This is a genomic window from Pedobacter sp. R-06 (assembly GCF_049913135.1).
GTDB lineage: Bacteria > Bacteroidota > Bacteroidia > Sphingobacteriales > Sphingobacteriaceae > Pedobacter.
This window is the reverse complement of record NZ_CP183977.1, coordinates 1-57,671: the sequence shown is the minus strand read 5'-3', so window position 1 is coordinate 57,671 and position 57,671 is coordinate 1. Positions and strand designations below refer to the sequence as shown.

The following is a 57,671-nucleotide window of genomic DNA, read 5'->3' as shown; positions in this document are numbered from 1 at the left end:
TCAAAATGTTTTTTAACAAATTGGGTTTCGTGTTTCTGCATCACTTTTTCGGCAACCATTAAGCTGAGAATTTCCTCCTGACTAAACCTTGATGGCTGCAGCCTAAACCCTTCCATAATAGAATAGCCAGAGCCTGATTCATTTACGATCGGAATGCCTGCAATTTCCAGGGCTTTTAAATCCCTGTAAATTGTTCTTAAACTGATTTCGAACCGCTTTTGTAATTCATCAGTAGTGACTACAGATTTAGATTGTAACAGAAAAAATATCTGCAATATCCGGTCAAATCTTTTGGTAATATCCATTTTTTAAAATGTAGGTATTTACTTTAACAGTTAATTTGGATTGTTTGCCCGTTAGCGGCGAAATTGCTTTGGCAATACATTATCGGATGAAGAATTTACAAGTTCAAGAATTCTATTTTGCCGGGTTTCTGCTTTTTTTGCCAGTACAATCCATTGCAGGATGGCTTTCTTAACAGATTTACTTAAGCTAAGAAAAAAAATCTTTGCGCCTTTTCTGTTTTTAAATTCTAAGGCTAAATCTTTAGGTATTTTAAGTGTTTCTACTGCATCTAAAGCGGCCCACGATCCATTTTGTTTAGCCTTTTTAATGGCTTCTAAACCTGCTTTTTCGATAAGCCCTTGTGCCAACAGGTGCTTTACCTTTTCCTTATTGATTTTCGACCAAACACTATTGGCTTTCCGTTTACTGAAAAATTGCATAAACGTCTTCTCATCTATTGGCTTTTTTATACTGTCTATCCAGCCAAAACAAAGGGCCTCATCTACAGCTTCGCTCCAGGTAATGCTGGGTAAACCAGAGCCTTTCTTGCCATAAATTAGCCAAACCGACGATGTAGAATCGTGATGCCCCATCAGCCAGTTCCGCCATTCTTTGATGCTGCCTGGACGAAAAGTTTCTATATCCTTTACTTTGTTTTCCGCTATTTCGCAATCCATAAAATAATTTCCTGAACAGATTGTACATCAATTATTTAAACTATGCAGCAAATTTAGGAGGTAGAGTGACAACCCTATGGCAGTGGCGATTTTAAACTTCTTTAGAATTCTTCACTACGGCTACGGTAACCATCAATTGCCCTACATGACGCATGGTATGCTCTGCTGCATGGAACAACAAGCCGATAACAGTTGAAGGGAGTCCGGCGCGACCTACGCCTCTATAATCGGGCAATGTGGTTGCATCTGTACTTTTGATCTGCGCTAATGCAAGATCTACCTGTTTGTTGAAACGGTTAACAAGGTCTGCCACGGTATATCCCACTGCCGAATCTCTACCCTCTTCAGCCAACTGGGCAAACTGAAATTCAGAAAGGCCTTCTGCCCTGGCATAAGTAAATACCCGATCAAGCACTCCACTTAAATGCTGAAGATGAAAACCTGTAGATGCCATTCCGACGGGGCGTTGCCAAAGCAGTTCGATTGGAAATTCGACCATATATTCATTAATCTCTTCTCTTGCTTGTAATAAGGCATGTGCTACCGGCTGTAACATCGGAATAATTTCAGGCAGTGGCCCTCTTTGCCAAACTTCTAATTGTTGCGCCATTAATATTTATTTTTAAAATTTTAAATCAGATTTAAAGAAACCATTACCTTAATTAAAACAATTTTCATTCAGCTTGAGGCTCTTCTCCTTCCATGGCTATTATCTTTTTTAATGTTTCCAATTGCCAGGTACGTTCGGCTTTTATACGGTTTAAATCCTTAGGGAAAGCTAGGCCAATAGTTTTAATTGCGTAATCAGCGCATACCATAGCATGCTCTTTCATGTGCCCAACACCTACCGCCTGACCGGCCGTTCGAATGGCATTTTTCATCACCTCTGCGTTACATGCCCTGGCAAGCTCATGAATTTTAAAACCAGCTTGTCTAACCTCGTGAACACTTGCTTTTCCAACTTGCCAACGTTTATTTATTTCGAATCCGATTTCAATAATGGATAAATCTATATTTTCATCTGGCACACAGGTTAATGCATTTTTGGCACACTTAATTGCCCACTTTGATAGAGAAACCTGATCTGTTTTCTCGTAAATATTATCAATTTCAGCCCTTAGATCGCTATCATCAACTATTTTAATTTTAGATATAGTCGGCATAAATTTTAAACCATGTTAATCCCTTCTTTATTCAATTGAGGCAGCAGTTCTTCTTCGTTATCTGGATAATAGATTTCAAAGGCATAAACAAAAAGAACTTAATCAATATTACAGAAAAAGCTGGCAATTCAAACAGCGAAGACAGTAGAATACCAGTTTACAATGAAACGGTAAGCCTTAAGGTCAAGCATCTGTTATGCGTTTTTAAAGTGATGACGCAAGCAGGAGTCAAATGCTTTTTATAATGATTGATGTATTTAAATATAGGCAATCGTAATAATCACAATCCAGATCAAGCTAAACACACCTCCAAAATAAAACATTGGCATGTTTTGTTTCAAGTTTTTCTTCACCAAGGCGGCATAAATGATCCAACCAAAAAAGGCTATAAAATATAGCGGAACAGCGAATAAGAACATAAATTAAAATTGGTAGTCAAATATATTCATAAAATCCTTTTTAAGTGGCCATTTAATTAAAGAAATGCCCTAAAATCCGTAAAAAATAAACGATCTACAGCGCAACCATAACGCCAAAGTTCCAGCCTAACCAACCCTGTGTACCGTTTCTAAAGTGATGGCTCCAGGCAGGTGCCACTTCCTTTTGATATTTTTCGCCAGAAATTGCCTCTCCCTTTACATAATACGAATAAGCAGGTCCGGCAAAAATAGTAAGCCTCGACAAAGCATTAAACTGCAGATTTGCCTGTAGCCTGTAGAGGTTGTTGGCTTCTTCAATATTGCCAAGATATATGGATTGGATCGTTCCTTCGGCAGAGATAGCAAAATGTTTGTTTAATACAAAATCATGACCAAGACCTAATCCAAAAGTAAATGCCCGGGCAGTATCTGAAAAATTTTTACCCGTGATTAATAGGGTATATAATTTAGCATTTCCGGTTTTAAAGGCAATGTTGGTATTGATTACCTCATTGCTGTATACTGTTATTTTGCGGTAGCCATTATTGGATAAGTTGATTAAACCGATACTGATGCCCGATGATGAATCGGCCAGATTTACCACACCAAGTTGAAAACCATCCATGTTTTTAGCATGGTTAACCAATCCGGTAAGCTGCATACCCTTTAAACGGCCTGAGGTTTTATTCAATACACCTGCCAGCTGAACTCCTGTAGTATTTTTGCTCACATTAATCAGTCCGGCTACCTGTGCTCCTTTAACATCTTTGCCTGCAATATTGCCCACACCGGCCAATTGAAGTCCTCTAACCTTACTTTCTACCCTATTTAACAAACCGGCCACCTGCAAACCATCTACATTCATATTTACATCGTTGTAAGCACCCGAAAATTGAGTACCTCTTACTGATCCGCCCACTACATTGAACAAACCTGCTACCTGAATCTTTTTAATATCGCCTTTGGTTAAATTAAACGCACCCGCTATTTCAAAGCCATTTGTTCCGGCAGTATAACCCCCAAGTATATTTAAAGATGCCTTGTTTACTACACTAGAACTCATGCTGCCATGCGAACTTAAGCCAGGGGTAAACGATGCCTGAAATGGTGTCTGTGCCAAAAAATCAGGTATATTCAGATTCTGGATGCGTTGCTTTGAGGAGAGCAAAAAACGCCATATTCCCCGCCCTCCAAAAGTGTTGGTAAAAAATGCGCCTTTCTCTTTGTCTGGATCTTCGTATTTCTCAGGTTTTATATTGATATCAGCCAGGAAAACCAGGGCTGTATCGCGATAGGTTTCTTTACTTGCCGTTAAAATTACGCCACTGTGCTCGCCCCTAAAACGCAATGTAAAATAACCATTGTTATCTGTAAGTGCAGCCTGAAGCAGTTTTTTTTCGTAAACACTGGCTTGTTTAACTTTATTGCCGGTTCTGGTATCAATCACGTAACCGCTTATCGCATATTCATTGTCGCCATTAGCAATGTGCTCTGCTTCTATTGTTAAATGATTTACGGCATAACGAAGAATAATGTATTCGGCATTTTCTTTATAATCTACCTTACCATCAAATAGCTGATCTAAAACCTCACGCACCGGAACATTTTTCACATTCAGGTTAATCAGGCTATCTTGCCGGAACAGCACGCCATTGTAAGAAAAATAGAATCCGCCAGCTTTGCCTATCATCTGCAAAACATTGCCAACCTTTTCTTGCTTAACATTTAGGCTTACTCCTTTGGATAAATTCCTTCTATAATCGACTGTGGTAACCTGTGCAGCACAATAGCCCGAAATAAAGAGTAATAAAATAATTAGTCTTGTCTTCATTATTTTTTAGCAGACAACAAAAGGGTGTTGCCGTTACGGGATAACTGTAAATTTAAGGTTTGGCAGATAATTTCGAGATTCTGGTTTATCGATCCCATTTTTAAAGTGGTATTGATGGTTAAGCCTTTAATTTTTTCATCTAAAGTGATGTTGCTTCCATAAGCCTCGTTCAAGGTAATCACCAGTTTAGATAAAGCAATGTTATTCGCCTGGAACAGGTTGCTACGATAATAGTTGTAAAGCTGATCGGTACTCTGTTCTTTTACCAGTTTACTGGTATTGCCGTCGATATGGATCTTTTCGCCCTTATAAAGCCTAATTTCATCATTAGCCAGGCGAACCTTCACAATTCCGGTTTCTACGTTAATTTCAGTTTCCTTTTTTATATGCTTAATGTTGAACGAGGTACCTACTACTTCTACATTTATCTTTTCGATATCGATTACAAAGGGATGCGTTTTATCTTTGGCTACATCAAAAAACACATCACCTTGTTCCAATTTCAGTTTTCTGTTGTTTTTAAAGTTAGCTGCATAACTAATTTTGGTATTCTTGTTTAAGGTAAGTGCCGATCCATCAGGTAAAGCTTCGGTACGCACCTGGTACGTAGCAGTGAGTTGAGTATAATTTTTGGGGCCGTACAAACTATATGCCATCCATCCACCTACAGCAATAAACAAAACTGCCGCTATCCTTAGCCAGACTTTACCGGTATTTAACCGTTTGCTGTTGCCATCCTCCCTTGGTTTTAAATCTGCTCTTCTCGCCTTAAAACTTGTCCATGCCTGCTCTTCATCCCTTTTGTTTTCGTTTTTTAGGGTATTGCTTACCTGCCAGATGGTTTCTAACTGCGTAAAATGCTTTTTATTGGCTTCAGCAGCGCTTAGCCACTTTTCTACTTTTTCGTTTTCTTCTACAGTACTTTCTTTTAGAAGAACCTTTATCAATAATTCATCAGTCATGCGCTTTCCTCTAATTAAAAAAATCTTTGTAACACCATAACCCAAGTAAAATAAGCACCAGGAAATCAGCCAGTTTTAGTCTTAAAATCCTTAAAGCCTTTCCCATTTGATTTTCTACCGTTTTGATTGATAAACCTAAATGATCGGCAATTTCGCGGTATTTCAATTCTTCGAACCTGCTCATCTGGAAAATGGTGCGACATTGCGCTGGTAAATGGTTCAGGGCATCTCGTAGGTGCTGCTGTAGCTCTGTAAATTCGACTTTTGCAGCGGCAGGTTCATGTTCTGTATTCATGGTGTGTACCGTAAATTCCTGGTATTTGCTTTTGGTTTTTTCCTGTTTAATATAATTTAAACTATCGTTATAAACACATTTATAGAGGTATGCTTTTATAGATTGTATTTTAAGGCTATCTCTTTTTTCCCAAAACTTTAAGAACATTCCCTGTACAATTTCCTCAGCAACATCCTCATCTTTTAAAATCACCTGGGCATAGGTGTGCAGGGCATTATAATGCGTTTTGAATAAATGTTCAAATGCGGTATCATCATAATATTGATGGCTAATTTCGGAAGCTACTGCTGTTAATTCCACAGATTTAATTGTAGTCAAATATATATCTTTTAATAATTGAATGAGAGAAGGACAGATTGATTGAGTGATGGAATGAGAGAATGTTAGATAGGGCACAAAATTCAATTATTCAAAACTCAATCATTCATCTTAAAAACTAATTGCCAAACCACCTGTATAACCTAAAAACAGGGCATGTAAGGTATTATCTTTCCTATCCCAGCTTTTTACATAGTGTTTCTGTAAGGTTTTCCCCTCTTCGGTATTGGTTGATACAAAATTGAACGATGGGCCTGCAAAAAGTTCTAAATTTTGGCCTATCCTAAGCGATGGCAGTAACTGAAAGGTAGATTTGAAATAATTGCCCCGTTTAAAGTCTTGTAATGAACTCCCGGTAAGTTCTGCATTTAACCTAAAGTGTTCTGATTGAAAAAAATGAGCGCCTAAACCAGCTTCGAAAGCATAAACTTCATCTTTATTTTTAAAGTTATAACCAGCACCGATGATACCATATAATACTTTACCGCCCGATCTGAATGTAGCCATGGTGGTTAAATTCTGGTTGGTGGTTAAGGCAATACTTTTCTCGCCGTTTTTAACAATATTGATAATCCCAATCGGATAATCACTGCTATCGGCCACGTTAATAAAACCGGCAAGCTGAACGCCTTTCACTTTCTTTGCCACATTAATAAAACCTGCTATCTGTGAACCTTTTACATCGGCGGCTTTATTCATAAAACCTGCAACCTGCATGGCAGAAACGTTTTTCGAAGTCCAGTTCATAAAACCAGCTACCTGTGCACCACTGTTTTCTTTTGAGATATTGGCGAAACCGGCAATTGCAGCCCCATTCCCTCCACCATAAGTATTGATAAAACCTGCAAACTGTGCCCCACTTGCTTTGCCACCGATATGGTTAGAAAAACCGGCAAACTGTGTACCGCTTGCATTTTTACGCACGATATTGGAAAGACCTGCGAATGAGAGTCCTTTTTCTGCTGCCGAAACGCCAACCAAAGCGTTTAAAGAAAATACATTTGTATCTAACGCTGCATGCGTTCCGTTTGTGCTTACCGGGTATACAAAACCAATATTTACTTTACCTTTTTTGCTTTCTTGTGCAAAACCATTTAAACCTGTGCTTAATAATATCGCTAAACCCAATGCTTTAACACCAGATGCTTTTTTGAAGTTGATGTTTGTTGCATAACCGCTTTTAATTTTTGTCGAAGTTGTATTCATTTCTGTCTAATTTTAAAATGAGACAATAAATACAACACTTACCCCTACGCGCAGCAAAAAAATATTTCTTTGCACACCAATACAATATTATTAGAAGTCTTTTTTTAACATCTGAAAATGATAAATTAAAAGTTAACTAGAATGTTTATAAATGCCCAAATCAGCTATAACATACTATAATATCGATCTCACTAAACCGCCTTCTACCCTAATGGCAGCCCCATTGGTTCCTGAGGCTAACGGACTTGCATAAAAAGTAACTGCATTTGCAATTTCACTCACATCAAGAAAACGTTGCAGTAAGGAAGTAGGCCGCATGTTCTTAAAGAAATCGGCTTCTACTTCAGCAATAGTGATGTTTCCATTTTTGGCTAAATCTTCAATAAAACTGCCAACCCCTTTTGATTTGGTAGGACCCGGCAAAATTGAATTGACGGTTACCTCAGTACCTTGGGTTAATTCTGCCAAGCCACGGCTAACGGCCAGCTGCGCAGTTTTAGTCATGCCATAATGGATCATTTCATCCGGTATAAACACAGCCGATTCGCTGGAGATAAAAATAATCCTACCCCAATTTTTCTTTAACATTTTAGGGAATAGCTGCCGCGATAACCTGATTCCACTCATTACGTTGACTTCGAAAAACCTAAACCAATCTTCATCACTGATATCTTCAAAAGCTTTAGGTTCAAAAATGCCTGCGTTGTTGATCAGTATATCTATCTCAGGAAGTTTATCGATCAGGTTATTTACTTCATCGGCTTTCGAAAAATCAGCAGCTATTCCTGAAATAAATTCGTTCCCGGCAATACCTTGCAACGATTTCACTGCATCATCTACACTGCTTTGCGAGCGACCATTGATAATTACTTTTACACCTTCCTTTAATAAACTTTCGGCAATTGCGAATCCGATCCCAGCGGTAGAGCCGCTTATAAAAGCCGTTTTATGCTTTAACTGTAAATCCATTTTTCCTTTTTTAATAATGTTTACGATGAAATTTCTATTGCTATGTGGGTGATATAAATTGAACAATTTTCTGGCTAAAAAGTGTCATAGGAATATGCTAAAATGAATGGCAAGACTACAAAAATCGGGTATTGCTTTTGAACAGGGACAAGTTAAAGCAAGAAATGCAAAAATAGCCTCCCTTATCATCTCCCCATAAATATATTTTCTTCTTCATAAACGTATCCCTGATCAGTTAGGCAATTAACGTTTAAGTGAAGTAATCATTAGCGACTGATCATCTGCCTTCTGATCCTGGATAAAGATTGTGGTGTGATGCCCAAATAAGAAGCTACATCTGTTAATGATACGCGTAGGGCAATGTCGGCCTGACGGGCAACAAACAACCGGTATCTATTGGCAGAATCCTGCCCCAAATAGGTATTTCGGATATTGATCTTGTCTATTAAAGCTTGTTGTGTAATCTGATCAATAAGTGTTTTAAGATATGGTACCTGTTCGTAAAGTTTCAAAAGTGTTGTTCTGTTAATGCTTAAAACCTCACAATTGCAGGCTGCTTGTATACACTCTTCTGCCGGTATCTGCTTATGGAAACTATTCAATATCGTACAAAACTGATTTTCCTTTAAAAAATAATGGGTCACTTCATTCCCCTTTTCATTTCGGATAACGATCCGGAGTACGCCATCAACAATAAAAAAAAGTTCTTTACTAATACTGCCTGGCTGTGAGAGCGCTTCTCCTTCTTTAAACATTTTGGGATTAAAGGCTTCCACGATATATTGTTCTTCTGCTGCCGAAATTTGATGGTACAATTTCAGGTAGCTGATAAGTTTGTTCGGCATTGGGATTTATATATGGTATGGAATTCAGTTGAACAAAAATACAGGCTCAGAACGTTTTTACCAATTGGTAAGTGAATTGGTCGTTGATATCTCAAAATTTGCACTTCAATTTACAACATCATGAAAATAAAAGCAAATGAATTTACACTGAAAGGAAAAACAGTGATCATATTAGGTGGAAGCTCAGGCCTAGGTTTTGCAACCGCACAGGCCGCAGCGCACGATGGTGCAAAAGTGATAATTGTTTCCGGTAATGAAAACAGGATTAATGAGGCATTAAAATCCTTACCCGAAAACTGCAAAGGCTTTGCCGTAGATCTGAGTAAAGAAGAAAACATCAAACAGTTTTTTAATTCGGTCGAACCTTTCGATCACCTGGTATATACCGCAGGCGAAAATCTGGTATTGAATACGATTAATGAAACTGACCTCAATGATGCCCGTCAGTTTTTTACATTAAGGTATTGGGGTGCTTTTGCTGCAGTTAAATATGCAGCAAAGAAAATTAAGGCAGGCGGTTCTATTAATTTAACAGGAGGTATTGCCAGCCCAAGACCAAGTGCCGGCTGGGGCGTAGCGGCCAGTATTTGTGGAGCCATGGAAGGTTTTACCCGTGCAATGGCTGTAGAACTGGCCCCAGTACGTATAAATTCGGTATCGCCGGGTGTGGTTAAAACTAATTTATGGAATAGCATGAGCAATGAGGATAGAAATAACCTCTATGCTAGTGTAGGTGAACGTTTACCTGTAAAGCGCGTTGGAGAAGCCGGCGATATTGCACAGGCATTTTTATACACCATGAAACAACAATACGGCACAGGGCAGGTAATTGTGGTAGATGGTGGTTCAGTATTGGTGTAAACTACAAAGAAATCGTCATTTCGATCAGCGTGTAACGCAATCTGGAAACCAGGTAGTGCTTAACGAAGCTAAATCTATTAAGATCTTACCCATTTCATTACTTTTCATCCGATAGCTCTAGGATCGAGATGACGAATTCCGAAACTCCAGAATATCATACAATTTGCCGTTTTAATGTTTTAAGTTGCGTTGCCAATAGTACCCCTCCAAGTGCTGCGGTGAGAAAAACGCCTTCAAAAATCAACAATCGTTTTTTCTTTTTAAAGCCTCGGTAAAAGGTATGTGCTGCAATAATCCCCAGGCCAACAAACTCTATATCTCTTTGTACCCTTTTCGACGAATCTTTACTTTTAATAAGCGCAATGCGCAATAATTTATCAATTAAACTGATGTTTTTAGAAACACCTTTTCTAATCTGCGCCTTACTTGCCGAAGCACCCAATTTCTTAGCCGCAGTTTGTAATCCTGTAGTGGTGATCTCGTTGATCAAATGTGTTTTGGTATCTTTTTTTTCCATATTGCTTCTATAGGTCTAATTATTTCAACCCAATACAAAGGGATATGGTTTTGATTATTTGAGAATGATGTGGTCAGCCATTGTTATTTACGATAGGATAACCAAATCAATATCCTTCATCGCCAGATTCTTCAGTAAACCATTAAAAACCGCCGTACGCAGAATGACCTGGAAAATATTAAGATGGGGTTTCCCAATACAAATGGTGGTAATTTCTTTCTCGTTGGCAATATCGATGATGGTTTTGGTTATTGCATTACTTTTTACCTTGATCACTTCGGCTCCAAGTTCGGTAGCCAGTTTAAAATGGTTAATTAGGTGGCGTTGCTTATCGAGCTTGATACGTTCCATGCTCTCACTATCACTCTGCACATAGAGTACAATCCATGGCGATCGGTAATAAGAAGCCAATCTTGCTGTTTTCCGGATTACTACTCCTGCAGTTTCGGCATTAGAAGAAATACAGGCTAAAAAACGTTCAGGCCGAAGTTTAATTGATTTTGGGATTTCAGTCTGGATTTTCCGTTCTACCTGGTGCACCACCTCTTTTAAGGCCAGCTCGCGCAGTTGAAGAATTTTATCGGACTGAAAAAAATTGCCAAGTGCCCTTTCAATTTTTGATTGATCGTAAATTTTGCCTTCTTTAAGGCGGGTAACCAATTCGTCAGCGGTAAGGTCGATGTTTACGATCTCATCGGCAATTTCCAATATCTTATCTGGGATACGTTCGGTAACCACTATTCCGGTAATCTGCTCAATTTCCTCATTAATGCTTTCCAGGTGCTGGATATTAACAGCCGAAATTACGCTGATCCCTGCCTCGAGCAGGTCGAAAACATCTTGCCAGCGTTTGGTGTTTTTGCTGCCTTCTGCATTGGTATGGGCCAGTTCATCAACAATAACAATCTCAGGATGGCGGTTCATGATCCCTTTGAGATCCATCTCCTCTATTTCTTTACCCCGATAGAAGATTTTTCGTCGCGGAATGATCGGAAGGCCAGCAACAAGGGCTTCTGTTTCTGCTCTTTTGTGGGTTTCAACATAGCCGATACAAATGTCTACTCCATTCCGCAGCAAGGCATGCGATTCCTGGAGCATACGGTAAGTTTTACCCACACCGGCACTCATGCCGATATAGATCTTGAGCTTTCCGCGCCTTGATTTTTTAACCAGATCCAAAAAGTGCCTGACCGATTCTTCTTTTTGTTCTTCTTCCATAATTTTTTACCAGGTAACAGTCATTATTCCCTTTTCTATCAATATGGTGATGGCAACAATCATAACAAGGGTGAATAATAGCATCATAAATTTAATTGAAATCTTTCTGGAAAGCAGTTTAAAGTATTTTTCCGTAGCATAACTTTTTTTGATGGCAGATGTTTTTTTCCTTTTTAATGAGCTTAATTTTCTCATCATTAACATTCCAAAGAATGCTAAAAACAGACTGAACAATATTTCTATGTAAGGATGCATTGTTTTAATATTAAAATTATACTAATCTGTCACGTTGTCCAAAGGACTCCTACGGAGAGCCTGTCGAAACGCTTTACCATACATTTGGCTAGCCCTTCGACAAGCTCAGGATGACAAATCTTAATGAGTATCGTCATTACCAATTAAGTTGGGATTGACGAACCGCGGATTAAAACGAAACCGCTATACTCGCTGTAAGGGCTGCATTCGCATTTACCGCAGCACCTTCTCTTGCAAATATTTTGTCTTTACTATCATAGGCTTTTCCCTCCAATCTGATTACTGCATTTGCTATGGGTGAATAATCAAGATTTAACGAGTAACCTTTGGTTTTAAAACCTTCTGGCGTTCCGGTTGCAATAAAAATCCCGTTTTTATCTTCATAATATTCGAACCTTCCGGCAACAGCCCATTTTGGTGCAAATTTATATTGAAGTATTGCCACTGGTGAGATCACCTCGTTTTTATCATCGCTGCCTTTTGCTTTCTGCTGCGTTCCATAGTCAAAACCAACAGTTACACCAAATTTATCAGTAAGTTGAAAGATGCCATAAATGTTGTGGTAAAATCTATTTACCCTAACTGAGTCAGCCCCTTCCGTTCCAAGATAATTGCTGTAGTTCACCGTGATTTTATCAGTCGGTTTCCAGGTGAGTTGCAGTCCGCCGGCAGGTTTATCATTCCCGTTCTGGCGGCTAATGCGTTGCCATCCGTTCAGATAAAGTGCTGTTGCTGTAAATTTGCCATCTTTGGTGCCATAGGTAATTTTCGCACCCGACTCGTAATAAGGGGTATTCTCTGAAGAAATATTCCTGGTGAGTACCCAGCAATCTTTTGAAACCGCACTTTCGAAACCGATGTGTGAGGAAAAGATTCCGGCATCAACCCAAAGGTTTTCAGATTTCGATAATTTTAAGCCTGCATTGGCCTCGAAGATATTTTTTAATACCCCAGGTTCGGCAGCAAGATTAGCATTGGCATAAGTCCCTGCCATTACCGCTAAGTTCGCGCGAATATTCCCTGTATCGTAGGCAGCTTTAATAAAACCCAGGTTCAGGTTAACTTCGTTTGCACGGTTATGTGAATAAATAAAAACCGGACGGTTATGATCGGCTGGTTTGTTAAAATCGTATCCATAATAAGCCTCAAGATAACCTGTTACTTTAATTTTAGGTTCATCCTGTGCTTTTGCGAAAAATGTGATCGTAAGTGTAGCGGCAAGTAATAATAATTTTTTCATCTGTATTTTCTATTTATTTTATCTGATTGTTTTTATTGGGTAAAGCCTAGCGCGATCTTCGCCTCGACTGAAGTGCAACGGAATGGAGAGACCTGATTAAATGACTTTTCAAAGATCTCTCTTCCGAAGGAGTTCCTTTGGAACACTGCAGTCGAGATGACGATTTCTCGCTAAACCACTAATTAAAGTTCATCAAGGGCAAGGTTTAATTTCAACACATTTACCGAAGAAGGGCCAAAAACACCCATAAACGGTTTAAGGGTATTCATGGCAACAAGTTCTTTTACTTTTTTCTCGTCTATATTTCTGGCCTTTGCAATCCTCCGGATCTGAATCGCGGCACCTTGCTCAGAAATATTTGGGTCAAGCCCGCTTCCTGATGCGGTAACCATATCGGCAGGAATATCTGATTTTTTGATACCCGGATTGTATTTCAATAAGGTATCGATACGCGACTGCACTTCTTTTAAATAATCGGGGTTGGATGGACCTTTGTTAGAACCTGCAGAACCCGCTGCATTGTAAGCAACTGCCGATGGTCTTCCCCAGAAATATTGGGGTTTGGTAAAAGATTGACCTAATAGCGCATAACCTACTGTTTTACCATTTTTGGTGATTTTTTCTCCTCCACCGTTTCCGTTAGACATTTTGCCAATAAAGGCCACAGTGATAGGATATACTATGCATAACAGTACCAATAGTACAAGGGTTAAGCGGATGGATTGAATGATATACTTTTTCATGATGATATTTTTTATTTTTTGTTGTCATCCTGAGCCTGTCGAAGGACTTTTGTTATTCCGTTTCGACGAGCTCAACGTGACAGTTTTTTTATACAAATAAGCCAACCAATAAATCGATTATTTTAATACCTATAAATGGGGCTACTACACCGCCAATACCATATATAAATAGGTTTCTGCGCAATAAAGCAGTTGCGCCGATAGGTTTGTAAGCCACCCCTTTTAATGCCAACGGGATCAGGATCGGAATAATGATGGCGTTAAAAATCACAGCCGACATGATTGCCGATTCGGGTGAGTGCAGGCCCATAATATTCAGGCTTTGCAAAGCAGGAATTGAAGCGATAAACAATGCCGGAACGATGGCGAAATACTTGGCCACATCATTCGCGATGGAAAAAGTAGTCAGCGTACCACGTGTAATTAGCAACTGTTTACCAATTTCTACAATCTCGATCAGTTTAGTTGGGTCGTTATCCAAATCGACCATATTACCTGCCTCTTTCGCAGCCTGTGTTCCACTGTTCATGGCTACACCAACATCTGCCTGTGCTAAGGCAGGAGCATCATTGGTGCCATCACCCATCATCGCTACCAGTTTACCGAGTGTCTGTTCGTCTTTAATATAGTTCATTTTATCCTCTGGTTTGGCCTCAGCAATAAAATCGTCAACACCAGCTTTCTCTGCGATATATTTAGCTGTTAATGGATTATCACCGGTAACCATCACGGTTTTCACCCCCATTTTCCTTAAACGCTCGAAACGCTCGCTGATACCTGGTTTAATAATATCCTGAAGTTCGATTACGCCAAGGGCTTTTTCGTTTTCAGACACCACGAGAGGCGTTCCCCCATTAGTAGCAATGGCCTTTACATGATTTTCGATATCGGAGGGAAAAATATTCCCAGCTTTTTCTACAATATTCCTGATCGAATCGAAAGCTCCTTTTCTAATTCTTCTTCCATCGAGGGTATCTAATCCACTTGAGCGGGTTTCGGCGGTAAATTTGATAAATGTAGATCCCTGAGGTGTTCCAGCAGATTTAACACCCTGCTCAGCAGCCAGTTCGATGATTGATTTTCCCTCTGGGGTTTCATCGGCCAAAGAGCTCAGCAAACAGGCATCAGTAAAAGCTTTAATGTTTACTCCTGCTGTGGGATAAAAATTGGTCGCTTTACGGTTACCAATAGTGATCGTTCCGGTTTTATCTAAAAGCAATACATCAATATCACCCGCAGTTTCTACCGCTTTACCCGATTTGGTAATTACATTGGCTCTTAGCGCCCTGTCCATTCCGGCGATACCAATGGCAGATAAAAGTCCGCCTATGGTGGTTGGGATCAGACATACAAACAGCGAGATCAGTGCAGCAATAGTGATCGGTGTATTGGCATAATCGGCAAAAGGTTTCAGCGTTACGCACACAATGATAAACACCAAGGTAAAACTGGCCAGTAAAATGGTTAAGGCAATCTCGTTTGGTGTTTTCTGACGTGATGCACCCTCAACCAGGGCAATCATCTTATCTAAAAAACTTTCGCCGGGAGCCGTGCTCACCTGAACTTTAATCTCATCAGACAATACTTTCGTACCTCCGGTTACCGAAGATTTATCACCTCCCGATTCGCGAATTACAGGAGCAGATTCTCCGGTAATGGCCGATTCGTCGATGGTGGCAATACCTTCAATAATCTCTCCGTCTGTTGGAATGGTATCGCCTGTTTCGCAAATAAACACATCGCCTTTTTTTAACTGGTTGGACGAACGTATTTCGATAATTCCGTTTGCTAAAAGTACTTTTGCCGGTGTTTCTTCTCTTGTTTTACGGAGACTGTCTGCCTGTGCCTTACCTCTTGCCTCCGCAATGGCTTCGGCGAAGTTTGCAAACAGTACGGTAAGCAATAACACTAAAAAGATGAAGAAATTGTATAACGGTGATCCCTGTCCGCTATGGCTAAAAGAGTACACAGTAACATAAGCCATTACCAGTGTTCCGATTTCGACGGTAAACATAACCGGGTTACGGACCATTACCCTCGGATCGAGTTTGATGAAAGATTGTTTTAGCGCAGTCTGCACCAAGGCAGGTTCGAACAATTTATTATTGGGTTTCATTTTCTTTTAATTTATATATTGATTGTCATCCTGAGCTTGTCGAAGGACCTTTGATGAATGCATTTCGACTATTTGTCCCGATTTTTTATCTGAAGGCTCAATGTGACAACTCTCATTTATTTAAGCATGGTAAAATATTCTGCCAACGGGCCTAATGCCAAGGCAGGGAAATAAGATAATGCGTTCAGCACCAAAATCACTGCAAAAGTCATTAGGGCAAAGGTTTTGGTATCTGTTTTAAGCGTACCAGCCGATTCAGGAATGAATTTTTTGGCACCTAATAACCCAGCGATGGCAACAGGGCCAATAATTGGTAAGAAACGGCCAAGGAAAATTACAATACCGGTAGATAGATTCCAGAAGATATTGTTATCGCCCAATCCTTCAAACCCAGATCCGTTGTTGGCGTTAGATGAAGTCATTTCGTATAACATTTCTGAAAACCCATGGAAACCAGGGTTATTGAGCCAGTTTTTAGGCTGAACAGCCCATGCAGCATCACCATGACTGGTAAAAATATAACTTGCAATGGCAGTTCCGGCAAGGATCAAAAACGGACTTAACAAAGTGATAATGGCCGCAATCTTGATCTCTCTGGCCTCAACTTTGTGTCCAAGAAACTCCGGCGTTCTTCCCACCATCAAGCCTGAAATAAATACAGCAACAATCAGGTAAATGAAGTAATTCAATAAACCTACGCCGCAGCCTCCGTAAAATGAGTTGATCATCATTCCAAGTAATTGCCATGTACCTGACATCGGCATGGTACTATCGTGCATGCTGTTTACCGATCCGGTAGAAATAATTGTCGTCACAGTTGCCCAGTAAGCGGAGGCAGCCGGACCAAAACGGACCTCTTTACCTTCCATTGCTCCCGTTGTTTGTGAAATACCCATTTTAGCTAAAGCTGTGTTTCCACCCAATTCGGAACTGAGCATCGGGATGAGCAGCATAAACAGACCGATAGTCATAACACCAAAGATGGTCCATGCTAGTTTTTTCCTGCGGATGAAATAACCAAATGCAATTACCATTGCAATAGGAATAATTACCTGCGCAACCAGCTCAACCATATTGGTAAAATAACTTGGGTTTTCAAATGGATGTGCCGAATTGGCCCCAAAATAACCTCCACCATTTGTACCTAAATGTTTAATGGCAATCATTTGAGCAGCAGGCCCTCTCGAAACATGTACGGTATCACCCTGCAGGGAGATAAATTGATCTTTACCCTCATAGCTAGCCGGGGTACCGCTAAAGGTTAAGATTAGCGCCATCACAAAAGATAATGGCAATAATAAACGAGTAATTGATTTTACAAAGAATTCCCAAAAGTTGCCCAATTCTGTAGTTGTTTTATCTCTAAAAGCTTTGAAAAGGACTACCGCAGCGGCTATACCTGTTGCAGCGCTTACAAACTGAAGAAACATCAGTACGTATTGTTGAGTGAGGTAACTTACACCACTTTCGCCCGAATAATGCTGCAGGTTACAATTGGCAACAAAGCTGATAATGGTGTTAAAGGCCAGATCTGGGCTCATCCCAGGGTTTCCATCCGGATTGAATGGAAGTTTATCCTGGAAGATGAGTACAAAAAAACCGTAAAACAGCCATAATATATTAATGGTAAACAGTGCTTTTAACTGCTGTTTCCAGTTCATCTGTTCTTTAATGTTGATTCCGGAAAGCTTGTAAATACCAGTTTCCAATGGCTTTAAAAAATCTGTCCAGACTTTTTCTCCTGCAAAAACCTTAGCCAGGTATTTACCCAATGGTATTGCGATGACCAGGGTGAGCAGGAAGGTGGCTATAATGCCTGTTAATTCAGTGTTCATTTTTTGATTTGTTAATTATCCTCCGTAGAGGAGAAAGGATTAAAATTTTTCGGGTTTGATCAGCACGTAGATCATGTAGATAAATACGGCGATGGCGATAATGAATAATGCGATCATAATGTTAGATTTTTTCGAACCAGTCGATTGATTTGTAAGTAGCCCAGCAGAGCAGGATTAGGATTAAAAAAAATAGTATTGTCATGATATATTGATTTTACATGCCATTAGCCAACTCTTATACCATAAAAGAAAAATAAATGTTAAATAATTGATTATCAATTATTTACACTATAAAAAACTTTTAAATTTAAATTAGACATAAAAAAACCCTTCCATTTTGGAAAGGTTTTTTTCATTGTGGCATTTGCGGTAGCCTGTGTTTAATTCCTTGTTATGTCTTGCTAAACTTGTTTCAGCATCTATTTATATTATAGTTAAGGTCATAATCTCTGGTCTTAGCGTCTCGCTAAGACCCTACAATTTAATTCCATGTTCTCCGAGTCTCCGTGGCAAAAACTAAAGTCTTAGCGAGACGCTAAGACTAGGAAAGTCGCCAATACTAGGAGATCTCCAAAGTTTCAAGTAAACTGATGTAAATATCAATCCCTTCTTCAATTTCCTCAATGCCAATAAATTCATCGGCAGTATGAGAGCGTGCAGAATTACCTGGCCCCATTTTAACCGAAGGCATATCTAACCAGCCTTGGTCGGAGCTTGTTGGCGAAAGGTAAGTTTTCCTGCCAAGCGAAAGTCCGCTTATCACAACAGGATGAAGCATATCGATAAAAGATGGCTTTAATACATTTGGCCGCAAATTAAAATGGCATGAGGTATGATTGATAATGGTATTCACGATTTCTCTTTCGGTATAATTATGGTCGAAACGGATATCTACCGTAAAACTGCACTCAGCCGGAACAATATTGTGTTGAATACCTGCCCTGATCTCTGTAACCGTCATTTTAACAGGCTGTGGCTGATCGTCCATAATGGGAAACAGATAATTTTTGAACCAGTCGATATCTTTAAGGGCATGGTAAATGGCATTATCGCCTTCCTCTCTAGCCGCATGGCCAGAGCGGCCTTTCGAAACGCAGTCGATTACCATCGAACCCTTTTCGGCAATGGCCATATGCATACCCGTGGGCTCGCCTACAATGGCAAAAGATATTTCTTTAAGATCAGGTAATATGCTGCGGATGCCCAATTCTCCTGAGGTTTCTTCTTCGGCAGTTGCCGCAAGGCAGAGGTTAAAGGGAAGATCTTTTCGATCATAGAAATACAAGAAAGTAGCGGTTAATGCCACTAGCGGGCCACCAGCATCGTTACTGCCCAGCCCGTATATTTTTTCATCTTCTATAATCGGACTAAAAGGATCTCTGGTATACTGTTCATTGGGTTTAACAGTATCATGGTGAGAGTTTAACAGGATGGTTGGCTTTGAAGCATCTATGTATTTATTGTAGCACCAGATATTGTTGTATTTTCTAAAGGTGTTTATGCCTTGCAGGTTTAAGAAAGATTCGATCTGATCGGCAGTAAGTATCTCATCACCGCTGATAGAAGGAATAGAGATTAAAGAGGAAAGGAGTCCGAGTGATTCCTGATAGAGGTGGTTAAGATCAGGACCTTCGGTAAGTTTTATTTTACTGATCGTGTTCATGACAATGTGGTTAGATGTTTAAGAATAAATAACTTCCTGATAGATCTCTGCATGCTGATAAACTATGGGCTGTGCATCAGAAAAGTATTCCGGATCGAAAAGCATAGCGGTACAGAGGCAATTGCATTTTTTCTTGCTTGTTAAAATATCGTAGTTCACACAGCTTTTGCAACCTTCCCAGAAATGCTCATCGTGTGTGATCTCAGCAAAACTTACTGGCAGAAAACCAAGTTTTGCATTCATCCGCATAATTGCAGGGCCTGAGGTAATGCTAAAAATTTTCGAATTGGGATACAATCTTCTCGACATCCTGAAGATTCTGTTTTTTATGGATCTGGCTACACCAGAATTCCTGAATTTGGGTGCAACAATAAGTCCTGAGTTGGAAACGAAGCGTTCATTTTCCCAGGTTTCGAGGTAAGAAAAACCTACCCATTCGCCGGTATTCGTTAAAGCTATAACTGCCTTGCCAGCAGCCATTTTCTCAATTACCGAGGCTAAGGTTCTTTTTGCAATGCCTGAACCTCTTGCAATAGCTGACTGTTCTGTTTCCTGTATAATTTCTTCTGCGTAATGTGCATCGCCCTGATCAGCAATGCGGACAAAAATGATGTGGTTATCCATTATGATTTAAATTTTCATGCCAGGCCAATCACAAAGGAAATGCCTAAACCAGTATTAATAACCAGATAGCAGTTTAAACAATGATACAGGCCTTTATTTTTTTTCTTTGGCTACCGTATTTTAAATGCACATTACCAAAATGGAAGGGTTAATTTCATTATGGAAAACTATTGCTCCATTTAATAATTCTAAGTATTAACAAGCCAAAAAACTTTGTTACCACATTACACGTATGTTAGTTAAAACCAAACAGAGGCATAATGAGAAAAGGCATGGTTATACAAATCGATAAATCAACTGGCTTTGGATTTATACGAGACGAAAACGAACAGGAAATTGCATTTTATTTAGCAAATCTTAATGAAAATATCACTGCAGGCGACCTGGTAGAATTCAAAATTGAACTAATGGCGCATGGGCTCACGGCCACCAACCTTCGGCTATTATTACTTATTTAAATGCATGTTTTCAGATTATTTTTGTATATTATATCATAGCAGGATGATTATTTATCAAAAAAGATCCCTTTTAAAAGCTAAAAGTTTATAACATTATGCTCAATTCTAACAACGATAGGTCTTTTGTACGGCCACTTATTCAGTATATGGAACAATACCATAAGCTTTCCAACAGCCTTATTGCACAGTACGAAAAACATTGCTCATTGGTGATAGTCAGAAAGAATAAACATATTGTTTCTCCTGTTGATAGTAATGCAGCACTTTTTTTTGTAAAAAGCGGCATTGTTCGTGGTTTCATAAAAGATGGCGCCAAAGATATTACCACCTGGTTTTGCTTTGGGAACAATATTGTAGGGGCGATTCGTCACCCAGATTTACAAGCTAACCATTCTGTAGAATATTTACAGGCATTAGAGGATTGTGAACTGATCCGCATTCCCTATACACTAATCGACTATGCATATTCCAATTTCGAAGAGGCCAACATTATCGGGCGAAAACTGCTAGCGTTACACTATTATGCTGCATCCGAAAGATCTATACTGGCCAGAATACCCAATGCATTGCGACGGTACCAAAAGCTGGCAAAAAGTGGAAAAGTAGACTTAAACAAAATACCACTCCGTTATTTGGCAAGCTATTTAGGAATGAGATTAGAAACCTTAAGCAGGATCAGAAGCAAAGAGCTGCATAAAAATGAAAATCGTGGGGTTCCCGTATCAATAGAAAAGTAGTGATTAAAATTAGTTTGGATAAAAACCCTTAAAAAAACAAACCCCGTACAGTTATTTGTACAGGGTTAAAAATTTTGGCTAACACGAAGGGCTTAACCTTTTTTAATCATATCAATCATCATCGAAATTTCATCTACTGCGGCTTCATTGCTACCATCAAAACCCATCAGGTTAAATCTGATGTTCCCCGCAGGGTCGATCACAAATTTTGAAGGAATTCCCGACACTTTATAATCAGTAACCACCTTGTTAACTTTCGAATCAGGGTCTTTGGTATCCATTAACACCTCGAAACTATATTTCTGCGATTTAATATAATCGCTCGCATCTTGAGTTGGAGTAGCTGTTTTCTCCCAGGTATGAATAAACAGAAACTTCACATTCGGATCTTCTTTATATTTATTAACGGCCATTTGCATAGCAGGGAAAGAAGCTTTACATGGCCCACACCAGGTTGCCCAAAAATCGAGGATTACCACCTTACCCTTTAAACTGCTCAGTGTAACTTTTTTGCCTTCAATATCGGTTAATGTAAAATCTACAGCGGGTTTATTGATGATTTCTTTATTAAGTTTTTGCTGTAGATTGGCCAGAATCCCTTTTCTGATTTCAGCAGCATAGGCATCGAAACCTGCATCACTTCCCTTTACTTTGATATAAAGTGTTTTAAAGGTACTGCTCATTTCATCATTAGCCTTGCCCGATTTTACGGCCTCTTCCAATTTAGCATAAGCCTCTTGATTTCTATTCAATGCCATTAATATTTTGGCATATTGGAAATTCGATCTCGGAGAAGCGGTTTTTGGATTTTTAGCCGCTAAATCAGCATACACCAATGCTTCATTATATTTTTTTTGTTCGTAAAGAATTCCGGCATACGTCATGGTTAGGCCTGGGTAACCCGATGCAGCAAATTTGGATGAATTTTCGTTAGGTAATTTACCATCATAATAGGCTTTAGCGATTTCCATGGCTTTTTTATAATATACTGCAGCATTTTTCAGGTCACCATTTTTATAAAAGGTTTCAGCCAGCCCCGCGTATCCATTGCCTTTCCAGAAATCTACCTGCAGCTTACTAATATACTCAACGGCTTTTGCTGTATTTTTTTCTTTGGCATATTCGATAGCAATGGCTGATACCACATAATCATACACTATCAATTCTTCTCCAGAGCCCGAAACCGGAAATTTCTTAATCCAGGTTTTGTAGGCATTTTCTTTCTCCAATGCAGTTTTGGCATCGTAAATCTTGCTGGCTTCCTGCCCCCTCGCTCTCGCCCCTTTGGGGAACTTCTGTAATTCTACCTGAACAAGCGAATCGGAAGCTTTTACATTTTTTAACCGATAATAGTAATTAATGGCCAGGTCAACATCTTTTTCCTGATCGGCAGCGGCCAGCTTTTGCAATTTGGCTGCCAATAGGGCCTTATCTGCAGGTTCCTTCGAAGCCACCAATTTGTCTAGATAAATCCTGGTGGTATCCATCGGTTTGGTTTGTGCTTTTAAACCACTAATACTTCCTAAAATGATGATAAAAAGCAATCCCAGCATTTTGTTGCTGATATTTAAGTTTTTCATAATAATTAATCTTTAAATAGGTTAGCCAATGCATTGTTCAATTCTTCTCCACGCAGATCTTTTGCAACCACTTTTCCATCTTTATCCAATAAAAAGCTAGCGGGAACCGATTTTACGCCATATAATGCAGCTGCGGTATTCGCCCAGCCTTTCAGGTCAGAAACATGTTTCCAGGTTAAATGATCATCATTAATCGCCTTTAACCAGGCTTCTTTTTTGCTATCTAACGATACGCCTAAAATTTCGAAGCCTTTATCATTATATTTTTTGTAGGCTGCAACCACATTCGGATTTTCTTTACGGCAGGGACCGCACCAGCTGGCCCAAAAATCTATTAAAACATATTTTCCACGAAGTGCAGAAAGTTTAAGTGGTTTTCCATCCACATCATTCATTACAAAATCCGGAGCCAGTTTTCCAGGAGCAGTTTTATTGGTTAATGCTAAACTTTCACTAATGGCCCTACCGTAAAATGAGGCTTTAACCGCTGGGCTAAAGAGCGCATACATGGCTGCTGCTTGCTCGGGATAGGGATAATTAATAAAGCGGTCTTCCACAATTGCGGCAACGGCTACTGATGAAGCATGTGCTTCTACATAGGCTTTTATGGCATTTTGATTGAGTATGTCAAGCGCTTTAAATTCATCATCAAAAGGCTTACGCTGTGCAGGGCTTAAAGTTACTTTACCTTTTTGGTTTGCACTATCCAATCGGCGGTAAATCTGGCCCGCTTTTGCCGTTATCACTTTCCATGGACCATTATAAAAACCAAAATAAGTATCGGTTTCTGGCGAGCCGATCACTTTCGCATTAAATAAAGAGTCTTTATCGCCCGTTATAGAGATTTCTTTATTTTCTAAAAAGAAATTCTTCTGCTGTTTGCCTCCTTTAATTTTTAGCACATATATTTTAACCTCGGGCACTGTACCACTAAAAGCGAAACTGCCGTTGGTAATAACAGTAGAATCCTTAATTTCTTTATCGCCAACATTATGCGACAGGTAAATTAACCCTGTATCTATCCCTTTTATCTTACCCGTTAATTTATACCCGCTTTGCGGGCTAAATGCAGTTACAATCAAAAGAAGCAAGGTAGCAGTGGTTATTAATTTTAATGTTTTTTTCATGATTGATGTTGTTATGGGAGCCATTGCTGGCTCCCAATAATTAATTTTGGTAACCTGGATTTTGAGTTAGAGAGGGATTAACAAGAATCTGTGCCTGCGGAACCGGGAATAAAACCGAGGTTGTTTTCCAGGTTGGCTTTAATGCACCAATTACTGTATTGGCCCTATTGGTTCTTTTTAAATCAAACCAGCGATGGCCCCACTCGCCAAAAAGCTCTACTTTTCGTTCCTGTTCAATAGCAGCTAACATCTGTCCTTGATCCAAAGTAGCACTCACACCACCTAAACCAGCCCTGGTTCTAACCATATCAATATCTGTCTTTGCACCAGAAAGGTTGTTTTGTTGTGCACGGGCCTCAGCACGGATCAGGTATTGCTCGGCAAACCTTAAGGCCACATTATACTCATTTCCGTTACCGGTTCCTATTTTATATTTACTAATTCCATAATAGGTTTTACCTCCAATGGTTTTAGGAACTGTCCAGTTGGCACGACGTAAATCAGTTGTGTTTTCAAAGCTTTGATACGTTGCGTCTGCAAGGGTATAAGTTGGGATTACAGTAGCTAATGTTACATACGCAGCACCAGGAACAGATACTCCCGAAATATTACCGATCTGCCAGATAATCTCATTACTGGTGTTAATAAAAGCTGCTTCCGGTGCAGGAAGTGTATAAACCGCCGACCCTATTACCTGGGTAGCCTGTGCTTCTGCATTTGCATAGTCTTTTTGGTACAGGTAAACACGGGCGAGAAGCGCTGTTGCTGCATATTTATTTACCCTGCCTCTAAATGTACCCACATAAGCCGTAGGCAATAAGCCCTGTGCATCAGTTAAATCTTTTACAATTTGGGCATATACATTAGCTATTGATGTACGAGGCAAAACTGCATTTTCAAAAGCAGAATAATCGTCTTTTAATGGCAACGGCACGTCTCCATAAAGATTTACCAGATGAAAATAAGCGAAAGCCCGCATAAATTTGGCTTCGCCCAAAAGCTGGTTTTTTACAGAAGGCGTTAAAGTTGTGGAAGCATTAAGACCGCTAATGGCGTTATTGGCATTTTTCACTAATTGGTAGGTTAATGCCCATATGTTATTAGCATTGCCATTGTTATTGGTGATGGCGTTATTCGCAAATTCCTGGATCAAGATATCACTGGCATTGTATTGCAGCTCATCGCTAGAAACCCCAGAATAAAAAGTAAGGTTTGTAATTAAACCATTGGTAGCCGCAGAGGAAAATGAATAAAGCCCCATTACCACGCTCTGTGCAGCCGCATCTGTTTTAAAGGCATCCTCGAACAAAACCTGAGTTGGCGGTGCCCCCAGTTCTACAAATTTTTTGCAGGAAGAAACAGTTAGGACTATTGCAAGAATCAATGTCTTATAAAAGAAATTTTTATATGTTTTTTTCATGATTTTATCTTTAAAATGAACAGTTAACACCAAATACAATGGTTCTTAGCGGCGGCAGTACCTGACTAAGTGTACCAGTACCTAGACCCGGAGGGCCGCCCGGAACAGTTGTTTCGGTATCTAAGATGTACTTATTCTTCGCCCATGTATATAAATTCTGACCTTGAATAAAGATGCTACAGCTAGACATTTTAATCTGCTTTAACCATTCGCTAGGCAAAGCGTAGGATAGGTTTACAGATCTCAGTTTTAAATATGAGGCATCCCCATATACAGCATCAGATGAGGTGAAATTGTTATAGGAAGTAGCGATTACTGACCCTGCTGTTGCTGATGCTCCGGGTAGGCTAGCATTTGTGTTTGCAGGTGTCCATCTTCCCAACCAATAGTCGTTTTGGTTGCCAAGTGCACCAGGTCTGTTATTTACGATTTGTGTAACGCCAAAACGGTGATTAAATTGAAAAAATATGCCCAGTTCAAAATTCTTATAGGTAAAAGTGTTATTAAAACCTCCGAAGAATGGTGTTCCTATGTCTGCAATATACCGATCATTGCTAGTAATGCCACCATCGCCGTCTCTGTCCTCATAAATCGCAGCCCCATTAGCTGGGTTAACCCCAAGAAAATGATATAGACGGATGACATTGATGGGCTGTCCGATAATATAAGATGAAGCATAGAATGATTTATCAAGATTTGGGAATTCTGTAACCTTATTACTGTTAAATGTAAAGTTAGCAGCGGTTTTCCAAGAAAAGTCTTTTGTAATGATATTGGTTGTATTTAACTCAAGTTCCAAGCCTTTGTTTTGGATCGTAGCCGGAAGATTTAACGTATAACTATTGTATCCACTTTGACTGGCCAATGCATTGGAAGTGATCTGATCTGCAGACCTGTTTCTATAATAATTGGCAGTAAAAGAAATCCGGTCCTTTAAAAAACCTAGGTCTATAGCAAACTCCATTTTTTTGGTGGTTTCCCATTGAATTGATTCGTTTGGTAATACGTTAACATTTGTTGCGGCATTGCCCAAATACGCAGTAGATGATGAATATAATGGCAGATAAAGATAGTTAGGGATCTGATCATTTCCTGTTGTACCATAACTTCCCCTCAGCTTTCCAAAACTTAGAAAAGCTAAATTATCTTTTACAAATTCCTCGTTTGAGAAAACCCAGCCTGCACCAATTGCACCAAAGTTTCCAAAACGATTTTTAGGACCAAACCTTGATGAACCATCCCTTCTAAAGGTAGCGTTGAAAAGGTATTTTTCTTGCCAGTTATAATTTACTTTAGCAAAAAGAGCATCATATTTATACTTAACAATATTATTATATATCACTGTTGTTGTACCTGCAGCACCTAATGTGCCTAATAACGCCTCATTACTATAATTGGTTCCAGAAAGATAAAGCCCATTAGAAGTATTCTGCTGATAACTTGCGCCTATAAGTGCCGTTAAAGTTCCATTACCAATGGCCCGTACGTAATCTAAAGTGGGCTCGATAATCCAGTTCTGGGCATTCAGGTTTGTAAAACTGGCTGAGCTTGTAGGATTGTTTGCCGGATTTTGAGATGAGGCCGGATTGGTTGAAGTTTGATCCAGCCTGGTATTGGTATAACCAAAATTTGCCTTCGCTGTTAATCCCTGTAAAATGGTATACTTCAAATTGGCGTTAGCAATTAAGTTATTGGTTACCCCGTTATATCGCTTTAGTAAAGTGGCCAAGGGGTTAGTGAAATTTGTAGACCAGAATAATTTACCAGCGGCATCGTAGAGAGGGAGGTTTGGCGGCAAATTATAAACTGAAGAAACATCTCCGGTTGGTATATTGGTATTATCATTAGCGTAGCTAACAGAAAACGAAGCTGTAAATTTTTTGTTTAGTGAGCTATGGTCTAAATTCAATCTCGAAGAGAATCTTTTATCGTTATTATCGCCTAAAAATACAGTACTTTCTCTACGGTATGCAGAATTGAAGAAAAAGCGGGTCTGCTCATTGCCACCAGACATTGAAGCCTGAATTTCATTTACATGGCCCCTGTTTCCAATAAACATTTTCTGGAAATCGGTTGAGTTATTTCTGTCCCACACTGTCAAATCCGGCGCATTATTGCTATTTGGCGTTACACCATCATTTTTAAATGCCTCTGTCCTCAGCGTCAGGTATTGTTCGAGATCTAACATAGGGATAAAACGGTTTACTTCTGTAAAGCCGGTGTTAAGATTGAGCCCAATTTTTACGCGTCCTGTTGTCCCTTTTTTAGTCGTAATTAAAACTACGCCATTTGCACCTCTCGAGCCATAAATTGAAGTGGCATCGGCATCTTTCAAAATATCGATACGTTCAATATCTGATGGGTTGATCATACTGAATGGACTAATTCCTCCACTTGCGCCAGAAGTTCCAAAAGAATTTAAATTATCTGTTGCAGGCTGACCTCCATTAAAATTGGTAAACGGAACGCCATCAATCACATACAATGGAATCCCTCCCGAGCTAAGTGAGTTCTGGCCTCTGATCTGCACCTGGATTGCTCCACCTGGAACACCATTATTCTGCGCAATTAAAACACCAGACATTCTACCCGATAGCGCGGCTAATGGATTACCAACGGGTTGTTTTTCAATCTCTTTTGCGGTAATAGATGCAACAGAGCCTGTACTCGTTTTTCTCGTTGTGGTACCGTAACCAATAATCTGTATTTCGTTTAGGCTACCCACCGAAGGTTTCATTACAATCTTATACGAATTTTCCGAGCCGATAACCTGTTCCGCATTCTGGTAGCCAATGCAGGTAAAAAGCAGCACTTTAGTTCCTTCATCCGGAAGATTGATCCCAAACTGGCCGTTTCTGTCGGTTGCTGTACTTACCTTATTGTTTTGTTTCAGCATTATTGAAACCCCTGGAATGGGAACCCCGTCTTCATCTACCACAATACCAGAGATCCTGATGTCAACAGGTAAAGCTTTAACTTCTGGTTTTATTGAAGAAATTAAAATCCTGTTATTTAACTGGGTTATTTTAAAACGTTTGGAGTTAAACAGCACATCAAGCAGTTCCTGAACGGTACGTTTTTGTACAGGGATATTTATTTCCTTTAGTTCTTTAAGATCGGTATTTCTATAAATAAAAATAAAAGGTGTTTGCTTTTGAATTTTTTCAATAGCAGAGAATATACTCTCATGATTTAATCCAATTATAACTTCTGTATTGGAGATCGATTGACCTTTGGTATTAGAAGCAAAGATTAAAGAAGAGGTGGTAAAAGTTATTATAGCTAATACAAAGCTTAAACGCATAATCTGACGAATTAGATATCGTGATTTTTTGGAAGCGAAAAATTTCTTATAGGAATTCCCGCTCTCTGCCGATTGTGCAGAAAATTTCATAATTTTAAATGTTTTAAATGATGCCTAAATTGTTTAATACAGGCTGTTCCAATTCCAGCTGGAACAGCAACAAATTTTATCTCTCTGTCTTGCAAGGACAGGGAGATTTTTCATCAGATGCGAAAATAGTAGAGTTCTTTCATGTGGTTTGGTTGGTTTGGTTTTAGTTGATATTGATTATTTAATTATTACAATCCTTGCCCGAAATCAAAATTTCGTTGGCTTTGGTTACGTATGCTGCATTATTAAAAGAAGTAATAACCTGCAAAATTTCATCAAGGCTTTCACCCTTTTGAAAACTAGTGGTAAAACGGCAATCTTTTCCCCGGTCATCTACAAATTTAATTTTGGTTCCAAAGCGTTTAGCCAAAATTTCAATGGCATCTTTCATGGTAATATCCTCAAAGTAAATGTCGTTTGCCTGCCAGTCTACAACTTCCTGCGATATCACTTTGGTCAAGCTTGGCATTTTTCTTTTCTCATAAAAGGTTAGCTGTTGATTAGGTGTAAGTACTCCTAAAAGCTTTTGATGATCTTGCACACTTACTTTTCCACGGGTTACGGTTATCACAACTTTTTGCCCTTCAATGGCTTTAATATTAAAAGCAGTACCTAGAACAGTTGTTTTAACTTTCCCTGTATAAACAATAAAGGGTTTAGCCGGATTATGAACAATATCAAAATATCCTTCCCCTTTAAGGGTTACTTCTCTGGTATTTCCATCGAAATGTTGGGGATACAGCAAAACTGCACCATTGTTTAATATTACTGTACTCCCATCTGGCAATACTATTTTTTTATGCTCCGTTTCTGCTACTACATTAACAACTGCTATACTTGCTTTAGCCGTTATTTTTTGCGTTGCGGGCTTTAAAAAATAAAAAGTAGAAAAACCTGCAATCAATAGTACAGCAGCCCAACCTATCCAGGCAAAATTTAATTTAAACGACTTCTTTTCTTCCTCGCCAACAATTTCATTAAAAATTTTATTGGCCTTACTTTCTAGTATAATTTCGTCAGATTGAAATAAATCCCAATCCTTTTCCATTAAGCGTTTTTCAAATTCAACATTGCTTGAGGCGTTAAGATGATTAAATAAAACGCTCTTTTCTTCTTCTGATATAGTATTTTGAGCATACTTCTCCAGAAGTTCACTTATTTCTTCATTTTTCATACAAATGGCGATATAGAAAAGATATTATTTTGTTCGTTTTAATAGTTGACGTTTGTGAGGCATAAAAAGGGGTAGTCAAAAAATATTTTTTTTAAATATTTTTAAACCTCTACCATATTTTAAAAGAAAACCGTTATAAAACAGGACAGATTACATTATTTCAGCAATCCCAGAAAAACGAAAGATATTAGTGGTATGGTATTATTTTCGCCTACCATAGTACGTAATGTTTTTAGGGCTTCTCTTAAATGAACCTTAACAGTAGCGGGTGCAATATGGAGTATTTCTGCAACTTCTTTTTGTTTCATACCTTCAATATGGCACATACGGTAAACCAGTCCCTGCTGTTTGGGTAATTTAGCCAGTAATTGATCAACATAGCTTTGCGCATCTTTTCGCATGATGGCATCTTCAGTCCCTGTATCCTGCTCGCTCCACTCAACTTTCTGTAAGTCAGATGTTTTATTTTCAGCGGCAATAGCCCTAAGCAAGTCTAAGGTAAGGTTAACGGCAATTCTTCGAATGTATCCACCAAAGTTTTCAATGGTATTCAGATTTTCCCGCTTTAACCAGATTTTAAGGAAGGTTTCCTGAACTACTTCTTCAGCTCTTTCTTTAGATTTCAGGTAGCGGTTGGCGTAAGAAAAAACTTTATTTTTATAAGCATCAAAAATCAAACGAAAGGCCTGTTGATCGCCAACAGCTATTTTGAGCATTAAATCTCGTTCCTCCCCCAATTCCTTATTTTGCATATACTAATATAATATTTTCAAAGCAGGTTTTATTGATTGATGAAGTGTTTTTGCAGTACAAAAAAGGTCTCATGCATTAATAACATTGAATTTAAAAAACTCATAGGCGCTAAAAAATTAGTTCCTAACCTACAATGGTTGTAGATTACATCTTCAGTGCGAATCTATAATTTTGGTAAGACTACAAAAAAATCTGACTATTTCTACTAATTAGGATACAATTTGACAATAAGCTCCTAAAAAACAGCACTTCAGCCTTAAAACTGTGCAGTTCTATTTACATAATTGCTCTAATTCTGTAATTTTAAATAAATAAGACGATATGGGAGGTTATTTTAACCGCTAAATAAAAAGCTGAAAAATGATTGGTGTTATAACGCAAAAAAGCCACCATGAAAAACATCGTGGCTTGTATTATTCAACTAAACCTTATAAATACCAACCAAATATTTATGATTCAAAAGTAAGATAAGTGTATTAATAGGAAATTAATTTAGGATTAAATGAAAGAAAATAACTTAACGTTATCGAAAATATCCAGATATCCAATTAGTGTGCAATTATAACGGCTCTCCATCATAATTCATAATTTTAGTCCATCCAGTACCTGTCCAAAAATATGCATGCATAACCACTTAATAACCAATACAATAAGACACACTACAGTGTAGATGATTATGCAAACTGTTAAAATGGTTATATTGCGGCACTAAATCATAATGAATAACTCAAAAAACGCTAATCTTAACAAACTATTCTCATTTCTGTTAAAAAAGGAATGCGTAATTGCCATTTATCTGTTATTGGCTATTGTAGCAGGCTATAAACAGTACCACCATCATTCTTACAACAACTATCTGATTTTCAAATATGTATATTGGCATACTATAGATCTGCAAAATTTATACAATAACTATCCTGAATACCGAGATAGTAACCATTATGGCCCCGTGTTTTCGGTTTTTATTGCGCCATTTGCACTATTACCCGATGGTTTAGGTTGTATCCTTTGGAATATAGCCAATGTATTGATTTTGCTCTGGGGAATTTACAGTCTCCCTATATCATTAAAAAAACGCACTATTATTGCCTGGATCTGTGCACATGAAGCCTTAACTGCACTCTTTAGTTTTCAGTTTAATATTGCCCTAACAGGGATTATTTTACTCAGTTTTTCTTATATTATTAAAAAGAAGGAGATACAGTCAGCTTTTTTTATCGCCTTTGGTACTTTGGTTAAACTATATGGAATTGTTGGACTGGCATTTTTCTTTTTTAGCAAGAACAAGCTAAAATTTATCATAGGCTGTTTTATTGCCTTTGCTTTATTATTTGCTTTGCCAATGGTTATTTCATCTCCGGAATTTGTCATTCAATCGTATAGCGATTGGTACCATTCCCTTGCCCATAAGAATGATTTAAATGCATCATTAACTTCTTTTCAGGATATTTCTTTGATGGGTATTGTAAGACGGGCTACAGGTAACATAAACATTCCCAATGCGCCATTTTTATTGGTTGGTCTTGCATTATTTGGTTTGCCCTATTTACGGATTAAGCAATATAAACACCTCGGCTTTAGGTTAATGTTATTGGCATCTACACTTATTTTTACGGTTATATTTAGTAGCGGTTCTGAATCGCCAACCTATATTATAGCTTTTGCAGGTATTGCCATTTGGTTTATGGTACAACAAAACCCTAAAAAAGGATGGATAATATCCTTGTTTGTTTTTGCTTTTATATTAACCAGCCTATCGCCAACCGATATTTTCCCAAGGCCGGTTAAAGAATTTATTCGTCTATATTCGCTTAAAGCCCTACCTTGCGTTATCATTTGGCTAACCATAGTTTATCAAATGATGAAAGAAGATTTTGAGTCTTATCTGATTGCCGATAAATGAATAAACTAGTTTCTATAGTAATACCTGCTTACAACGAAGCCGATAATATTTTTGTAATAGCCGAAAGTATTAAAAAAGTTTTTTCGACCATCAATTACGATTATGAAATTATCCTGGTTGATGATGGAAGTGCCGATCATACGCTTGAAAAGATAAAGGATTATGCCTCAACAGCAGGTAATATATTTTTCCTCGAGTTTTCTAAAAACTTCGGCCACCAACTGGCGGTTAAAGCAGGTATGGACCATGCTTTCGGCGATTGTGTAATTTCTATGGATTGCGATATGCAACATCCTCCGGAACTGATTCCGGAAATGTTACAGAAATGGCAGGAAGGTTTCGAGGTGGTGTATACCATCAGGGAAGAAGATAAAAATTTATCAAAAGGAAAAAGAAGTTCCTCAAATCTATTCTATAAAACCTTAAACTGGTTATCAGATATTGATCTAGAACCTGGCGCAGCCGATTTCCGTTTACTCGATCAAAAGGTTGTTAGCGTTTTTAGGAATTTCCATGAAAACGAGCCCTTTTTACGTGGTTTGGTTAAGTGGCTTGGTTTTAAGCAGTTTGCCATTCGTTACAATCCGGCAGCACGTTTTTCAGGGAATAGCAAGTATACCTTTAAAAAGATGTTAAGGCTGGCATTGCATGGTGTTACCTCTTTTAGCATAAAACCACTGTACTCTGCAGTTTATTTAGGGTTTATTCTGTCTTTCGCTTCTGTGTTATATATACCCTATATTATTTACGCATTTGTAAACCATGTAGAAGTTTCAGGTTGGGCTTCGGTTATTATGACCATTGTCTTTTTTGGAGGTCTACAGCTCATTATTTTGGGCATTATAGGCATTTATGTAGGTAAAATGTTTATGCAATCTAAAAACCGTCCTAATTACATTATCCGTTCAACCAATATTCAGCAAAAATAAATGGTACTGTTAAGTTTTGATATCGAAGAGTTTGATATGCCTTTTGAATATGGAAAAGATATTTCATTCGAAGATCAGATTGCTATTTCGAGGGCTGGTACCATTGCCATTTTAGATATGTTGGATAAATATGAGGTGAAGGCTACTTTTTTTTGTACGGTTACTTTTGCCGAAAATATTCCAGATCTGATTAAAAGGATTACAGAAGCAGGACACGAACTTGCCTCGCATGGTTATTATCATTCTGATTTTAAACCAGAGCATCTTCTCCAATCGAAACTAAAATTAGAAGAACTTTCAGGCAAAGAAATTACGGGTTACCGCATGGCGAGAATGATGCCTGTTGACGAAAGGGAAATTGAAAAAGCCGGATATGCCTATAACACGTCCATTAATCCAACCTATTTGCCTGGGCGGTACAACAATTTCAACATTTCCAGAACACACTTCATTAAAAACAATGTGATACAGATTCCGGCGTCTGTAAGCCCCTTAATTAGATTCCCACTGTTTTGGTTGTCTTTCCACAATCTGCCGTTAAGGCTTTACAAAACATTAGCCAGCTGGACCTATAAAAAAGATAAGTACCTGAATATTTATTTTCACCCTTGGGAATTTACTGATTTAGAAGATTTTGATCGCTTTGGTTTCCCTGGTTATGTAAGAAAAAATACAGGCACTAAAATGGTGAACCGTATGGAAAATCTTATTTCATGGATGAAGGCTAAAAATTATCCATTTGGGACCTTTCAGGAGTTTATCCGTACTATTTCTGCAAACTGATAACTGCCAATTGTAAACTGAAGACTATTTATACGTTTCGGCCAATTTAAGTGCATTGTAGGCATTAACAATACCCCCGCTAACACATATTTCGCTAAAAGGCGTTCTAACATTCTCACCCTTTTCATTTTTATATTTTACCTTGTGTGCTACTTTCGAAACAGATTTCATAATAATCTCTCTTATCTGCGCTGGTTTTAAATCTGGGTAATAACTTAAAATTAACGCCGCCAAGCCAGCCACAACCGGCGAGGCCATACTCGTTCCATCAGCTTCTTCGTATTTATTATCAGGAATGGTTGATTTGATTAAAAATCCAGGGGCAAAAACATCTACATTATATTTGCCATAGTTGGAAAAATCGGCTTTCAGGTTATCATCATCTTTATAGGCACTTGCACCTACTTCGATCCAGTTACTGGCATGAGGCAGATTAAACTTTGCTGAGTCGATTAGCGCAGGCTTTACTAATGTAGATCGGTCATAAGCTGGCCTCATACCCATTCCGTTATTTTGCGACATAGGCTTAGGTGGGGTAAAATCTAGTTTACTAGGTTTTTTATTGGCTTCCTTATAAGCTTCGGCCTCTTTACTATCAAAAAATTTATTAGGATAATTCTCTTCTAGATCATTATTTTGGTTATCGTTTCCGGCCGCGTGTACCAATAATACACCTTTAAGTTCTGCATATTTTACTGCCGAGTCTACTGCTTTTTTATCCCATTTGTAGCTTTTACCAAAACTCATGTTGATTACCTTAGCACCATTATCTACAGCGTATCTGATGCCATTAGCTACATCCTTATCACGTTCATCTCCTGTGGGTACCACCCTAATGGCCATAATACTCACATGATTGGCTACACCTAGAATACCGGCTGAATTTGTGCGATCTGCACCAATAATTCCCGATACATGTGTACCATGAAAAGCATCTGGGCCTTTTACATCATTGTTCCCATAATCTTTCTGATAAGGATTGCTATAATCATCGCCAACCAGTTCTGCGCGCATATCATATTTAGGGTTTAAGTTGTACTTCAGCATCGCATCGTATTGCTTGTAGCCCTCTTTTATGTTTTTATAAAATTTCTCGAAACTACCATCCTCTCTAGCACCCTTTCTGATGATTGTTTTTACCTGCTCTTCGGTTTCATCATCGGCTTTATACTGGTCAATATCCTCCATCGTCGGGATTTCTTTTTTATTGATCTTGGCTACAGAATCTAAAACTTTGTTAATGGCAATCAGAACTGAAAAAGTATTGCTGGCATCTTCGTATTTCTTACCGAAATCGCCAACCATTTTCTTATACAGTTTAAATTCTTCCTTTTGTGCACTGTCTAAAGGTGTCAAATTTGTTGTTGATTGATATTTAGGCGTATAAATCCTTAATAAACGCACCAATTCCAAATTATCAAACTCCAGGTTACCTTTTTTTGAACCAATGAAATTCCAGCCATGGATATCGTCAACATAACCGTTACCGTCATCATCTATTCCATTTCCGGGGATTTCTTTTTTATTTGTCCATAAAACATGCTGCAAATCAGGGTGACTGATATCTACTCCACCATCAATTACCGCTACAATAATGTTTTCTTTAGGCTTTTTATCTTTTAAAAGTTCACGATAAGCTTTCTCCGTACTGATACCGAAATATCCGTTTTCCAATAAATCGAGATTAAACCAATTTGCAGGGAGTTGTACATTCTTACTCTGAGCAAAAACACCAAAATTTAAGCACAAAATAAAAGCAAGAAAAGTTAATTTCTTAAGGTTCACATTCATCATCATAATATGTACGTAATACTACAATAATACGGTTTTATTACCTTGAGGCTGAAAGATTTTACATTTTTTAACATGGGTACAATAATCAATTTAGAGTAGCTACTTTAAGAGTAGACTAATCCTTCAATAATCGAGGTACTTTTATCACTAAGAAATTAATAACATTAAGAATGGTAAACTTAAATAGTTGTTTAACTGTCCTTCATTGTGGAGAAACATACTCTAATGTTGTGCTTAATCTGTTTGTTAAGCCTAATCCGGATGATTAAATATTTTGATGGTTTGGAGCGCAATAGCAGTAACATATAGGTTGGGTTCGGTCCTGCTCTCCACTGCAATCTTTTTGGATATCCGAGTTGATCAACAATATACCTTTACCCAAAAAGGATTTTCGCTGCCATCAGGGCTATTGAACATGGGCCAGTATTGTAAACTCAAGCGGGGATCAGCGTAATCTGCGGGAACAGGCCCTTAACTTTTCTTAACTCCTTAATGGTTAAAAAATCATTGTATGCCCTATTTATCACTAAGGAATTAAGGACATTAAGAATAGACAAGCTTAAACAATTCCTTAATCTCCATACATTAATGTTGGAAAAAATGAGCTGTACAGAACAGAATGGCCGTAAACGAAGAAAACCCTTCAACATTGCTGTTAAAGGGTTTCTTTTTAAGATCTGGCACCGACCTACTCTCCCACGTGTTACCGCAGTACCATCGGCTCTGGTGGGCTTAACTTCTCTGTTCGGAATGGGAAGAGGTGGACACCACCGATATAGGCACCTGAATTTCTTTAGATAAGCTATCTCGAGCTTAAATGACATATTATTGAAAGAAGTTATTATGAAGAACAAACAACAGTCTGTTTGCTTTGAAAGCTTCGGATGATTAGTACTACTCGACTGTGGTGTCACCACCTTTACATCTGTAGCCTATCAACGTAGTAGTCTGCTACGGTCCTATATGGAATTCTCATCTCGTGGCTAGTTTCGCACTTAGATGCTTTCAGCGCTTATCTATTCCCAGCGTAGCTACTCTGCAATGCCCCTGGCGGAACAACAGATTCACTAGAGGCTGGTCCAACCCGGTCCTCTCGTACTAAGGTCAGCCCCACTCAAAATTCCTACGCCCACAACAGATAGGGACCGAACTGTCTCGCGACGTTCTGAACCCAGCTCGCGTGCCACTTTAATCGGCGAACAGCCGAACCCTTGGGACCTTCTCCAGCCCCAGGATGTGACGAGCCGACATCGAGGTGCCAAACCTCCCCGTCGATATGAGCTCTTGGGGGAGATCAGCCTGTTATCCCCAGCGTACCTTTTATCCTTTGAGCGATGGCCCTTCCATGCAGAACCACCGGATCACTATATCCGTCTTTCGACCCTGATCGACTTGTCTGTCTCACAGTCAAGCAAGCTTATGCTATTGCACTCCGCGTACGGTTACCAAGCGTACTGAGCTTACCTTTGAAAGCCTCCGTTACCTTTTTGGAGGCGACCACCCCAGTCAAACTACCCATCAAACAATGTCTCCCCCATGAGGGGATTAGACACCGAATACAGAAAGGGTGGTATTTCAACGTTGGCTCCACGACGCCTAGCGACGCCGCTTCAAAGCCTCCCACCTATCCTACACATCCTGTATCCAATGTCAATGTTAAATTGTAGTGAAGGTGCATGGGGTCTTTCCGTCCCGTTGCGGGTACCCGGCGTCTTCACCGGGACCACAATTTCACCGAGCTCATGGCTGAGACAGCGCCCAGATCGTTACACCATTCGTGCAGGTCGGAACTTACCCGACAAGGAATTTCGCTACCTTAGGACCGTTATAGTTACGGCCGCCGTTTACTGGGGCTTCGATTCAATGCTTCTCCTTGCGGATGACATCCCCTCTTAACCTTCCAGCACCGGGCAGGTGTCAGGCCTTATACCTCATCTTTCGATTTTGCAAAGCCATGTGTTTTTGTTAAACAGTCGCCTGGGCCTTTTCACTGCGGCTGACATTGCTGCCAGCGCCCCTTCTCCCGAAGTTACAGGGCCATTTTGCCGAGTTCCTTAGCCATGATTCACTCGAGCACCTTAGAATCCTCTTCCCGGATACCTGTGTCGGTTTGCGGTACGGGTTTTTATAACCTGAAGCTTAGCGGTTTTTCTTGGAAGTCTGATTACCTGCGCTATCCGCTTACCCGAAGGCTTGCGGTACTATCGACTTTCAGCTAGATCGGCGGATTTGCCTACCGTTCTAATACCTACTGTCTTTAACGATCTATTCCGTCAGATCGCGGCAGTGTCACTACTCCGTCCCCACATCGCAGTTATAAAAAGTACTGGAATATTAACCAGTTGTCCATCGAATTTCCCCTTCGGGTTCTCCTTAGGTCCCGACTGACCCTGATCCGATTAGCGTTGATCAGGAAACCTTATCCTTTCGGTGGGCGGGTTTCTCTCCCGCCTTATCGTTACTTATGCCTACATTTGCTTTTCTAGAAGCTCCAGCACCCATTACCAGATACCTTCGCTGCCGCTAGAATGCTCCCCTACCGATATATTTCAATCCCATAGCTTCGGTGTACAGTTTAATGCCCGTTTATTATCCATGCCCGATCGCTCGACTAGTGAGCTGTTACGCACTCTTTAAATGAATGGCTGCTTCCAAGCCAACATCCTAGCTGTCTGTGCAATCGGACCTCGTTAGTTCAACTTAACTGTAACTTGGGGACCTTAGCTGATGGTCTGGGTTCTTTCCCTCTCGGCGCGTGACCTTAGCACCCCGCGCCTCACTGCAGACCATATTTCATAGCATTCGGAGTTTGTCTGGATTTGGTAGGATTTGACTCCCCCGCACCCAATCAGTAGCTCTACCTCTATGAAACTTAATGTCCACGCTGTTCCTAAAAACATTTCGGGGAGTACGAGCTATTTCCCAGTTTGATTAGCCTTTCACCCCTACCCACAGATCATCCGGAAACTTTTCAACGTTTATCGGTTCGGTCCTCCAGTACGTGTTACCGCACCTTCAACCTGTCCATGGGTAGATCACAAGGTTTCGCGTCTACCCCCTCTGACTATACGCCCTGTTCAGACTCGCTTTCGCTTCGGATCCGTGCCTGAAGCACTTAACCTTGCCAGAGAGGAGTAACTCGTAGGCTCATTATGCAAAAGGCACGCCGTCACACCACTTGGATGCTCCGACCGCTTGTAAGTACACGGTTTCAGGTTCTATTTCACTCCCCTGTTCGGGGTTCTTTTCACCTTTCCCTCACGGTACTGGTTCACTATCGGTCTCTCAGGAGTATTTAGCCTTACCGGATGGTGCCGGCAGATTCCCACAAGGCGTCTCCGACCTCGCGGTACTCAGGATACTGCTAGGCCAGCATTCTATACGTGTACCGGGCTATCACCGTGTATCGCTGGGCTTCCCATCCCATTCCACTTCTGTTTGCTGATGCCATGTTGCAGTCCTACAACCCCCACTTTGCCGTAACAAGGTAGGTTTGGGCTCTTTCCCTTTCGCTCGCCACTACTTAGGAAATCATTGTTATTTTCTCTTCCTCTGCTTACTTAGATGTTTCAGTTCGGCAGGTTTGCTCATTATATGTGACTAGTCTTCAACTAGCCGGGTTGCCCCATTCGGAAATCTTCGGATCAGTTCCTATTTGCAAATACCCGAAGCTTATCGCAGCTTATCACGTCCTTCATCGCCTCTGAGAGCCAAGGCATCCCCCGTGTACTCTTTATTACTTTCTTCTACTCATACGCCTTTTGCGCCGTATGGTATGCTTTTTTTGCTCTTGTCATGATGTCTCATACCTGTTGGTCGATTGCTCTTCCTTCAAGCGAGCACAAACACAACAGTCGCCTATTGTTGTTTGCTCTTCTTTTTTAACTTCTTCCAATATGTCAAAGAACTTTACCAAGGTTAAGGTAGAGGGTATAAAGGCTGGGGGTTTCATTGTCCCCGGCCTAAGCCTTTAGCTTATCCTAGTTAGTAAAAAACTGCGGTCTCGAACCGTTTCAGATGTTTTCTTAGTTACATCTGTGCCCCGTGGCGTTTCTTCTTAATCTTTATGTCAATGTATATCACCGATCCCGGTAATCTCTGTAATGCCGTGTTTTTTGAAAGCTTTCAGCTTTGGTCTTTAAGCTTTATGCTCAAAAGTGGAGAATAACGGAGTCGAACCGTTGACCTCCTGCGTGCAAGGCAGGCGCTCTAGCCAGCTGAGCTAATCCCCCAAAAGGATCTTCAATGTGTAGTCCCGTCCAGATTTGAACTGGAGACCCCTACATTATCAGTGTAGTGCTCTAACCAGGCTGAGCTACGGGACTTTGCTTTTCGGCAGCATCTGTATGCAGTATATAGTATCTTACCGCTACCGCTTTCCTTTGCTAACCTCAGCTGATCTCCGTTATGCTGTTGCCATTAGGCTATTGCACACCGTTTCTTCTGGGTGTTTCTTTTTTCTCTTGTGTCTTTTAAAGTAACCGGCATCAGGACTGTCTGCATTTCAGCTTTGGTCTTTCACCTTTTACCTTATTCGAAATATCATGTTGCGTGGCGAGTAGGTGAGTCTACTCCAGAAAGGAGGTATTCCAGCCGCACCTTCCGGTACGGCTACCTTGTTACGACTTAGCCCCAGTTATCGGTTTTACCCTAGGACGCTCCTTGCGGTTACATACTTTAGGTACCCCCAACTTCCATGGCTTGACGGGCGGTGTGTACAAGGCCCGGGAACGTATTCACCGCGTCATTGCTGATACGCGATTACTAGCGAATCCAACTTCATGGGGTCGAGTTGCAGACCCCAATCCGAACTGTGAATGGCTTTGTGAGATTCGCATACCGTTGCCGGCTAGCTGCCCTCTGTACCATCCATTGTAGCACGTGTGTAGCCCCGGACGTAAGGGCCATGATGACTTGACGTCGTCCCCTCCTTCCTCTCTGTTTGCACAGGCAGTCTGTTTAGAGTCCCCATCATTACATGCTGGCAACTAAACATAGGGGTTGCGCTCGTTGCGGGACTTAACCCAACACCTCACGGCACGAGCTGACGACAGCCATGCAGCACCTAGTTTCGTGTGATTGCTCACTCATTTATCTCTAAATGATTCACTAACTTTCAAGCCCGGGTAAGGTTCCTCGCGTATCATCGAATTAAACCACATGCTCCTCCGCTTGTGCGGGCCCCCGTCAATTCCTTTGAGTTTCACTCTTGCGAGCGTACTCCCCAGGTGGAACACTTAACGCTTTCGCTTAGCCGCTGACTGTGTATCGCCAACAGCGAGTGTTCATCGTTTAGGGCGTGGACTACCAGGGTATCTAATCCTGTTTGATCCCCACGCTTTCGTGCCTCAGCGTCAATAAGACCATAGTAAGCTGCCTTCGCAATCGGTGTTCTGAGACATATCTATGCATTTCACCGCTACTTGTCTCATTCCGCCTACCTCTAGTCCATTCAAGCCCATCAGTATCAAGGGCACTGCGATAGTTGAGCTACCGTCTTTCACCCCTGACTTAACAGGCCGCCTACGCACCCTTTAAACCCAATAAATCCGGATAACGCTTGGATCCTCCGTATTACCGCGGCTGCTGGCACGGAGTTAGCCGATCCTTATTCTTCCGGTACATTCAGCTATCTACACGTAGATAGGTTTATTCCCGGATAAAAGCAGTTTACAACCCATAGGGCAGTCTTCCTGCACGCGGCATGGCTGGTTCAGAGTTGCCTCCATTGACCAATATTCCTTACTGCTGCCTCCCGTAGGAGTCTGGTCCGTGTCTCAGTACCAGTGTGGGGGGCCATCCTCTCAGATCCCCTAGTCATCGTCGCCTTGGTGGGCCGTTACCCCGCCAACTAGCTAATGACACGCATGCCCATCTCCGTCCCATAAATGTTTGATCATTGCACTATGCAGTGCTGTGATTTTATGCGGTATTAATCCGGATTTCTCCGGGCTATCCCCCAGATGAAGGTAGGTTGCATACGCGTTACGCACCCGTGCGCCACTTTCTCATCCAGCAAGCTGGATGATATCGTTCGACTTGCATGTATTAGGCCTGCCGCTAGCGTTCATCCTGAGCCAGGATCAAACTCTCCATTGTAAAATGTGTTGTAAGATGCTGACCAGTTTTAACTATTGTTAAAAATAGTCTTCTTTTTTTGTTATGTTGTCTGTTAGACACCACCTTTAAAATAAAGCTACGTAATCATGTACTTTGATCGGTACTCCATTACCTCGCTACGCTACATTGACATCTCTTTTAAGAACTTATCGATCTGGTAAACCTCACGGCCGATCGTTATATATCGTTAAACTTCAGTTACGGAAAGTCTTGTTCGTCCCTCCTGTGTTTCTGTTTATCTCAATCTTTTTTCTGTTACCTTTCCGGCATCCGCCGTTCCGGTTTTTCCCTTTCCTTTCGGTTGGGAGTGCAAAGGTAAGGATCTTTTTCTAACTTCCAAATAAAATAAATTTTATTTTATTTGTCTTCTTTTTCTTCCTGTCCCCTTATTTCAATACGCTGATGTTGACCAGCTTTCCGTCCTTCCGAACCGGGCTGCAAAGGTAGCAATCTTTTCTTCATCCGCAATATTTATTTTAAAATAAATACCGCTCTCCTTATCCCTGTGCCGTCCTTTCAACAAAACCCTTCCTCCGAAGCGGGATGCAAAAGTAGGAAAAATTAACACTATTGCAAAGATTTTTAACAGATTAACCGAAGGATTGAGATAACTCCATGGTTTTCAACAGGAAAAAATGTTGTTAAGGACAAAACTTTTTGGAAGAATAGCTGTTTAATGTTGTCCTGTAAATATTGCAGGTTTTAATAACGTTCAGAATCCGGTTTAATAAAAAGATCCTGAAACAAGTTCAGGATGACGGATCTGCTGGATAAACGCACTAAACTTCCGAAGTTTCGCTTGCACACAGCCCTTAAAACTTCGGAAGACCCTGCAAAATAAACCCGATAGCAGCGGAAAACCCGAAGGTGAGGAACGAGCCAAGGCTTTGAAGCGGATAGCGGGAACAAACATATATCATAGTACTGAACCTGCTTTGCTGAAAAAAAAGAATGTATACTATATAGTATAGGCCAACCTTATATATAAGAAGCAAATAAGTCGAACAACTATCCTATCGAAATTTTGAACAATAATTAATACTTTTATGGCTTTATTAAACCATCCAAATAAATGAAGCTGATGCTCAAACTATACCTTTCTCTGCTATTTATCGGCATAGCAGAAATCGGTTATGCGCAAAATTATAAAAACGAGCTTGTTATAATCTCTGAGAACGATGCTTACATTGATATTACCAGCGATCGTTATTATACAAACGGTGCTTTTATTAAATATAGGCATGCCCTGAATGGGGAGCATTTAAAAGAAGGCAGAAGCAAAGAGATCATTGGTTTTGAGCTTGGCCAAAAAATATACAATCCGTATTACAGTTTTGTACCAAACCCTGCCCTACACGACCGCCCTTTTACCGCATACCTTTATGGCGAGGCAAATTATAGTCGGTTTTACGCAAATAAACAGATGCTTAAGGTTTCTGCGCAGATTGGACTTACCGGAAAAGATGCTTTGGGTGAAGAGTTTCAAAAAGCATTTCATAAACTGGTAGGTCAAAATCAGATTGAAGGATGGGAATACGGTTTAAACAGCGAACCAACATTAAACCTAGGGGTAGAGTACAATAAGCTTTTAGTGAGCACAAACAATAAAATATTCGATATTACGGGAACAACTTCAGCAGCAGTTGGTAATGTGATTACAAAAGCAAATCTAGGTGCAATGTTCCGCTTGGGTAGATTTAATGACATGGATGGTTCATCGGCTTTTAATAGCTTGGTGAGCAACAACCATCCGAACAAAGCGCAGCGCAAATATGAACTTTTCCTTTCGGTTAGCCCTCAGCTGCATGCTGTTGCTTTCGATTCGAGTTTGCAGGGCGGATTATTTTTGAATGATAAAGGGCCGATCACCTTTAAACCCAAACCTGTTGTTTTTACCACACAGGTAGGTTTAACCTTCGCCATTGCACGCTGGACAGCCAATTATACCGCTACTTTTACTTCGAACGAAGTTAAAAACAGTGCCACGGGCTACCGTTATGCCTTTTATAGTCTTGCTTACCGTTTTAGTAAAAGCTAATGAAAAAACAACTACTCTCTTTTATTTTCGTTATTACGGGCTGCGCATTTGCTAAGGCTCAAATTGCGCCCGAAAATCACTCGATTATTATTAAACCCATATTTGGTACACATGTAAATAATGACCAGGGTCATCTGTTTCAGGATCAGATTACCGGATTTGACGCGGCATATTTTAAAGACATCAGCCAGAACAGCGATAAATGGATTGGATTTGGGGGTGCCAAATCTTATGGGATCGGATTTGTTTTTAGAGATCTGAGCAAGCTGAAAGGTTCAAAAGATACTTCGTCCAATGCTTTTGGGCAGATATATGGCTTAGTGGCACAGATGGATTTTCAGTTATTCAAAGTTGGAAAAGCTAAATTTAATTTTACGCCAGGCGTTGGCTTGGGCTACACGAACAAGTATTACTTTAATAATACCAAAAACCGATTTTTGGGAAGCCCGATTAATGAAACCATTAAAGCAGATTTAGGAATGGAGCTACCAATGGGCAAATACACCGATCTACTGGTAGGTTTAGGCTTTCTACATGTATCAAATGGAGGGGCAACTGTTCCAAATGGAGGTTTGAACACCGGAAATATTTACATCGGACTTAAACTAAACAACCCAAAAACATTAACTGCTGAGCGGAAAAGCACCTACACTACTTTACAACGTAATTCGATTGAGCTTAGTGCGGGTTTAGGCGCAAGGGGCATATTTGGCGATAGAACAAAAAGTTTATACAAAACTGGGTTATACGCAGGTTACAATTTTTACCTGAATGATGTAATGTCGCTTAAGGCCGGTGCGGATGCTGTTTATTATTATACCGTATTTGACCCGGATAATTATGGGGGAACTTTCCAAAACTACGGAACTTCTTATGATAAATGGCGCACCGGGATCAGTATTGGTGCTGATATCAACTTATGGCGCGTAACCGTTGCGGCTCAGATTGGGAAATACATTCACTACAACAGATTGATGGATAAAGCGACCTGGTACTGGACATTCGGCCCTACTTTTAATATTACGCCGCACATTGGCTTACAGGCAAAAACCTATATGCACTTTGCACAGGCAGACTATGTAAACTGGGGCGTGGTATATAGATTTTAATATTGACCTGTGCTTAACAAGACCAAAGTACAGGCTTCAACAGGTTCGATATTGTGCTGATCCAATAATTTTTCCAGCTCATAATTTTCAGTTCCTGGATTGAAAATTACCCGTTTGGGTTTTGTTGCCAGGATGTAATCATGATATTGCGCTTGTAGAGCTGGGCCAATATATAAAGTTATGGTATCTATATCGGTATGGATCTGATCGGGTTTTTCAATTTCTACGCCTGCAACCTCTCCTTTTTTTATGCCCACGTTAACAATTTCATGGTTGAAGCGCCTGAGCATATTGGCTGCTTTATAAGCATATCTGGACGGGTTTGGCGATGCGCCGATAATAAGTGTCTTCTTCATAAAGGTGATTCCAAAGATTTATTGACTACAGATTAACTATTAAAACTTAGAAAGCAAAGCAATTTGACCAGAATGGTAGGCATGGTGCTGCGCTAAACCACTTAAAAGCTCTGCATTGGTTACGCCTGTTACCAACGCCGGGTTCCGCTCACTCTTTACTTCATCATTCCATTGGTTATTTTTTATGCTTTCGCACAAGCGGATGAGTTCTTCATTAGCAATCTTAAAATTAAAGATAATGCGCTCCCACGCCTTAGGCGTTCTACTTTCTGGCACTGGCCAATCGCCCATTGCGGGTTCTGCAGCAGGTTTTCCGCTCAGTCTTGAGGTAACTTCTTCTGTCCAAGCAGTTAAATGCAGGGCAATTTCGGCAATAGAATGCGCCCCTGGCACAAAATGGCTAAACGCACTTTCAGGATTAACGTTATTTAAAGTTTGCATTACATGGTTACCATGCCAGGCATCACCATTAAATGCCTTTTTAATTTCGTTCGTGATATTAAACATACCAAAACAACAATTGGAGCAATATAAAGTTTGTTAAGATGCGTTTAATATTGCATTTACACAGTTAATTCCATCTATTGCTGCCGATACAATTCCACCAGCATAACCTGCGCCTTCTGCGCAAGGATACAAACCTTTTACCTGAGGGTGCTGGTAAGTGTCTTTATCTCTCGGAATTCTGACCGGTGATGATGTTCTACTCTCTACCCCTACCAAAATAGCTTCATTTGTATAATAACCTTTAATCTTTTTTCCAAACAAGGGGAGCGCCGCGCGTAAGCTACCTGATACAAAATCGGGCAAAATATTATCCAGCATCGAACTTTTGGTACCCGGCAGATAGGAGTTCTTCGGTAGATCGATCGATAATTTATTGTTCACAAAATCAACCATGCGCTGGGCCGGGGCTACCAGATTCCCACCACCGGCCTCAAAAGCCATTTTTTCAATCTCCGATTGGAAATGCAACATTCTAAGCGGATCGTACCCCTGAACATCATTTAAGGTAACCTGAACCACCGTTCCGGAATTGGCATAAGGATTATTCCGTTTAGATGGCGACCAACCATTTACCACGATCTCATTTTCGCCTGTAGAACAAGGCGCAATAATGCCTCCAGGGCACATGCAAAAAGAAAAGACCCCACGGGTACCAACCTGCTCCACCAAACTGTAGTATGCGGGAGGTAAAAATTCCGATCTAATATCGCAATGGTATTGGGCTGAATCAATAATTTCCTGAGGATGTTCAATCCGTACGCCTATGGCAAATGGCTTTGCCTCAATCAGGATATTTTTACTGTTCAACAATTCGTACACATCTCTTGCAGAATGACCTGTTGCCAGGATAATATCATCTGCGAACAACTTTTCTTCAAAATTGATCTCAATTCCTTTTACTTTCCCGAATTCGATCAAAATATCAGTCATCCGGCTATCGAACATCACCTCGCCACCAGCATTCAGGATCGTATCTTTTATGGAGGTAATAATATGCGGAAGTTTGTTGGTACCTATATGTGGACGGGCATCAATAGCAATATCAGCTTCTGCCCCATGATTTATAAAAACCTGGAGCACTTTATTAATATCGCCCCGTTTATTGGATCGGGTATACAGTTTACCATCTGAATAGGTTCCTGCCCCACCTTCACCATAACAATAATTAGATTCGGTATTCACTAAACCTTGCTTATTTATGGCAGCCAAATCTCTCCGGCGTTGTTTTACATCTTTACCACGTTCGATAATAATGGGCTTTAATCCATTCTCTATACACTGCAAAGCTGCAAACAAGCCCGCCGGGCCAGCCCCGATAATAATCACAGGCTTCGCGTCGCTTACATTTTTATAATTAATGGTGTATACTTCGGGAGTGGCTTCTTCATCTACAAAAACTTTTACCTGTAAACGAAAAATCACCCTTCTGGAACGAGCATCGATCGATCTTTTCAGGATTTCGTAGCCTTTAATTCTTGTTTCGGAAAGTTTTAACCCTTCAGCAAGTTTCTGCTTAATAACTTCAGTCTGCTCAACCTGATCAGGGAGCAAAGTAATTTCGATGTCTTTTTGCATATCATGTCAGGTTTTTATCCCGAACAGTACAAAGATAAATATCTGATAGCATATTTGATGATTTCAGCATATGAATAAAAACTTTTAGCAGACTAAAGTAATGCTTTTATATTTTTTGGAAAGCAATTGCAGTGTTTCATTGGAAACTAAAGTCCCGCTCTCCCTTCTGCCCCAATGAAAACCTGTGAAACAAGCAAGCACACAATGGCATAATAAAAAAGCAGTGCTTAATCGGGGGCATCCGTTCGATCGGGTTTAGATGGCGGCTTTGTTGCTACTATGCCGGTTTTCTGTGCCACAGTCCAAAGTTTTTAGCCCCGATCGGAGCGGGCACGAAGTAGAGCGAAGAGCGGGAGCAAACATTAAAAAAAGCGAATGACCTTGCGCTTCAAAACAAAAACATCAGTTTAAACATTACCCTAAGCTTGTCAACCTGTCAGATAAATACCGAAACTGTAACAAAGGCATGCAATTTGATATCTAATTCGTAAATTGAGCATAATTCAATTGATTAAAAAGAAAAAACCATAAAAATGAAAAGATTAATATTTGGAATTCTTGCTGCAGTTATTGCAGTTAGCACTTTAAGTTCATGCGGATACAATAGCATGGTTAAACTTGATGAGAACGTTAAATCGAAATGGGGAACAGTACAAACCCAATATCAAAGAAGAGCAGATTTAATTCCGAACTTGGTAGCAACAGTAAAAGGTGCAGCGAAATTTGAGCAGGGTACTTTAACTGCTGTAACAGAAGCACGTGCTAAAGCAACGCAAATGACAGTTAAAGCAGACGAATTAACGCCAGAAAATATTCAGAAATATCAAGCTGCTCAAGGTCAACTGAGCCAGGCTTTGGGTAAATTATTATCGATTACCGAAAATTACCCTGAATTAAGGGCTACACAGCAATTCAGTGATTTATCGGCGCAGTTAGAAAGCACCGAAAATAGGATTACCGTTGCCCGTAAAGATTTTAACGATGCTGTACAAGAGTATAATGGCAAAATCAGATCCTTCCCTACCAATTTAACAGCTGGCATGTTCGGCTTTAAACCTAAAGGGTATTTCGAGGCCGATGCTACTGCAAAAGATGCCCCTAAAGTAGAATTTTAATATTCTCAACACAATATATGAGGGTAGTGAATGTTTTATTAACTAAACATTTATTACCCTTTTTACTTCATACAAAATAAGCACATGTCGTTATTTTCAGATATTGAACAAGAAAAAATAGCAAACGCGATCTCCGATGCAGAAAGAGCAACTTCTGGAGAAATTAGGATTGCTATTGACAAACATTGCGCAGGCGATCCATACGAAAAAGCTATAGAGTATTTTACCAAGCTGGATATGGACAAAACAGCCAAAAGAAACGGAGTACTGATTTACCTGGCACATGCCGATCATAAATTTGCCATTATTGGCGATGTAGGTATTAACCAGGTAGTACCTGAAAATTTTTGGGAAACAGCTAAAATAGCGATGACTGCACACTTTGCAAAAGGCAATTTAGCTGATGGCATTATTGCAGGCGTAGCATTGGCCGGAGAAAAACTTGCCTTGTTCTTCCCTCCTCAAAAAGGCGACATAAATGAATTGCCAAATGATATCGTTTTTATGGACAATCTAGAACAGAAATAAGCGATGAAGAAAATATTCCTTTTCTCGTTACTGAGTCTATTATTCACTTTTGCCTTTGCACAGGATTTTCCGGAGAAACCTAACACTTTGGTTAATGATTACGCTAATGTGTTATCAACCGATCAAAAACAGCAACTGGAAACTAAATTAGTGTCTTTTAATGATTCGTCATCAACACAGATTGCCATAGCGATATTAAAATCTGTAGGCGATTATGACATTAACGAATACGCCGTTGAGCTGGGCCGAAAATGGGGAGTTGGGCAAAGTGGCAAAAACAACGGTATTATGATCGTTGTAGCCGTCGGCGATCGAAAAATTTCTATTCAAACAGGTTATGGCTTGGAAGGTGCGCTACCCGATATTTATGCCAAGCGTATTATTGATAACGACATTAAACCCAATTTTAGAGCAGGAAATTATTATGCAGGCTTAGATGAAGGTACTACTTCGATTATAAAATATACCAAAGGTGAATATAAAAATGATAGCCCTAAAACTTCTTCAAAGAAAGGTGGCGGAGGTGGTAGCATTGTGATTATTATCATTATTGTAATCGTCATCCTCATCATTATGAGGAAGGGCGGCGGGGGAGGCAGCGAAGTAATTGGCGGTCGGGGTGCATCTAACGCTTTGTTCTGGGCTATGCTTTTTGGAAGCGGTGGTGGCGGCCGAAGCAGCGGTGGCTGGGGAGGCGGTTCTTCTGATGGAGGCGGCGGTGGATTCGGTGGTTTTGGCGGAGGAAGCTTTGGCGGTGGCGGAAGCAGTGGAAGCTGGTAAACATAATTGGTTATTGGTCATTGGTCATTGGTCATTAAGTTAGAATTTGTCTCCTTTTGAACGTTACAACTTTCCAACAGATTAAAACATTACAACAATAATGTACAGAAGAGATTTAATTACAGCAGAAATACAGAAACTTGCACAGGTTTTGGCTCGGATTATGGGCTTAAAGTTAGAAGGCAAGTTGGCCGAGGCCAATCAACTTTTTGACGAAACTATGGAAGGCGGCTTTCAATTACCAAAAGAAATTCTGGAAAATGAATCGCTTTCCGTTTTTGAAAATTGGTTAGCCGAAGGAAACCTCCCTCCCGAAAAGCTCGACTCTCTGAGCGAATTCTTATACTACGAATTAGGTACAAGCCCCGATAGAAACCAAATGATTGCGCCAAAGCTGAATTTAGTCTATCAATACCTGTCAGATCGACACAAGATTGTACATTTGGTAAACTTGCACCGTCAAAAAACCATTCAGCAGTACCTTAGTTAAGCGTTTGCAGTTTGGAGTAATTCAATTAAAATAAATAAAATAATGATTATAGAGAAGTGGCAAAAGCTTGCCTCTAAATATTTAGTAAAAGAAAAGTGGGCTACCTTACGGGTAGATGAAGTTAAACTTCCCGATGGTATTGTAAAAGACGATTATTATGTTTTGGAGTATCCGAACTGGGTTAATGCGATTGCGCTCACAGAAGCAGGAAAAATAATTATGGTACGCCAGTACCGCCATGCGGCCGATATTGTTTCACTTGAAGTTCCAGGTGGTGTAATTGATGGCGATGAAGCACCTGAATTTGCTGTTAAACGTGAACTTTTAGAAGAAACAGGCTACAGTTTCAAAACCTGCAAACTTATTGCCGAGCTCTATCCTAATCCTGCAACCTCCAATAACAGAACCTTTACCTACTTTTTAACAGGCGGTGTTAAAACGCACGATCAGCATTTAGATGAGCATGAAATATTAAATGTTGAAGAATATACTGTTGAGGAGGTAAAGCAACTGATTAAGGAAAATAAAATAGCCCAGGCATTACATGTTGCCGCTTTACTCTATGGATTAGCTGAATTAGAAAAAATTTAAACCTATCTTAGCCAAAACGAAAAGCTCCTTAACCCAAATAAATTAAGGAGCTTTTTTATTAGTGAGTGGTTTTGCTACCTAATACTCCGTAAGCTTTTTCGAGGTATAATTTCTTATCGTTTTCTTCGTTTCCGGTAAGCTGACCAATTTTGATATCACCTACTAATCCTTCTCCGACGTTAACGTATTGTTTTAAGTTCCTGTCGATGGTAACACCTTCAGTTAACACTAAAAATGCACCATCACTAAGTTTATGTTCCTGATTTGCCGAAGTTAATCCATTCGTTTTATTCCCAATTATGGTAACATTTTTCTGGCCTACGAAAGATATAGCAGCAAATTCGGCGCTACTGGCAGTTCTTTCATTTATCAATAACACCAGATTAGGATTCTGGATTTTTATTTTATGGGTAGTTAGTTTAAATAGATAAACAGCTTTTTTGTTTTCGAATAACCTATCAGCTTTAAAATTAAAAAAATTGTTTTTCCCATTTCTATCCATCCAGCCGATCACGTTAGATTGATCAAGCAATGGAGCAATTGCCGCATACATTGGCGCAAACATTCCGCCTTCGTTATCCCGCAGATCCAATATCCATCCTTTAGGTTTTTGACCTGAAAGTTTTGACAGCTCTGCTCTAAAATTATTTACAAATTCGTTCCACTCATCCATATTATAACAATAAAATGCCGGTAAAACAATATAAGCATAGCGGTTTGCTAAAAATGCCGTCTTTATTTCAGGGAAGGGTATTCCAGTTGCACGGTAACCTTTCACATAAGATGCTACAGTTTCGGGCGGAAAAAACCTGGAATGCGAATCGCCTAGTTTTTCCAGTACGTCATTTATAATGGGGTAGGTTTCCCTAATATATTTTAACTTTCCAATCTTTTGTGCAACCTTAAGATCAATTTTATTCCAATCCATTTTGCCACTATTTATGGATCTGTTCTTTATAATCCGAAGCGCATTATCTACGTAAATTTTAATGCTGTCTCTGTTTTGAATCTGTACCACTGCGTTAACTTTAAGGCCAACCAACAGTAATAGTGATAAAAAAATCTTTTTCATAATTATATTTTAAGAAGTTACTGAACTGATTTAATAGCAAATTTGAGCTGCGTATCCATATCTGAGAGAATATCTTCAATTTTTGGTTTAATTATTTTATTGATCTTCACTCCTTTTCCCTGTGCAGGCGTTCCATCCGGATAATAAATGGCATTACCTGTAAAATAGATATTGTAATTTCCTGGAATGTTAATCTGTTTTTCATCGCCATCTGCTCCCGCCGATTGCTCGCCAATGGTAGTCGCGTTAGGAAATATGTGTTGCAGACTCATGCTGTACCATTCTGATGCACTTTGTGTTTGCGCATTAACTATAATGCACACTTTACCTTTATAGCTGAAACCATCTGTAGTTACGTTATCTGGATAGCAAGTAATTGTATTGCGGATAACAGTAAAGCTTCCAAGGTTTTGGGTATCAGCCTGAAAGTACTGCGCAAAAAGGTTATTCTGTTTTGAGAATTTTTTATAGATGTAGTGAAAAACAAAACCACCCCAATGTGGATATCCCCTCATATCGAAGATCATTCCTTTTTGTTTTGCAGCTAAGTTTAAAATAGAATCCATTTTTGCATCCAAATGATCGTCATGTACATTATTTAACAACTCGTGTATTTTATCGATATTAAAATAAGCGATTTCATTATCCATCACCCGAAATGGCAAAATACTTTCCGCCACCTTCAATTTGGAATTCATGTAGCTGTTGATCGCCTTAATAGCTACACCATTTTTTGTGGTTACAAAAGCTACCGAATGCACTTTTTTCTTTCCCGATGAATAAATAGTTAAACGAAATCGCGAAGAATCACCGCTCCACATCAAATTGGTTATGTAATTGTTCAATTTATAAAGCAGGGTATTCCGGTTCGAAGCAGAAAGCAGTTCTTTGAGACCGTCGATCAGTTTGCTTACTGCTACTCCATTAACCGCCATGATTAAATCACCAGTCTTAATGCCTGCTGCTGTACACAGATCTGGAACAATAATTCCCTTAACCAGTATTTTGTTGTCGATAATCTGGTAGTCGAAAGGAGGATAATAACTGTTTTTAAAGATTTCCTTTTTATAAATTAGGTCATTATAAAAGCGGTTGTAGGCATGAGTATCGTTTAGTTTGGCCACAATTTTAAGAAGCAGCACTTCATAATCCATACGGGTAGCACAGTTTTTAAACAGCAGGATATTATTCTTCACTGTTTGATCCCAGCCTTTATTCATTAAACCTTTATGTGGATAGAGATAATCGATTACTCCCTGTAGCCTGGCCAACGCTAATAGCCTCATGCCCAGAGGCAGGTTTATTGAATCCGGGAATTTGTATTTCCGCTCATTGGGGATTTCTGAGGTGTAGTTAAGGGTTGGCACATAATATTTCCCAACGGTATCGCGGTGCGTATAAATTCCTAATAGTTCATTCTTCAGTTCAGCATTGATCAGCGCATTCTTCAAGTACCATTTATGTAACGGATTAACTTCCAAAACAGGTAGATTAGTATCTTTCAGATCCTTTTTATCATTACCCAGATCAGTAATCATCCCCTTCAAAAATGTATTCAACTCAGCCTTACTACTAATATTATCCAACAAGCCCAGATTTTTCATAAAAACAGCATCTGCATCCTTTTTTCCACTCGCAAATTGTGGATGATAGTATTTCAGGAAATTCCATGTTTTAAAAAAGAGAAAATATTTCTCGGTTTCATTTATGGGTTGTGCACCAGCATGGTAAAAAGCACACATTAGCAATAAGGTATAAAAACAGCATTTTAGTTTAAATAGATTTCTCATTCCCTGATGATTTAATTTTCTCCAAAATTGACAGGAAAAGAAGATAATAAAGGATGTAATTGATCAAACCTAAAATTTCATTGCTGAATACCCTTTTTAGTCCAAAAAAGGTTAAGACATGATAATTCTGACTTTGGTATATAAAATTCAGGGTTTTATACTTTTTAAAGTGTTCTTATAGGGTGATTATATTATTTTTAGCAAATTTCGGAAATGAAGAAAGCGTATTTCATATACTTACACATTGGCTATTGGCTCATTTTATGGCTAAAAGAGTTTTTATTTGGTTTTCAAACCTACAATCTTAACGATTTAAGTTTTGCAACCATTGTATCAACTTTAAGCGTTAAGCTTATTGTGCTTTTTTTTTCGGTATGCATTTTCTACGCCAATTTTTTAGTATTGGTACCAAAACTGGTCAGGACAAAAAAAATTATACTTTACATAGTAGCACTTTTTATTCTGTTCTCCCTGCTGGCTCCCATCCATAAATATGTATATGCAACACTGCTCCCGCAAAAATTCGGTTGGTACTCTTATGTATATATAGATAAGCTAAATTTTTGGTTATCATTCCAAACGTTACTGTTCGAAAACTATGTATACATTTTCTTCAGCATAGCTATAAGTTATGTTGGCGAATATTTTGAGACACAGAAAAAGCAACAAGAACTGGAGAAAGAACAAGCCATAACAGAATTGGCTTACTTAAAATCGCAGATTAACCCGCATTTTTTATTTAATACCCTGAACGATATTTATTCATTAACCTACCAAAAAGCAGAGATGGCACCCGAAGCGGTATTAAAATTATCGGAACTGCTAAGGTACATGCTTAAAGAGAGTAACGACAGGTTTGCTTCGGTTGAAAGGGAAATCAACTACCTGAAAAATGTGGTAGAATTATTCGAAATAGGGCAAAAAGGTAGCGCCTATATCGATCTCGAAATTAATGGGGATTATAAAAACAAGAAAATTGCACCCCTGATATTGATCAATTTTATAGAGAATGCCTTTAAACACGGAATTGTAAGTGACCCTAAAAACCCGGTAAGGATTAAACTTTATATCAATGAAAGCGATTTTGATTTTGAAGTTTTCAATAAAAAGAATAAGGATTATAAAGATAAAACCGGTGGTATAGGGCTCACCAACGTACAGAGAAGGTTGGCATTGATTTACCCCGATCGGCATAAGCTCGAAATTATTGATGAAAATGATACTTTTACCGTTCACCTGAATATAGAAAACATATGATCCGTTGTGTAGTTGTGGATGATAAGCCGCTTGCTATCGATATCCTGAATGATTATATCAGTAAAATTCCGGGCCTAACGCTTGCTTTTAGCAGTACCAACCCATTAGAAGCTTTAGAATATGTGATGAAAAATGATGTAGAACTCGTTTTTCTGGATATACAGATGCCGCAGCTCAACGGTGTACAGTTCATGAAAATTGTGAACGAAAAATGCCTGATTATCCTGACTACGGCTTATGCAGAATACGCATTGGATGGGTTCGAAAACAATGCGGTTGATTATCTCCTTAAGCCGGTATCTTTTGAGCGCTTTTATAAAGCTGTACAAAAAGTTGTGCGCCATTTCAGTTTAACGGGACCAGCGCAAGCAAGCATCACTTATCAGCCTCCAGAATCCGAAAATGACTTCATCTTTGTAAAAACTGAATATAAATTGGTCAGGATAAATACAGATGATATCCTTTTCGTAGAAGGCATGCAAAATTATGTAGCTATCCAGACTAAAACAGATAAAATCCTGTCGCTTCAAAGTATAAAGAAAACTGAAGAACAGCTCCCCAAAAAGCAATTTATCAGAGTACATAGATCTTTCATTGTTGCGGTAAAAAAGATAAATAGTATCGAAAGAGCAAGGATATACATTGGCGATGCTGTTATTCCTTTTGGCGATCTGTACAAAGAAGATTTTTATAAACTAATAGAGGGCAAAAAGTAAAGGCCAGATAAATACCTGGCCTTTATTGTTAACGCATAAACTTTTGAACATAAACGAAAGATTTTATTTAAACCCTTCTATCTTTCCGTTCCTGAACTTAGTTTAGCTCATTTTTAATTTCTTTTGGATATCGTGTACGTAAGCCTTAAACTTTTTATCAGTATCAATTAAATCTTCTACCGTTTGGCAAGCATAAATTACAGTACTGTGATCGCGGCCGCCGAAGAAAGCACCAATCGTTTTCAAAGATGATTTAGTATGGCTTTTAGAAAGGTACATCGAAATCTGGCGTGCCTGAACAATTTCGCGTTTACGTGTTTGCGATTTTACCATATCAACAGGAACCTCGAAATACTCACAAACCAATTTCTGAATATATTCCATTGAAATTTCTTTAGAAGTATTTTTGATAAAGTTCTTCAACATTTGCTTAGCAAGCGCTAAATCGATTTCTTTTTTATTCAAAGTGGCTTGTGCCAAAAGAGATACCATAGCCCCCTCTAACTCACGCACATTGTTATCAATGTTGTGTGCCACATATTCTACCACCTCGCCTGGTAACTCAATACCATCAGCATACATTTTCTTTCTTAAAATAGCTATACGCGTTTCCAGATCAGGAATCTGTAGATCTGCAGATAAACCCCATTTAAAACGGCTTAACAAACGCTCTTCCAAACCAGCTAAATCTTTAGGTGCTTTATCAGATGTTAAGATTACCTGTTTGCCTGATTGGTGTAGGTGATTAAAAATATGGAAGAAAATATCCTGTGTTTTTTCCTTACCTGCAAAGTTGTGTACATCATCCATAATGATCACATCCATTGCCTGGTAAAAGTTAACGAAATCGTTAATGGTGTTGTTTTTTAATGAATCTACAAACTGCTGGCAGAACTTCTCACAGCTTACATAGATTACCAACTTATCTGGCATGCTGCGTTTAATCTCGTTACCGATTGCCTGCGCCAGGTGTGTTTTACCCAAACCTACTCCACCGTAAATCATTAAAGGGTTAAAAGATGTACCTCCTGGTTTAGCAGCTACAGCGTAACCTGCAGAACGTGCCAAGCGGTTGCAATCTCCCTCAATATAATTTTCGAAAGTATAGTTAGAGTTTAATTGTGGATCAACATTTAATTTTTTTAATCCAGGGATAATAAAAGGGTTTTTAATATCCTTATTAATGGAAACCGGAATCGGCATCGATTGTACCTTTGCCTCCGCTCCATTTCCATTTGAGGGCATATTGGTAGTATAAGGATTACCGCTGTTTGATGATTTATCTACAACGATGTTATATTCCAACCTGCCATCCTCTCCAAGTTGTTTTTTTACAGTCTTGCGCAGCAAGCCTACATAATGTTCTTCAAGCCATTCGTAAAAGAACAAACTTGGCACCTGTATAGTTAAAACCTTACCTTCCAATTTAAGGGCTGTTATTGGCTCGAACCAAGTTTTGAAACTTTGGCTCGGAATGTTATCCTTAATAATTTGAAGACAGTTCTTCCATACTTCTGTACAAGTTTTTTCCAT

48 protein-coding genes, 2 tRNA genes and 3 rRNA genes (1 of these 53 running past the window's edge) are annotated in these 57,671 nt (G+C 39.5%); 15 read left to right on the top strand and 38 right to left on the bottom strand.

The genetic code is table 11. The features are described 5' to 3' along the window. From ACN9MR_RS00265 to ACN9MR_RS00220, 10 genes are all read right to left on the bottom strand, one after another. Window positions 1–305: the 5' portion of a helix-turn-helix transcriptional regulator gene (locus ACN9MR_RS00265; protein ID WP_426327636.1), read on the bottom strand. The gene continues 664 nt to the left of window position 1, outside the view; only the first 305 of its 969 coding nucleotides appear in the window; it begins with the start codon at window positions 303–305; its stop codon lies off the left edge, out of view. Window positions 306–356: 51 nt separating this feature from the next. Beyond that, entirely contained in the window at window positions 357–962 is a 606-nt protein-coding gene (locus ACN9MR_RS00260; RefSeq protein ID WP_426327635.1) for a YdeI/OmpD-associated family protein, read from the bottom strand. Window positions 963–1,053: 91 nt separating this feature from the next. Continuing rightward, a complete protein-coding gene (locus ACN9MR_RS00255; protein ID WP_426327634.1) occupies window positions 1,054–1,572 on the bottom strand; it encodes a DinB family protein in 519 nt (172 codons plus the stop codon). Window positions 1,573–1,636: 64 nt separating this feature from the next. Then, on the bottom strand, window positions 1,637–2,125 hold the full coding sequence (locus ACN9MR_RS00250) for a putative immunity protein (protein WP_426327633.1): 489 nt from the start codon (window positions 2,123–2,125) through the stop codon (window positions 1,637–1,639). Between the two features lie 513 nt (window positions 2,126–2,638). After that, window positions 2,639–4,375 carry an STN and carboxypeptidase regulatory-like domain-containing protein gene (locus tag ACN9MR_RS00245; protein WP_426327632.1) on the bottom strand — a complete coding sequence of 579 codons (1,737 nt, stop codon included), beginning with the start codon at window positions 4,373–4,375 and terminating at the stop codon, window positions 2,639–2,641. Next, window positions 4,375–5,337 carry a FecR family protein gene (locus tag ACN9MR_RS00240; RefSeq protein ID WP_426327631.1) on the bottom strand — a complete coding sequence of 321 codons (963 nt, stop codon included), beginning with the start codon at window positions 5,335–5,337 and terminating at the stop codon, window positions 4,375–4,377. Before ACN9MR_RS00240 ends, ACN9MR_RS00245 begins: the two co-directional genes overlap by 1 nt. 10 nt (window positions 5,338–5,347) lie before the next feature. After that, the gene (locus ACN9MR_RS00235) at window positions 5,348–5,950 is read right to left on the bottom strand and encodes an RNA polymerase sigma-70 factor (RefSeq protein ID WP_426327630.1); all 603 of its coding nucleotides are present in this window, start codon (window positions 5,948–5,950) and stop codon (window positions 5,348–5,350) included. A 111-nt stretch (window positions 5,951–6,061) separates the two neighbouring features. After that, entirely contained in the window at window positions 6,062–7,156 is a 1,095-nt protein-coding gene (locus tag ACN9MR_RS00230; protein ID WP_426327629.1) for a hypothetical protein, read from the bottom strand. Between the two features lie 174 nt (window positions 7,157–7,330). Then, complete coding sequence (locus tag ACN9MR_RS00225) at window positions 7,331–8,125, bottom strand: SDR family NAD(P)-dependent oxidoreductase (RefSeq protein ID WP_426327628.1); 795 nt, start codon at window positions 8,123–8,125, stop codon at window positions 7,331–7,333. A gap of 266 nt (window positions 8,126–8,391) precedes the next feature. Continuing rightward, window positions 8,392–8,970 carry a Crp/Fnr family transcriptional regulator gene (locus ACN9MR_RS00220; RefSeq protein ID WP_426327627.1) on the bottom strand — a complete coding sequence of 193 codons (579 nt, stop codon included), beginning with the start codon at window positions 8,968–8,970 and terminating at the stop codon, window positions 8,392–8,394. A gap of 120 nt (window positions 8,971–9,090) precedes the next feature. Here ACN9MR_RS00220 and ACN9MR_RS00215 point away from each other — a divergent pair, with 120 nt between their 5' ends. Further along, window positions 9,091–9,831 carry an SDR family oxidoreductase gene (locus ACN9MR_RS00215; protein WP_426327626.1) on the top strand — a complete coding sequence of 247 codons (741 nt, stop codon included), beginning with the start codon at window positions 9,091–9,093 and terminating at the stop codon, window positions 9,829–9,831. Between the two features lie 154 nt (window positions 9,832–9,985). Here ACN9MR_RS00215 and ACN9MR_RS00210 read toward each other — a convergent pair whose 3' ends face one another. The 10 genes from ACN9MR_RS00210 to ACN9MR_RS00165 all read right to left on the bottom strand — a co-directional run bounded on the left by ACN9MR_RS00210 (window position 9,986) and on the right by ACN9MR_RS00165 (window position 20,042). Beyond that, complete coding sequence (locus tag ACN9MR_RS00210; protein ID WP_426327625.1) at window positions 9,986–10,348, bottom strand: hypothetical protein; 363 nt, start codon at window positions 10,346–10,348, stop codon at window positions 9,986–9,988. Between the two features lie 87 nt (window positions 10,349–10,435). Then, window positions 10,436–11,566, bottom strand: a complete 1,131-nt coding sequence (locus ACN9MR_RS00205; RefSeq protein ID WP_426327624.1) for a sensor protein KdpD — start codon at window positions 11,564–11,566, stop codon at window positions 10,436–10,438. 6 nt (window positions 11,567–11,572) lie between these two features. After that, window positions 11,573–11,821 (bottom strand): hypothetical protein, encoded by a 249-nt coding sequence (locus ACN9MR_RS00200; RefSeq protein ID WP_426327623.1) that lies wholly within the window; start codon window positions 11,819–11,821, stop codon window positions 11,573–11,575. A gap of 169 nt (window positions 11,822–11,990) precedes the next feature. Further along, complete coding sequence (locus tag ACN9MR_RS00195) at window positions 11,991–13,061, bottom strand: porin (RefSeq protein ID WP_426327622.1); 1,071 nt, start codon at window positions 13,059–13,061, stop codon at window positions 11,991–11,993. 182 nt (window positions 13,062–13,243) lie between these two features. Further along, entirely contained in the window at window positions 13,244–13,804 is a 561-nt protein-coding gene (locus ACN9MR_RS00190) for a K(+)-transporting ATPase subunit C (RefSeq protein WP_426327621.1), read from the bottom strand. A gap of 88 nt (window positions 13,805–13,892) precedes the next feature. Further along, window positions 13,893–15,920, bottom strand: coding sequence for a potassium-transporting ATPase subunit KdpB (gene kdpB, locus ACN9MR_RS00185; protein ID WP_426327620.1), 2,028 nt, complete (start codon window positions 15,918–15,920; stop codon window positions 13,893–13,895). A 116-nt stretch (window positions 15,921–16,036) separates the two neighbouring features. Then, entirely contained in the window at window positions 16,037–17,755 is a 1,719-nt protein-coding gene (kdpA, locus tag ACN9MR_RS00180) for a potassium-transporting ATPase subunit KdpA (protein WP_426327619.1), read from the bottom strand. A 39-nt stretch (window positions 17,756–17,794) separates the two neighbouring features. After that, window positions 17,795–17,872, bottom strand: a complete 78-nt coding sequence (locus tag ACN9MR_RS00175; RefSeq protein WP_082035969.1) for a potassium-transporting ATPase subunit F — start codon at window positions 17,870–17,872, stop codon at window positions 17,795–17,797. Between the two features lie 442 nt (window positions 17,873–18,314). After that, complete coding sequence (locus tag ACN9MR_RS00170; protein ID WP_426327618.1) at window positions 18,315–19,418, bottom strand: M20/M25/M40 family metallo-hydrolase; 1,104 nt, start codon at window positions 19,416–19,418, stop codon at window positions 18,315–18,317. Between the two features lie 18 nt (window positions 19,419–19,436). Further along, window positions 19,437–20,042, bottom strand: coding sequence for an N-acetyltransferase (locus tag ACN9MR_RS00165; RefSeq protein ID WP_426327617.1), 606 nt, complete (start codon window positions 20,040–20,042; stop codon window positions 19,437–19,439). 260 nt (window positions 20,043–20,302) lie between these two features. Between ACN9MR_RS00165 and ACN9MR_RS00160 the strand changes: the two genes are divergently transcribed. Together ACN9MR_RS00160 and ACN9MR_RS00155 are read left to right on the top strand one after the other, a co-directional pair. After that, window positions 20,303–20,500 carry a cold-shock protein gene (locus tag ACN9MR_RS00160; RefSeq protein WP_426327616.1) on the top strand — a complete coding sequence of 66 codons (198 nt, stop codon included), beginning with the start codon at window positions 20,303–20,305 and terminating at the stop codon, window positions 20,498–20,500. Window positions 20,501–20,595: 95 nt separating this feature from the next. Continuing rightward, a complete protein-coding gene (locus tag ACN9MR_RS00155) occupies window positions 20,596–21,237 on the top strand; it encodes a Crp/Fnr family transcriptional regulator (protein WP_426327615.1) in 642 nt (213 codons plus the stop codon). A 92-nt stretch (window positions 21,238–21,329) separates the two neighbouring features. Here the strand turns inward: ACN9MR_RS00155 and ACN9MR_RS00150 are convergent, their stop codons facing one another. The 6 genes from ACN9MR_RS00150 to ACN9MR_RS00125 form a co-directional block, all read right to left on the bottom strand. Further along, the gene (locus tag ACN9MR_RS00150) at window positions 21,330–22,817 is read right to left on the bottom strand and encodes a redoxin domain-containing protein (RefSeq protein WP_426327614.1); all 1,488 of its coding nucleotides are present in this window, start codon (window positions 22,815–22,817) and stop codon (window positions 21,330–21,332) included. Between the two features lie 5 nt (window positions 22,818–22,822). Continuing rightward, on the bottom strand, window positions 22,823–23,944 hold the full coding sequence (locus tag ACN9MR_RS00145) for a redoxin domain-containing protein (RefSeq protein ID WP_426327613.1): 1,122 nt from the start codon (window positions 23,942–23,944) through the stop codon (window positions 22,823–22,825). 40 nt (window positions 23,945–23,984) lie between these two features. After that, complete coding sequence (locus ACN9MR_RS00140; protein ID WP_426327612.1) at window positions 23,985–25,364, bottom strand: RagB/SusD family nutrient uptake outer membrane protein; 1,380 nt, start codon at window positions 25,362–25,364, stop codon at window positions 23,985–23,987. Between the two features lie 10 nt (window positions 25,365–25,374). Then, window positions 25,375–28,758: a SusC/RagA family TonB-linked outer membrane protein gene (locus ACN9MR_RS00135; protein WP_426327611.1), complete on the bottom strand. Its 3,384-nt coding sequence runs from the start codon at window positions 28,756–28,758 to the stop codon at window positions 25,375–25,377. 181 nt (window positions 28,759–28,939) lie between these two features. Then, window positions 28,940–29,932 (bottom strand): FecR family protein, encoded by a 993-nt coding sequence (locus tag ACN9MR_RS00130; protein ID WP_426327610.1) that lies wholly within the window; start codon window positions 29,930–29,932, stop codon window positions 28,940–28,942. Between the two features lie 155 nt (window positions 29,933–30,087). Further along, complete coding sequence (locus ACN9MR_RS00125; RefSeq protein WP_426327609.1) at window positions 30,088–30,684, bottom strand: RNA polymerase sigma factor; 597 nt, start codon at window positions 30,682–30,684, stop codon at window positions 30,088–30,090. A gap of 719 nt (window positions 30,685–31,403) precedes the next feature. Between ACN9MR_RS00125 and ACN9MR_RS00120 the strand changes: the two genes are divergently transcribed. From ACN9MR_RS00120 to ACN9MR_RS00110, 3 genes are read left to right on the top strand one after another with little or no spacing between them, the layout of a single operon-like run. After that, window positions 31,404–32,588, top strand: a complete 1,185-nt coding sequence (locus ACN9MR_RS00120) for a glycosyltransferase family 87 protein (protein WP_426327608.1) — start codon at window positions 31,404–31,406, stop codon at window positions 32,586–32,588. Beyond that, window positions 32,585–33,517, top strand: coding sequence for a glycosyltransferase family 2 protein (locus tag ACN9MR_RS00115; RefSeq protein WP_108199248.1), 933 nt, complete (start codon window positions 32,585–32,587; stop codon window positions 33,515–33,517). Before ACN9MR_RS00120 ends, ACN9MR_RS00115 begins: the two co-directional genes overlap by 4 nt. Beyond that, a complete protein-coding gene (locus tag ACN9MR_RS00110; protein WP_426327607.1) occupies window positions 33,518–34,300 on the top strand; it encodes a polysaccharide deacetylase family protein in 783 nt (260 codons plus the stop codon). It abuts the gene before it with no gap. 24 nt (window positions 34,301–34,324) lie between these two features. Here ACN9MR_RS00110 and ACN9MR_RS00105 read toward each other — a convergent pair whose 3' ends face one another. The 6 genes from ACN9MR_RS00105 to ACN9MR_RS00080 form a co-directional block, all read right to left on the bottom strand. Next, on the bottom strand, window positions 34,325–36,091 hold the full coding sequence (locus ACN9MR_RS00105) for a S8 family peptidase (protein ID WP_426330208.1): 1,767 nt from the start codon (window positions 36,089–36,091) through the stop codon (window positions 34,325–34,327). A gap of 678 nt (window positions 36,092–36,769) precedes the next feature. After that, window positions 36,770–36,881, bottom strand: a 5S ribosomal RNA gene (gene rrf / locus ACN9MR_RS00100). Between the two features lie 82 nt (window positions 36,882–36,963). Beyond that, window positions 36,964–39,840, bottom strand: a 23S ribosomal RNA gene (locus tag ACN9MR_RS00095). Between the two features lie 412 nt (window positions 39,841–40,252). Beyond that, a tRNA-Ala gene (locus tag ACN9MR_RS00090) sits at window positions 40,253–40,326 on the bottom strand. A gap of 18 nt (window positions 40,327–40,344) precedes the next feature. Beyond that, window positions 40,345–40,419 (bottom strand) — tRNA-Ile (locus ACN9MR_RS00085). 252 nt (window positions 40,420–40,671) lie between these two features. Further along, window positions 40,672–42,193: ribosomal RNA gene (locus ACN9MR_RS00080) — 16S ribosomal RNA — on the bottom strand. The 16S, 23S and 5S rRNA genes sit together here with 2 tRNA genes alongside, the layout of an rRNA operon. Window positions 42,194–43,295: 1,102 nt before the next feature. On the opposite strand from ACN9MR_RS00080, the gene ACN9MR_RS00075 reads away from it, so the two are divergent. Together ACN9MR_RS00075 and ACN9MR_RS00070 are read left to right on the top strand one after the other, a co-directional pair. After that, window positions 43,296–44,252, top strand: coding sequence for a lipid A deacylase LpxR family protein (locus ACN9MR_RS00075; RefSeq protein WP_426327606.1), 957 nt, complete (start codon window positions 43,296–43,298; stop codon window positions 44,250–44,252). Further along, a complete protein-coding gene (locus ACN9MR_RS00070) occupies window positions 44,252–45,361 on the top strand; it encodes an acyloxyacyl hydrolase (protein ID WP_426327605.1) in 1,110 nt (369 codons plus the stop codon). Before ACN9MR_RS00075 ends, ACN9MR_RS00070 begins: the two co-directional genes overlap by 1 nt. On the opposite strand, the gene ACN9MR_RS00065 is transcribed toward ACN9MR_RS00070, so the two are convergent. From ACN9MR_RS00065 to ACN9MR_RS00055, 3 genes are read right to left on the bottom strand one after another with little or no spacing between them, the layout of a single operon-like run. Further along, window positions 45,358–45,717 (bottom strand): CoA-binding protein, encoded by a 360-nt coding sequence (locus ACN9MR_RS00065; RefSeq protein WP_426327604.1) that lies wholly within the window; start codon window positions 45,715–45,717, stop codon window positions 45,358–45,360. The two genes, ACN9MR_RS00070 and ACN9MR_RS00065, sit on opposite strands and share 4 nt — an antisense overlap. Window positions 45,718–45,756: 39 nt before the next feature. Then, on the bottom strand, window positions 45,757–46,224 hold the full coding sequence (locus tag ACN9MR_RS00060) for a DinB family protein (protein ID WP_426327603.1): 468 nt from the start codon (window positions 46,222–46,224) through the stop codon (window positions 45,757–45,759). A 33-nt stretch (window positions 46,225–46,257) separates the two neighbouring features. Then, window positions 46,258–47,799 (bottom strand): NAD(P)/FAD-dependent oxidoreductase, encoded by a 1,542-nt coding sequence (locus ACN9MR_RS00055; RefSeq protein ID WP_426327602.1) that lies wholly within the window; start codon window positions 47,797–47,799, stop codon window positions 46,258–46,260. A 533-nt stretch (window positions 47,800–48,332) separates the two neighbouring features. On the opposite strand from ACN9MR_RS00055, the gene ACN9MR_RS00050 reads away from it, so the two are divergent. The 5 genes from ACN9MR_RS00050 to ACN9MR_RS00030 all read left to right on the top strand — a co-directional run bounded on the left by ACN9MR_RS00050 (window position 48,333) and on the right by ACN9MR_RS00030 (window position 51,303). Next, complete coding sequence (locus ACN9MR_RS00050; protein WP_039480897.1) at window positions 48,333–48,914, top strand: LemA family protein; 582 nt, start codon at window positions 48,333–48,335, stop codon at window positions 48,912–48,914. An 84-nt stretch (window positions 48,915–48,998) separates the two neighbouring features. Continuing rightward, the gene (locus ACN9MR_RS00045) at window positions 48,999–49,442 is read left to right on the top strand and encodes a TPM domain-containing protein (RefSeq protein WP_029275650.1); all 444 of its coding nucleotides are present in this window, start codon (window positions 48,999–49,001) and stop codon (window positions 49,440–49,442) included. Window positions 49,443–49,445: 3 nt separating this feature from the next. After that, window positions 49,446–50,222 (top strand): TPM domain-containing protein, encoded by a 777-nt coding sequence (locus tag ACN9MR_RS00040; RefSeq protein WP_426327601.1) that lies wholly within the window; start codon window positions 49,446–49,448, stop codon window positions 50,220–50,222. A gap of 100 nt (window positions 50,223–50,322) precedes the next feature. After that, window positions 50,323–50,712 carry a hypothetical protein gene (locus tag ACN9MR_RS00035; protein ID WP_426327600.1) on the top strand — a complete coding sequence of 130 codons (390 nt, stop codon included), beginning with the start codon at window positions 50,323–50,325 and terminating at the stop codon, window positions 50,710–50,712. A 42-nt stretch (window positions 50,713–50,754) separates the two neighbouring features. Continuing rightward, window positions 50,755–51,303 carry an NUDIX hydrolase gene (locus ACN9MR_RS00030; RefSeq protein WP_426327599.1) on the top strand — a complete coding sequence of 183 codons (549 nt, stop codon included), beginning with the start codon at window positions 50,755–50,757 and terminating at the stop codon, window positions 51,301–51,303. Between the two features lie 58 nt (window positions 51,304–51,361). Here the strand turns inward: ACN9MR_RS00030 and ACN9MR_RS00025 are convergent, their stop codons facing one another. Beyond that, window positions 51,362–52,375 carry a S41 family peptidase gene (locus tag ACN9MR_RS00025; RefSeq protein ID WP_426327598.1) on the bottom strand — a complete coding sequence of 338 codons (1,014 nt, stop codon included), beginning with the start codon at window positions 52,373–52,375 and terminating at the stop codon, window positions 51,362–51,364. Between the two features lie 17 nt (window positions 52,376–52,392). Then, window positions 52,393–54,165: a S41 family peptidase gene (locus ACN9MR_RS00020; protein WP_426327597.1), complete on the bottom strand. Its 1,773-nt coding sequence runs from the start codon at window positions 54,163–54,165 to the stop codon at window positions 52,393–52,395. A 213-nt stretch (window positions 54,166–54,378) separates the two neighbouring features. Here ACN9MR_RS00020 and ACN9MR_RS00015 point away from each other — a divergent pair, with 213 nt between their 5' ends. Next, window positions 54,379–55,422: a sensor histidine kinase gene (locus ACN9MR_RS00015; protein ID WP_426327596.1), complete on the top strand. Its 1,044-nt coding sequence runs from the start codon at window positions 54,379–54,381 to the stop codon at window positions 55,420–55,422. Next, the gene (locus ACN9MR_RS00010) at window positions 55,419–56,138 is read left to right on the top strand and encodes a LytR/AlgR family response regulator transcription factor (protein ID WP_426327595.1); all 720 of its coding nucleotides are present in this window, start codon (window positions 55,419–55,421) and stop codon (window positions 56,136–56,138) included. Before ACN9MR_RS00015 ends, ACN9MR_RS00010 begins: the two co-directional genes overlap by 4 nt. A gap of 102 nt (window positions 56,139–56,240) precedes the next feature. Here the strand turns inward: ACN9MR_RS00010 and dnaA are convergent, their stop codons facing one another. Further along, on the bottom strand, window positions 56,241–57,671 hold the full coding sequence (gene dnaA, locus ACN9MR_RS00005; protein WP_029275646.1) for a chromosomal replication initiator protein DnaA: 1,431 nt from the start codon (window positions 57,669–57,671) through the stop codon (window positions 56,241–56,243).

Coding starts and splice junctions, on each gene's coding strand:
- ACN9MR_RS00025 (WP_426327598.1), bottom strand. CDS start 52,375: ATGAAAAAGATTTTTTTATCACTATTACTGTTGGTTGGCCTTAAAGTT.
- ACN9MR_RS00060 (WP_426327603.1), bottom strand. CDS start 46,224: ATGTTTAATATCACGAACGAAATTAAAAAGGCATTTAATGGTGATGCC.
- ACN9MR_RS00055 (WP_426327602.1), bottom strand. CDS start 47,799: ATGCAAAAAGACATCGAAATTACTTTGCTCCCTGATCAGGTTGAGCAG.
- ACN9MR_RS00220 (WP_426327627.1), bottom strand. CDS start 8,970: ATGCCGAACAAACTTATCAGCTACCTGAAATTGTACCATCAAATTTCG.
- kdpB (WP_426327620.1), bottom strand. CDS start 15,920: ATGAAACCCAATAATAAATTGTTCGAACCTGCCTTGGTGCAGACTGCG.
- ACN9MR_RS00225 (WP_426327628.1), bottom strand. CDS start 8,125: ATGGATTTACAGTTAAAGCATAAAACGGCTTTTATAAGCGGCTCTACC.
- ACN9MR_RS00195 (WP_426327622.1), bottom strand. CDS start 13,061: ATGAAAAAATTATTATTACTTGCCGCTACACTTACGATCACATTTTTC.
- ACN9MR_RS00110 (WP_426327607.1), top strand. CDS start 33,518: ATGGTACTGTTAAGTTTTGATATCGAAGAGTTTGATATGCCTTTTGAA.
- ACN9MR_RS00050 (WP_039480897.1), top strand. CDS start 48,333: ATGAAAAGATTAATATTTGGAATTCTTGCTGCAGTTATTGCAGTTAGC.
- ACN9MR_RS00070 (WP_426327605.1), top strand. CDS start 44,252: ATGAAAAAACAACTACTCTCTTTTATTTTCGTTATTACGGGCTGCGCA.
- ACN9MR_RS00140 (WP_426327612.1), bottom strand. CDS start 25,364: ATGAAAAAAACATATAAAAATTTCTTTTATAAGACATTGATTCTTGCA.
- ACN9MR_RS00075 (WP_426327606.1), top strand. CDS start 43,296: ATGCTCAAACTATACCTTTCTCTGCTATTTATCGGCATAGCAGAAATC.
- ACN9MR_RS00210 (WP_426327625.1), bottom strand. CDS start 10,348: ATGGAAAAAAAAGATACCAAAACACATTTGATCAACGAGATCACCACT.
- ACN9MR_RS00175 (WP_082035969.1), bottom strand. CDS start 17,872: ATGATCGCATTATTCATTATCGCCATCGCCGTATTTATCTACATGATC.
- ACN9MR_RS00135 (WP_426327611.1), bottom strand. CDS start 28,758: ATGAAATTTTCTGCACAATCGGCAGAGAGCGGGAATTCCTATAAGAAA.
- ACN9MR_RS00250 (WP_426327633.1), bottom strand. CDS start 2,125: ATGCCGACTATATCTAAAATTAAAATAGTTGATGATAGCGATCTAAGG.
- kdpA (WP_426327619.1), bottom strand. CDS start 17,755: ATGAACACTGAATTAACAGGCATTATAGCCACCTTCCTGCTCACCCTG.
- ACN9MR_RS00260 (WP_426327635.1), bottom strand. CDS start 962: ATGGATTGCGAAATAGCGGAAAACAAAGTAAAGGATATAGAAACTTTT.
- ACN9MR_RS00240 (WP_426327631.1), bottom strand. CDS start 5,337: ATGACTGATGAATTATTGATAAAGGTTCTTCTAAAAGAAAGTACTGTA.
- ACN9MR_RS00230 (WP_426327629.1), bottom strand. CDS start 7,156: ATGAATACAACTTCGACAAAAATTAAAAGCGGTTATGCAACAAACATC.
- ACN9MR_RS00145 (WP_426327613.1), bottom strand. CDS start 23,944: ATGAAAAAAACATTAAAATTAATAACCACTGCTACCTTGCTTCTTTTG.
- ACN9MR_RS00020 (WP_426327597.1), bottom strand. CDS start 54,165: ATGAGAAATCTATTTAAACTAAAATGCTGTTTTTATACCTTATTGCTA.
- ACN9MR_RS00155 (WP_426327615.1), top strand. CDS start 20,596: ATGCTCAATTCTAACAACGATAGGTCTTTTGTACGGCCACTTATTCAG.
- ACN9MR_RS00040 (WP_426327601.1), top strand. CDS start 49,446: ATGAAGAAAATATTCCTTTTCTCGTTACTGAGTCTATTATTCACTTTT.
- dnaA (WP_029275646.1), bottom strand. CDS start 57,671: ATGGAAAAAACTTGTACAGAAGTATGGAAGAACTGTCTTCAAATTATT.
- ACN9MR_RS00170 (WP_426327618.1), bottom strand. CDS start 19,418: ATGAACACGATCAGTAAAATAAAACTTACCGAAGGTCCTGATCTTAAC.
- ACN9MR_RS00215 (WP_426327626.1), top strand. CDS start 9,091: ATGAAAATAAAAGCAAATGAATTTACACTGAAAGGAAAAACAGTGATC.
- ACN9MR_RS00030 (WP_426327599.1), top strand. CDS start 50,755: ATGATTATAGAGAAGTGGCAAAAGCTTGCCTCTAAATATTTAGTAAAA.
- ACN9MR_RS00255 (WP_426327634.1), bottom strand. CDS start 1,572: ATGGCGCAACAATTAGAAGTTTGGCAAAGAGGGCCACTGCCTGAAATT.
- ACN9MR_RS00065 (WP_426327604.1), bottom strand. CDS start 45,717: ATGAAGAAGACACTTATTATCGGCGCATCGCCAAACCCGTCCAGATAT.
- ACN9MR_RS00105 (WP_426330208.1), bottom strand. CDS start 36,091: ATGAATGTGAACCTTAAGAAATTAACTTTTCTTGCTTTTATTTTGTGC.
- ACN9MR_RS00010 (WP_426327595.1), top strand. CDS start 55,419: ATGATCCGTTGTGTAGTTGTGGATGATAAGCCGCTTGCTATCGATATC.
- ACN9MR_RS00120 (WP_426327608.1), top strand. CDS start 31,404: ATGAATAACTCAAAAAACGCTAATCTTAACAAACTATTCTCATTTCTG.
- ACN9MR_RS00035 (WP_426327600.1), top strand. CDS start 50,323: ATGTACAGAAGAGATTTAATTACAGCAGAAATACAGAAACTTGCACAG.
- ACN9MR_RS00045 (WP_029275650.1), top strand. CDS start 48,999: ATGTCGTTATTTTCAGATATTGAACAAGAAAAAATAGCAAACGCGATC.
- ACN9MR_RS00200 (WP_426327623.1), bottom strand. CDS start 11,821: ATGCATCCTTACATAGAAATATTGTTCAGTCTGTTTTTAGCATTCTTT.
- ACN9MR_RS00150 (WP_426327614.1), bottom strand. CDS start 22,817: ATGAAAAACTTAAATATCAGCAACAAAATGCTGGGATTGCTTTTTATC.
- ACN9MR_RS00115 (WP_108199248.1), top strand. CDS start 32,585: ATGAATAAACTAGTTTCTATAGTAATACCTGCTTACAACGAAGCCGAT.
- ACN9MR_RS00015 (WP_426327596.1), top strand. CDS start 54,379: ATGAAGAAAGCGTATTTCATATACTTACACATTGGCTATTGGCTCATT.
- ACN9MR_RS00130 (WP_426327610.1), bottom strand. CDS start 29,932: ATGAAAAATGAAGAAATAAGTGAACTTCTGGAGAAGTATGCTCAAAAT.
- ACN9MR_RS00165 (WP_426327617.1), bottom strand. CDS start 20,042: ATGGATAACCACATCATTTTTGTCCGCATTGCTGATCAGGGCGATGCA.
- ACN9MR_RS00245 (WP_426327632.1), bottom strand. CDS start 4,375: ATGAAGACAAGACTAATTATTTTATTACTCTTTATTTCGGGCTATTGT.
- ACN9MR_RS00160 (WP_426327616.1), top strand. CDS start 20,303: ATGAGAAAAGGCATGGTTATACAAATCGATAAATCAACTGGCTTTGGA.
- ACN9MR_RS00205 (WP_426327624.1), bottom strand. CDS start 11,566: ATGGAAGAAGAACAAAAAGAAGAATCGGTCAGGCACTTTTTGGATCTG.
- ACN9MR_RS00190 (WP_426327621.1), bottom strand. CDS start 13,804: ATGAAAAAGTATATCATTCAATCCATCCGCTTAACCCTTGTACTATTG.
- ACN9MR_RS00125 (WP_426327609.1), bottom strand. CDS start 30,684: ATGCAAAATAAGGAATTGGGGGAGGAACGAGATTTAATGCTCAAAATA.